The sequence below is a fragment of the Aquirufa sp. OSTEICH-129A genome (assembly GCF_054558355.1).
The window spans coordinates 122,849-164,175 of sequence record NZ_JBPXKC010000006.1; the positions used below are offsets into that span (position 1 = coordinate 122,849).

The 41,327-nt window shown below is 39.9% G+C and carries 31 protein-coding genes, 1 tRNA gene and 2 rRNA genes (1 of these 34 cut by a window edge); 5 read left to right on the forward strand and 29 right to left on the reverse strand.

Annotated elements, in window-relative coordinates; translation table 11 throughout:
• Nucleotides 1–526, forward strand: partial view of a LolA family protein gene (locus SKC36_RS11595; RefSeq protein ID WP_459465980.1) — the 3' portion only. Its footprint begins 83 nt before the window's first position; 526 of the gene's 609 nt are visible here — the last part of the coding sequence; its start codon lies off the left edge, out of view; its stop codon occupies nt 524–526.
• Nucleotides 527–1,006: 480 nt separating this feature from the next.
• Here SKC36_RS11595 and purQ read toward each other — a convergent pair whose 3' ends face one another.
• From purQ to SKC36_RS11620, 5 genes are all read right to left on the reverse strand, one after another.
• On the reverse strand, nt 1,007–1,684 hold the full coding sequence (purQ, locus tag SKC36_RS11600) for a phosphoribosylformylglycinamidine synthase I (RefSeq protein WP_459465981.1): 678 nt from the start codon (nt 1,682–1,684) through the stop codon (nt 1,007–1,009).
• A gap of 55 nt (nt 1,685–1,739) precedes the next feature.
• Nucleotides 1,740–3,359, reverse strand: coding sequence for a M1 family metallopeptidase (locus SKC36_RS11605; RefSeq protein WP_459465982.1), 1,620 nt, complete (start codon nt 3,357–3,359; stop codon nt 1,740–1,742).
• A gap of 24 nt (nt 3,360–3,383) precedes the next feature.
• Nucleotides 3,384–3,773: a phage tail protein gene (locus SKC36_RS11610; RefSeq protein ID WP_459465983.1), complete on the reverse strand. Its 390-nt coding sequence runs from the start codon at nt 3,771–3,773 to the stop codon at nt 3,384–3,386.
• A 99-nt stretch (nt 3,774–3,872) separates the two neighbouring features.
• The gene (gene ahcY, locus SKC36_RS11615) at nt 3,873–5,189 is read right to left on the reverse strand and encodes an adenosylhomocysteinase (protein ID WP_459454657.1); all 1,317 of its coding nucleotides are present in this window, start codon (nt 5,187–5,189) and stop codon (nt 3,873–3,875) included.
• Between the two features lie 139 nt (nt 5,190–5,328).
• Complete coding sequence (locus SKC36_RS11620) at nt 5,329–6,630, reverse strand: UDP-N-acetylmuramoyl-tripeptide--D-alanyl-D-alanine ligase (RefSeq protein WP_459465984.1); 1,302 nt, start codon at nt 6,628–6,630, stop codon at nt 5,329–5,331.
• Nucleotides 6,631–6,668: 38 nt separating this feature from the next.
• Between SKC36_RS11620 and SKC36_RS11625 the strand changes: the two genes are divergently transcribed.
• Nucleotides 6,669–8,792 carry an FG-GAP repeat domain-containing protein gene (locus SKC36_RS11625; RefSeq protein WP_459465985.1) on the forward strand — a complete coding sequence of 708 codons (2,124 nt, stop codon included), beginning with the start codon at nt 6,669–6,671 and terminating at the stop codon, nt 8,790–8,792.
• On the opposite strand, the gene SKC36_RS11630 is transcribed toward SKC36_RS11625, so the two are convergent.
• Nucleotides 8,789–9,745, reverse strand: coding sequence for a sulfite exporter TauE/SafE family protein (locus tag SKC36_RS11630; RefSeq protein WP_459465986.1), 957 nt, complete (start codon nt 9,743–9,745; stop codon nt 8,789–8,791). The two genes, SKC36_RS11625 and SKC36_RS11630, sit on opposite strands and share 4 nt — an antisense overlap.
• A gap of 130 nt (nt 9,746–9,875) precedes the next feature.
• Between SKC36_RS11630 and leuS the strand changes: the two genes are divergently transcribed.
• The gene (leuS, locus tag SKC36_RS11635) at nt 9,876–12,698 is read left to right on the forward strand and encodes a leucine--tRNA ligase (protein ID WP_459465987.1); all 2,823 of its coding nucleotides are present in this window, start codon (nt 9,876–9,878) and stop codon (nt 12,696–12,698) included.
• A gap of 253 nt (nt 12,699–12,951) precedes the next feature.
• Here the strand turns inward: leuS and SKC36_RS11640 are convergent, their stop codons facing one another.
• The 13 genes from SKC36_RS11640 to SKC36_RS11700 all read right to left on the reverse strand — a co-directional run bounded on the left by SKC36_RS11640 (nt 12,952) and on the right by SKC36_RS11700 (nt 26,659).
• Nucleotides 12,952–14,451, reverse strand: coding sequence for a sulfatase family protein (locus SKC36_RS11640; protein ID WP_459465988.1), 1,500 nt, complete (start codon nt 14,449–14,451; stop codon nt 12,952–12,954).
• A 1-nt stretch (nt 14,452) separates the two neighbouring features.
• Complete coding sequence (locus SKC36_RS11645) at nt 14,453–15,496, reverse strand: SO2930 family diheme c-type cytochrome (RefSeq protein WP_459465989.1); 1,044 nt, start codon at nt 15,494–15,496, stop codon at nt 14,453–14,455.
• A 2-nt stretch (nt 15,497–15,498) separates the two neighbouring features.
• Nucleotides 15,499–16,704 carry a parallel beta-helix domain-containing protein gene (locus SKC36_RS11650; RefSeq protein ID WP_459465990.1) on the reverse strand — a complete coding sequence of 402 codons (1,206 nt, stop codon included), beginning with the start codon at nt 16,702–16,704 and terminating at the stop codon, nt 15,499–15,501.
• 1 nt (nt 16,705) lies between these two features.
• The gene (locus SKC36_RS11655) at nt 16,706–17,545 is read right to left on the reverse strand and encodes a sugar phosphate isomerase/epimerase family protein (RefSeq protein WP_459465991.1); all 840 of its coding nucleotides are present in this window, start codon (nt 17,543–17,545) and stop codon (nt 16,706–16,708) included.
• A gap of 1 nt (nt 17,546) precedes the next feature.
• Complete coding sequence (locus tag SKC36_RS11660; protein WP_459465992.1) at nt 17,547–18,641, reverse strand: Gfo/Idh/MocA family protein; 1,095 nt, start codon at nt 18,639–18,641, stop codon at nt 17,547–17,549.
• Nucleotides 18,642–18,659: 18 nt separating this feature from the next.
• Nucleotides 18,660–18,926, reverse strand: coding sequence for a hypothetical protein (locus SKC36_RS11665; protein WP_459465993.1), 267 nt, complete (start codon nt 18,924–18,926; stop codon nt 18,660–18,662).
• 149 nt (nt 18,927–19,075) lie between these two features.
• The gene (locus tag SKC36_RS11670; RefSeq protein ID WP_459465994.1) at nt 19,076–20,443 is read right to left on the reverse strand and encodes an alkaline phosphatase family protein; all 1,368 of its coding nucleotides are present in this window, start codon (nt 20,441–20,443) and stop codon (nt 19,076–19,078) included.
• A gap of 4 nt (nt 20,444–20,447) precedes the next feature.
• The gene (gene eboE / locus SKC36_RS11675; protein WP_459465995.1) at nt 20,448–21,650 is read right to left on the reverse strand and encodes a metabolite traffic protein EboE; all 1,203 of its coding nucleotides are present in this window, start codon (nt 21,648–21,650) and stop codon (nt 20,448–20,450) included.
• Between the two features lie 4 nt (nt 21,651–21,654).
• On the reverse strand, nt 21,655–22,800 hold the full coding sequence (locus SKC36_RS11680; RefSeq protein ID WP_459465996.1) for a 3-dehydroquinate synthase: 1,146 nt from the start codon (nt 22,798–22,800) through the stop codon (nt 21,655–21,657).
• A 9-nt stretch (nt 22,801–22,809) separates the two neighbouring features.
• A complete protein-coding gene (eboC, locus tag SKC36_RS11685) occupies nt 22,810–23,691 on the reverse strand; it encodes a UbiA-like protein EboC (RefSeq protein ID WP_459465997.1) in 882 nt (293 codons plus the stop codon).
• On the reverse strand, nt 23,691–24,644 hold the full coding sequence (locus SKC36_RS11690) for a TatD family hydrolase (RefSeq protein ID WP_459454767.1): 954 nt from the start codon (nt 24,642–24,644) through the stop codon (nt 23,691–23,693). Before SKC36_RS11690 ends, eboC begins: the two co-directional genes overlap by 1 nt.
• A 64-nt stretch (nt 24,645–24,708) precedes the next feature.
• The gene (locus SKC36_RS11695; protein WP_459465998.1) at nt 24,709–25,569 is read right to left on the reverse strand and encodes an EboA domain-containing protein; all 861 of its coding nucleotides are present in this window, start codon (nt 25,567–25,569) and stop codon (nt 24,709–24,711) included.
• A 100-nt stretch (nt 25,570–25,669) separates the two neighbouring features.
• Nucleotides 25,670–26,659: a glycosyltransferase family 2 protein gene (locus SKC36_RS11700; protein ID WP_459465999.1), complete on the reverse strand. Its 990-nt coding sequence runs from the start codon at nt 26,657–26,659 to the stop codon at nt 25,670–25,672.
• 1,273 nt (nt 26,660–27,932) lie between these two features.
• Here SKC36_RS11700 and SKC36_RS11705 point away from each other — a divergent pair.
• Nucleotides 27,933–29,786 (forward strand): YgiQ family radical SAM protein, encoded by a 1,854-nt coding sequence (locus SKC36_RS11705; RefSeq protein ID WP_459466000.1) that lies wholly within the window; start codon nt 27,933–27,935, stop codon nt 29,784–29,786.
• Nucleotides 29,787–29,798: 12 nt separating this feature from the next.
• Nucleotides 29,799–30,008 carry a zinc ribbon domain-containing protein YjdM gene (locus SKC36_RS11710; RefSeq protein ID WP_109322565.1) on the forward strand — a complete coding sequence of 70 codons (210 nt, stop codon included), beginning with the start codon at nt 29,799–29,801 and terminating at the stop codon, nt 30,006–30,008.
• Nucleotides 30,009–30,049: 41 nt separating this feature from the next.
• Here SKC36_RS11710 and SKC36_RS11715 read toward each other — a convergent pair whose 3' ends face one another.
• The 10 genes from SKC36_RS11715 to SKC36_RS11760 all read right to left on the reverse strand — a co-directional run bounded on the left by SKC36_RS11715 (nt 30,050) and on the right by SKC36_RS11760 (nt 41,277).
• A complete protein-coding gene (locus tag SKC36_RS11715) occupies nt 30,050–30,415 on the reverse strand; it encodes an HIT family protein (RefSeq protein WP_459466001.1) in 366 nt (121 codons plus the stop codon).
• Nucleotides 30,415–31,443, reverse strand: a complete 1,029-nt coding sequence (locus SKC36_RS11720; protein WP_459466002.1) for an HNH endonuclease family protein — start codon at nt 31,441–31,443, stop codon at nt 30,415–30,417. The genes SKC36_RS11715 and SKC36_RS11720 overlap by 1 nt, the downstream gene beginning before the upstream one ends.
• A gap of 151 nt (nt 31,444–31,594) precedes the next feature.
• Nucleotides 31,595–32,095 (reverse strand): TIR domain-containing protein, encoded by a 501-nt coding sequence (locus SKC36_RS11725; protein ID WP_459466003.1) that lies wholly within the window; start codon nt 32,093–32,095, stop codon nt 31,595–31,597.
• A 4-nt stretch (nt 32,096–32,099) separates the two neighbouring features.
• Nucleotides 32,100–33,545: an SIR2 family protein gene (locus SKC36_RS11730; protein ID WP_459466004.1), complete on the reverse strand. Its 1,446-nt coding sequence runs from the start codon at nt 33,543–33,545 to the stop codon at nt 32,100–32,102.
• A 204-nt stretch (nt 33,546–33,749) separates the two neighbouring features.
• The gene (locus SKC36_RS11735) at nt 33,750–34,571 is read right to left on the reverse strand and encodes a macro domain-containing protein (RefSeq protein WP_459466005.1); all 822 of its coding nucleotides are present in this window, start codon (nt 34,569–34,571) and stop codon (nt 33,750–33,752) included.
• A 143-nt stretch (nt 34,572–34,714) separates the two neighbouring features.
• A complete protein-coding gene (locus tag SKC36_RS11740) occupies nt 34,715–35,215 on the reverse strand; it encodes a TIR domain-containing protein (RefSeq protein WP_459466006.1) in 501 nt (166 codons plus the stop codon).
• Between the two features lie 528 nt (nt 35,216–35,743).
• Entirely contained in the window at nt 35,744–37,039 is a 1,296-nt protein-coding gene (locus SKC36_RS11745; RefSeq protein ID WP_459466007.1) for a DNA recombination protein RmuC, read from the reverse strand.
• A 980-nt stretch (nt 37,040–38,019) separates the two neighbouring features.
• Nucleotides 38,020–38,131 (reverse strand): 5S ribosomal RNA (gene rrf, locus SKC36_RS11750).
• A 66-nt stretch (nt 38,132–38,197) separates the two neighbouring features.
• Nucleotides 38,198–41,028 (reverse strand): 23S ribosomal RNA (locus SKC36_RS11755).
• 172 nt (nt 41,029–41,200) lie between these two features.
• Nucleotides 41,201–41,277: transfer RNA gene (locus SKC36_RS11760), tRNA-Ala, on the reverse strand.
• Nucleotides 41,278–41,327 lie beyond the last annotated feature (50 nt).

Below are 41,327 nucleotides of genomic sequence, written 5' to 3' on the forward strand. Positions count from 1 at the left end.
AGATGGAATGCAAAAGAAGTATAAGGCCATGGCTTCTTTTGCGGCTAGTTTTTCTTACGCTACAGATGGAGGTCCTGCGATGAATGGGTCTATTTCTGTTAAGGGGACTAAATTTCGTTTAAAGACAGCTGGACAAGAGATTTTTAATAATGGCAAGGAAGTATCCACCTACATTAAAGAAATCAATGAGGTGAACGTATCGGCCTTTGATCCCTCAGATAATGATTTGAATCCGGCTAAGATTTATTCGTTTGACAAAAAAGCTTATAAAATCTCATTAGCAGGGGAGGCAGGATCAATAGCCACAGTAGAATTGGTGCCGACTTCCAAAACGGCTCAGATGCAAAAAATCAGCATCAAGATTAACACGGCAGATAAGTCGGTGAAGGAATGGACTATCACCAATAAGGCTGGTAAAAAACAAAACTTCAAAGTGTTGAAGATTGAGTCTAAATCCTTAGATGATAAGTATTTTACTTTTGACAAAAAGCAATATCCAGGGGTAGAGGTGAATGATTTGAGGTAGGAGTAATAGTGGTTAGGGATTAGTGTTTAGGGATTAGTTATTCCGTGTTTGGTGGTAAGGTAGAGGAGAAATAGTGATTAGTGTTTAGGGATTAGGGATTAGTTATTCGTGTTTAATGGTAAGGTAGAGGAATAATAGGGATTAGTGTTTAGGGATTAGTTATTCCGTGTTTGGTGGTAAGGTAGAGGATTAATAGGGATTAGTGTTTAGAGATTAGTTATTCGTGTTTATTGGTAAGGTAGAGGAGTAATATTGTTGATTTAAGGAAAATCAATAATCTTCATGCGAGATCCAAATAAAAAAGAGGCTACCTGATAAGGTAGCCTCTTTTCATTTATTAAATTCTTTTTCTCTGAACTAGGTCAAAACACTAAATCTTAGCTTTGTCCCTTAGTACCTCCATCTATTCCCCAACTACTAACCCCTAATCCCTACCCCCTAATCCCTAACCCCTAATCCCTAACCCCTAATCCCTAAACACTATAAAACCAATTGCTTCAAAATCTCCAATCCATCGATATTCGATAAATCAGGATCTGCAGCGCGCTCTGGGTGAGGCATCATGCCAATCACATTGTGGCCCTCATTGCATATTCCTGCGATGTTAAATAGGCTGCCATTGGGGTTGGAGGCATCATTTACCTGACCGTTTTCATCGCAGTAGTAAAATAAGATTTGATCCTTAGCTTTTAATTCTTCCAAGGTTTTTTCATCAGCAAAATAACGACCTTCCGCATGTGCGATCGGTATTTTGTATGCCTTGTTAAGATCTAAAGACTGCGTAATCAAGGATTGATTGGTAGCTGCTTTTAAGTAAATATTTTTGGAAATGAATTTTTGAGAATTGTTTCTCAATAATACACCCGGTAATAAGTGCGCCTCTACCAATACCTGAAATCCATTGCAAATACCCATCAAATATCCACCATCATTGGCATGCTTGATGACATTGTCCATAATCGGCGAAAAACGGGCAATAGCACCCGAACGTAAGTAATCTCCATAAGAGAATCCACCTGGTAAAATGATGAAATCACAGTTTTGAAGACTGGTTTCTTTATGCCAAAGCTTCACTGCTTGATGACCTAAACTTTCAATGACACCAACGGTATCATCATCACAATTGGAACCAGGAAATACTACTACGCCAAATTTCATAAGATGCTATTAAATATGACCACAAAAATAGCGGTTTTTGTTCAGAATTCCCCGATTAAATTTGCTTTTCTACTTGGAATAAAAAATGCTCAAAGTCCCATTGGGGTGCTTCGGTCAACTTAATTTGCTGCCAGGTGTCGGTAGGATGAATTCTTTCCCCTAAGCCTTGGCCATGTTTTATTTCAATCGGTAGATCCAAATCTCCTGGCACATTTTTCCATTTATAACGCAAGGTATAGACGCCATTGGCTTCTTTTAATTGATAAATTAAGGTTGGAATATCTGCCCGATTCAGGTAATAGCTCATGATGGCTTTGACATTTCGTTTCAGTTTCTTCTCAAAGAAATTGAGGACCTCTTCGGCATTGGTATTTTTATGGTAAAAGCTCAAACAAAAGTCTTTGATGGTGCTGAACCAAAGTTTATCATCAGCCACGATGGAACGCAATGTATGAAACATCCAGGTCCCTTTAAAATACATATCTGAATCTGGACTTTGGTAATTGACTCCGTAGGGACCAATGATTGGAAAGCGATTTTTGATGTTGTTTTTTTGTCCGTTCAAATACAATTGAGCTTGTTCCTTGCCCGATTTTTCTTCTAGATAAATGGCTTCAGCATAGGTACCTAGCGCCTCATGTATCCAAAGGTCGGCATGGTCGGTACAAGAGATGGAATTTCCAAACCACTCATGGGCCGACTCATGTACAATGATGAAGTCGAAACCATAGGCATTGTTTTTATAATGGTTACCATACGCCACCGCACTTTGATGCTCCATGCCCCAGTAATCCGTTTCTACAAGCGCATAGCCATCCTTGGGGAAAGGGTAGGGGCCAAAGTATTTTTCAAAAATGCGCAACATTTCCTGACTTTGTTGGAAGTGCTTTTTCGCAATTTCCTCATTGTTTTTTAATACATAATAACCCAAATCTAAGGGCTTACCATTCAATTGAATCATTTTTTCTGACCAATGGGCATAGTCGGCAATGTTGACAGACACATTGTAGGAATTGATGCGATATTGTACTTTCCAGTGATATTCCGTTCCTGTTTCTGTGGCTTTACTTTCAATTAAGTTGCCATTGGATACCGCCATCAATCCTTTGGGCGCCTCAATGCGAATGTCCATGGATTCAGGTTCATCGCCGGGGTGATCCTTGCATGGCCACCAAACAGATGCACCTAATCCTTCACATGATACAGTTACCCAGGGTTTACCCGAGGGGTCTTTGGTCCAGGAGAACCCACCATCCCAGGGTGGTCTTACCGCTTTGCGAGGTTGTCCTTGGTAGAATATCTGAATCCGATGTTTTTGTTTCACAAATAAAGCTCGAGGAAAATCAATGAAGATGGCATTCCCATCTCGGTGGTATTTCAAGGCTTTATTCTCGAATAAAATTCGGTCAATGTTCATGTTTTGAAATAAATCCACTTGAATTTGCTGGGTTTTTTCCTTGACAAGAAAAGAGATGATATTGGAGCCTGTTATATAGGTTTTTTCTGGGTCTACTTTTACTTTCAAATCATAATGCAACACGTCATACGAAGTACGAGCAGGACGTAAACTGCCGCGTAGGCTATCTGCATGTGTGAATGATTTTTGGGCAGAGAGGCCCAATGAAATGCTCAATAGAAATAATAAAAGGTTTTTTTTAAACGTGCTGAATGTCATAAAGGTATAGTTAAAACTTCTATATTATTTAGTACGGCGAAAGCTTGTAAAGGTAAATACTAATAATTCAATGGGCAGATTCTGTGACGGCAATTCAATTGGAGTGTAATTAGATTTTACTAGAATAGAATTTTCAAATTCCCATTTACTTAATGCTTTACCGTTAGAGTCCAATAAAGATATCTTAAGTAGTTTTTTGAAGGTTATTTCATTTTCGCTAAGCAATATTTGCCTGAATATTTGCGTCAATTCTGGATTAGCCCCAATGCCTTTTTTCAGCCTGATAAAATCATACTTCTTGTTTTCGGATGATTCAAGATTATTAAAATCTAAACCAGCGATTTCTTGAAAATACATCTCTAGTTTGCCAAATTCTACTTTGAAATAAAAGCCAGGATTGGGATTATCGGTCATGATGTACGATTGTTAAAGGGTAAAAGTAGCCAAGAATGTATTGAAAGCAAAAAGCCACCCTCTTTGGAAGGTGGCTTCTGTATTTAATCTCAAAAAAGACTAGTAACGGTAATGCTCTGGTTTGAATGGACCATTTTGTGGTACCCCAATGTATTCTGCCTGATCTTTTTCTAATTTTTCTAATTTAGCACCAATGTGCGCCAAGTGTAAGAAAGCTACTTTCTCATCCAAATGCTTAGGAAGAATGTACACTTTGTTTTCATAATTAGCTGAATTAGCCCAAAGCTCTAATTGAGCTAAGGTTTGGTTACAGAATGAGTTCGACATAACGAATGACGGGTGACCCATGGCACAACCTAAATTCACTAAACGTCCTTCTGCTAATACGATGATGTTTTTGCCATCGATCGTGTACATATCCACTTGTGGTTTGATTTGATCTTTCGAAGCACCGTAATTATCGTTCAACCAAGCCATATCGATTTCATTGTCAAAGTGACCAATGTTACATACAATCGCTTTGTCTTTCATGGCCTTGAAATGACGGTCACGAATGATTTTTACGTTTCCTGTAGCTGTAACGAAGATATTAGCGCGACTAGCAGCCTCATCCATAGTCACTACTTCAAATCCGTCCATCGCAGCTTGTAAAGCACAGATAGGGTCGATTTCAGTCACCAAAACACGGCAACCAGCACCACGTAAAGATTCTGCACTACCTTTTCCTACGTCACCGTAACCAGCCACTACAGCTACCTTACCTGCTAACATTAAGTCGGTAGCACGACGAATCGCATCTACCAATGACTCTTTACATCCGTATTTATTATCAAATTTAGACTTAGTTACCGAGTCATTCACGTTGATCGCTGGTAAGAATAAAGTACCATTTTTCATACGCTCATACAAACGGTGAACACCGGTGGTAGTTTCCTCAGAAAGGCCTTTGATTCCTGGAATTAACTCAGGGTATTCATCAAATACCATGTTCGTTAAGTCACCACCATCATCCAAAATCATGTTCAATGGTTGCTTATCCTCACCAAAAAACAAAGTCTGCTCAATGCACCAGTTAAATTCTTCTTCGTTCATGCCTTTCCAAGCATAAACTGGGATTCCCGCTGCCGCAATAGCTGCTGCTGCGTGATCTTGGGTAGAGAAAATATTACAAGAAGACCAAGTTACCTCAGCGCCTAATGCAGTTAATGTTTCAATCAATACCGCTGTTTGGATAGTCATGTGCAAACATCCAGCGATGCGTGCTCCTTTTAATGGTTGAGCTTCTCCGAATTCAGCACGTAAAGCCATTAATCCTGGCATTTCTGCTTCTGCTAATTGAATTTCTTTACGACCCCAGTCGGCCAATGCAATGTCTTTAACTTTAAATGGTACATAGGTACCTGATTGTGATGCCATTGTGTATGATGTTGAATTGAATTTTCTTAATAAAGTGCAAAATTACTTCTTTTTTTAATAAAGAAGAAATAATACTTATTTAAAGGATTAGGGCCTCATGGATATGCCCCAATGAATCATTTAATTTCTATCTCGATTATTAGCCTTTATTTTCCAAAAAAGGCAATACACTTTCCAAGGAAATACCCCTAGAACCCTTTACTAATAAATAGCTATTCGTAATGGGATGGTCTTGAAGCCAATTGTGCAAACCAAATTTATCAGGGAAATAATAGGCCTTAGGCAAATGGATTAAAGCATGTTGCATGTGTTGACCTACCAATAATACCTTATCGAATGACTGTTGCGCTAGTAATGCTCCTAAGGCGGCATGCTCTTCCTCGGAAGAATCTCCCAATTCAAACATATCACCTAAAATCACAATTTTGGGAGAATTTTCTGTCTCTGCAAAATGTTGGATAGCAGCCGACATAGAAGAAGGGTTGGCATTATATGCATCCATCAAAACCTGGTTGCTACCAATATGAATATACTGTGACCGATGGTTCGTTGGGATATAGCTGCGAATACCTTCGTGGCATTGCTCATCGCTTAGGCCAAAATGTTTACCAACAGCCAATGCCATTTGGATATTTTCAAAATTGTAAATACCCGGCAAATGACTCTTGACCTCTAAACCATCATGGGTTCGGTACACTACCGTTGGCTTAGCTTCTACTAGTTCTGTATACAAGGCTTCATTCGCCCTGATGCTATGCTTAAAAAGTCGTTCTGCATGCATGTCATGCACCACATTTTTTTCATAAGGCAAAAAGACCGTTCCTTCATGATGCGACAAAAAATCAAATAATTCACCTTTGCCTTTTTTGATACCTTCTATACCTCCAAAACCTTCTAAATGCGCTTTACCAATGTTGGTAATTAAACCATGGGTTGGTTGGGCAATGTTGACCAACTCTGCAATATCTCCTTGTTTATTTGCCCCCATCTCGATAACCGCTATTTCATGGCTAGCTTGGATGGCCAAAATAGACAAAGGAACCCCAATGTGGTTATTTAGATTGCCTGTGGTAGCAAAACAATGAAACTTTTGAGATAAAACAGAAAATAATAGTTCTTTGGTGGTCGTTTTACCATTTGAACCTGTTAAACCAAGGACCGGAATGGATAAAGTTTTTCGGTACAAGCGCGCTAAATCTTGCAATGCTTGTAAACCATCTTCCACTAAAAGCGTTTTAGGAATATGTGCGAAAGCTTCATCGTCAATCACCGCAAAGGCAGCACCTTTCGCAAGGGCTTCCTCGGCCAGTTGATTAGCATTGAAGTTGGGACCTTTTAAAGCAAAGAAGAGATTTCCTTGGGTGATCTTCCGCGTGTCAGTGGATACACCTGTGGATTGTAAAAATCTTTCTAAAAGTGTTACATTAGAGGTCTTCATCATAAGTTGGATTACCAGGTCTTTAGGCTTACAAATATCGAATGAAATTTTTACTATTCTTATTTTTTGGATTCCTAAGCTCGGAAATACTTGCCCAGGGTTTATCCTGGAAGCAAAGTTCGCAAATCCCCGTTAAAGTCAATCAATCATTTTTATCTAATCCTTGGGCTGGGGGTTTCAATTCCGTGCAAGTAGAAAGCATGGATCTAAATACGGATGGAGTAGAAGATTGGGTGATTTTTGACCGAAGTACGCAAAAACTAAGTACTTTTTTGCGCTTTAAAATGTCGAATGGTAAATATTCCGAGGTTTATAGCCCAAGCTATGAATCTTTTTTTCCAAAGGTAGAAAACTGGTTCCACCTGGTGGATTTTAACCAAGACGGCAGGAAAGATTTATTTTGTTCGGCTGCTGCTGGAATGAAAATATACCAAAATGTTTCTAAGGAGACCATCGCCTTTCAAACCCTGATTGACCCAGTTTTTTCGGAAGGATTTTCGGGTAAAATCAATTTATATGTGGCGGCTTCTGACATTCCGGCCATTGGGGATGTAGACGGGGATGGCGATATAGATGTGTTGGCATTTGAGCCGGCAGGACACTATGTGGAATTTCATGAAAATGTTTCAGCCAAAGGCTCAGGTTTGATTCAATTCCGTAAAACAGTGGATTGCTGGGGCGACTTCATTCATAATGATTGTGAGGATGTGGTTTTAGGAAAATCTTGCGGCTCCTCCTTTATACCTTTGCAAGTAAATACCCCCAATCGAGTGATGCATGCCGGTAATAGTCTGGCCCTAATCACCAATAAAAATGGTTTACCTGATCTTTTGTTTGGTCATGTTTCTTGTCAAAATCTTATTCATTTAATCAATACGGGTACTGCCAAAAAACCTCAGTTCAGCCAATTGAATTATCGTTTTCCAACCGGTAATCCAGTTCAGGTAGGGGCTTTTGCCTCGGCTTTTCCTCTGGATGTGAATGACGACGGAAATTTAGACGTATTGGTATCGAGTAATACGTATGACAATGCCTTATATACGCAAGATTTTCAACGCTCTTTAAGCTATTATCAAAAGCAAGGGGAGAATTGGATTTTGCAGCAATCGTCTTTTATTCAGGATCAAATGTTGGATGTAGGAGAAAGTGCTGCCCCAATTTGGTGGGATGCCGATGGTGATGGGGATTTAGATTTCTTGATAGGAAATGCAGGAATTAGAGGGGCTATGGGAGTAAGGGCCAGTTTAAGTTTTTATGAAAATATCGGTACAGCCCAACAGCCTTCCTTGATTCAAAGGACAAATGACTTCGGAAATTTCAGTATAACTACGCAAGCTACTGACATCATTCCCCAAGTCATTGATTGGGATGCCAATGGAAAAAAGGATTTAGTCATTAGTTATCAAACATTTTTAGGGCCTAAAGTCGCCCTATATACTTCAGATAAAAAATGGCAAGAAATCAGCATTCCCGCCTTACAAAGTGGAGAAGTACCCATTTGGGTAGATTGGAACCAAGATGGGAAATTAGATTTATTGATTGTAGAAAAGTCGGGGAGGATACGTTCCTACCAGTACCAAACAGATAAAACATTTCAACTGGAAAATGCCAATTGGGCTAATCTGAGTCAGGATTTGAATTTTATCCCTAGAAGTATCTGTTTTTTAGATGTGGATGGAGATGGGAAATTGGAAGGTTTAGTCTTTGATCGGGTGGGGAAGGCGCAATTAATCTCTTTTAGTACCGATGGCAAAACAGCTACTCGGTCTAAGGCTTTTGCTTGGACAGCGGATTTTGGTGAAAAAGTATGGCCTACTGCGGCTGATTGGAACGGAGATGGGAAAATGGATCTGACCTTAGGATTGGGTTCTGGAGGCGTTCAACTTATAGAAAACAATTCAAGCAATCTTGTGGTAGAACAAATGAGTCAAGATGTCTTTCAAATTTGGCCTAATCCTAGCCAAGGACCAGTTTTTGTATCGAGTCTCGAAGCTGGTGAAATTACGGTGTTGGATATTCAGGGTAAGGTTTGGATGAATCCCTTCACCATTCAAGCTCGTGAAACCAAGGCCATTCAATTACCTAAAGCATTCCAAGGATCACTTTTCTTGCAGTGGCAAGGTAAGTCGGGGCAAAGGATAGTAAAACGATTGCTTATTGACTAAAAGAATTTATCAGCGCCTAGAATGATTTGACGGAGGCTAACAATGATGATGACCATGCCGACCAAAATCATCATGGATTTAATGGGAAGTTTATTAGCCAAACGTGCCGCGATAGGTGCGGCCACCACACCACCTAGAATTAAACCAATAATAACCTGCCAATAACCTAATCCAATGACCGTAAAGAAGGTTAAGGAGGACGCTAAGGATACAAAAAACTCCGTTAGGTTAACACTTCCAATGGTGTATTTAGGATGACGCCCCGAAGCGATTAAGGTAGAAGAAACGATAGGGCCCCAGCCTCCACCCCCGATGGAATCTAAGTAGCCACCAAAAAGAGCCAATAGACCTACTTTCTTCAATTGTCTTTTTTCTTGTCTTTTAATTAATGCCTTTCTGATAATGATGGCTCCTAGGAAAAGGGTGTAAATAGAAACTATTGGTTTGATGTATCCCGCATATTCTTCTAAGCTAGAAATCACATATGCACCTAATATAGCACCGATGATACCCGGAATGACTAAAGTCTTGAATAGTTTGGAGTTAACGTTTCCAAACTTCAAGTGCATATATCCTGAAACCCCTGAAGTGAAAACCTCCGAGGCATGGACACTCGCTGAAGCAGCAGCAGGGGATATTCCAACAGATAGCAAAAAGGTAGTAGCAGTTACTCCGTAAGCCATCCCCAAGGCCCCATCAATCATTTGAGCAATAAATCCACCCAAGATATAATATAAAATTTCTGAATTAACAGAGGAAAACACCACCTCCATTTTCTCAAAGGTCACATAGGTAAAAAGTAAATGCCCCACAATCATTAAAGCCAAAGCATTACTGATGTGTATAATGACTTCAGTTAAACTCCTTTCTCTTTTCCAAATGGTTTGCACCGCTTTAAAAATGCTGGGGAAGTTTCTCTTGGTTTCCGAACTAGGAGGGGTATTGTCTGACATAAATGTACTCGTAAGATAAAACTGCCTACAAAAGTAGTAGACTTTATCTAATCTACCAATAAAGTAGAGTAAATATTTTTTCATAAAAAAGCCGTAATTTGCATTCCCTTTTTTAAAATGATAAAAATTTATGCGTACAGAGTATCAGTTTCGAGACATCGAAAAGCAATGGCAGGCGTTTTGGGAGGCTAATCATACCTTTCAAGCCAAGGTAAATCCCAACAAACCAAAATACTATGTCCTAGATATGTTTCCTTATCCCTCTGGGGCTGGTTTGCACGTTGGGCATCCACTAGGGTATATTGCTTCTGATATTATCTCCCGCTACAAGCGTTTACAGGGATTTGAGGTTTTACATCCTATGGGTTTTGATTCCTTTGGTTTACCTGCAGAGCAATATGCGATACAAACAGGGCAACATCCTGCCTTAACTACCGAGCAAAATATCGCTCGATACATTGAACAATTGAAAAACATGGGTTTTTCTTTTGATTGGACAAGAGAAGTAAGAACATCTGATCCGTCTTATTACAAGTGGACCCAATGGATTTTCATGCAATTGTTTAATTCATGGTACAATCAATCCACAGACAAAGCCGAGTCCATCGATACGTTGATTCAGATTTTTGAAAAATCGGGTTCCAAAGGGGTGAAGGCAGTCTGTGATGAAGAGGTAAAAAGAATATCTGCCGAGGAGTGGAACTCCTATTCGGAAGAAGAAAAATATGCCTATTTGTTGGCTTTCCGTCTAGCATTTTTGGATGATTCAGTGGTGAACTGGTGCCCTGCTTTAGGGACTGTTTTGGCCAATGATGAGGTAAAAGATGGCGTTTCTGAGCGTGGAGGCCATCCAGTAGAGCAAAAGAAAATGCGTCAATGGTCGATGCGAATTACGGCTTATGCCGATCGACTATTGCGTGGATTGGACGAAGTAGATTGGTCTGATTCCTTAAAAGAGCAACAAAGAAACTGGATTGGTAAATCCATCGGAGCGGAGGTTGATTTTGATATCGATAATCCTGCGCTTTCCCATAAAAAGATTAAAGTTTTCACTACCCGAGTGGATACCATTTATGGGGTTTCTTTCATGGTATTAGCTCCGGAGCATGAATGGGTGGAGGAATTAACTACACCTGAACAGAAAGAGGCAGTAGAGTCCTATGTGACTTGGGCGAAATCTCGTTCGGAACTAGACCGCGTGTCAGAAGTAAAGCAAGTGAGCGGTGTATTTACCGGTTCTTTTGTGATAAATCCTTTCAATGGAACGCGTGTTCCTATTTATTTAGCTGACTATGTATTGGCAGGTTATGGTACCGGTGCTGTGATGGGTGTACCATCAGGAGATCAGCGCGACTGGAACTTTGCTACGCATTTTAATCTACCTATCATCCCGATTTTGGATGCCCAGAAAGATATAGAGAAACAAGCGGATGCAACTAAGGAAGGGCGATATATCAATTCTGAGTTAATTAATGGAAAGACCTACCAAGAAGCTATTCCAATCTTAACTGCTTGGTTAGAGGAAAGAGGTATTGGAAAAGGTAAAATTCAGTATCGTATGCGAAATGCGGTATTTTCTCGCCAACGTTATTGGGGAGAGCCTGTTCCCGTTTATTTCAAAGCAAACTCGAAAGGAGAATTATTGCCTTATTTGATTCAAGAAAGCGAATTGCCTTTGGAGCTTCCAAAAATTGATAAATATTTACCTACTGAGACAGGAGAGCCTCCATTAGGCCGTGCTGCCGACGTGTGGAAATACCAAGGTCAATACGACTACGAATGGTCAACTATGCCAGGTTGGGCAGGTTCTTCTTGGTATTGGTACCGTTACATGGATGCCCAAAATGACCAAGAATTTGCTTCTAAAGAGGCGGTGAATTATTGGAAAGCGGTCGATTTATACATTGGAGGTTCGGAGCATGCCACGGGGCACTTATTGTATTCCCGTTTTTGGAATAAATTCTTGAAAGATTTAGGCTATGTGCAGGAGGAAGAATTTGCCAAGAAATTGATCAATCAAGGCATGATTCAAGGTAGATCGAATTTTGTTTACCGTGTAAAAAATGTAAGTCCGGCTACTTTTGTTTCGCATGGACTAAAAGATCAATACGATGTGGCTGCCTTACATGTGGATGTCAATATCGTTGAAAATGATGTATTGAATGTGGAGGCATTTAAATCTTCCAGAAATGATGTGCCGGAAGATGCCGTTTTCATTTTAGAAGATGGTAAATATGTTTGCGGTTGGGAAGTGGAGAAAATGTCTAAATCCAAATACAACGTAGTGAATCCAGATGATTTGATTGCCAAATATGGTGCTGATACGCTGCGTGTATATGAGATGTTTTTAGGGCCATTGGAGCAATTTAAACCTTGGAATACCAACAGTATTTCAGGATCTCATAACTTCCTTAGAAAAGTTTGGCGTTTGTTCTTTGATGAAACAACCCAAAAAGTAAAATTGGAAGATGCACCAGCCAAGCCGGAAGAATTGAAGGTTTTGCATACCGCCATCAGAAAGGTGCATGAAGATTTAGAGCGGTATTCCTTTAATACGGTTGTTTCAACCTTAATGATTTGTGTCAATGATTTGACTCAATTGAAATGCCATAAAAAAGCCATTTTGAAAGATTTGGTCTTGTTATTGTCGCCCTATGCTCCTCACATGTCGGAAGAATTATGGGTAGCCTTAGGTGAGGAGGCAGGAAGTATTTCAAAAGCTACTTTCCCTGTTTTCAACGCGGCTTATTTAGTAGAAGATGAGTTTAATTACCCTATTTCTTTCAATGGAAAGGTGAAATTGACTTTATCTTTTCCTGCTACGGCTAGTCCTGCGGAAGTAGAAGCAGGTGTTTTAGCAAATCCTCAGGTGCAAAAAGTTTTGGATGGACAAACGCCAAGCAAGATTATTGTAGTTCCGAAGCGGATTGTGAATATTGTGTTGGGTAAATAGGGATGAATGTAGAATGAAGAATGTAGAATGAAGAATGTAGAATGTAGAATGTAGAATGAAGAATGTAGAATGTAGAATTTTCTGAAATTAAAGCCTTTCGATTTTGGAAGGAATTATAAATTCCAATGATTATTCGTTTAACATCTCCCGTTGGAACATTTAGTACATGACTATTCTACATTCTACATTCTACATTCTTCATTCTACATTCTACATTCTACATTCTTTATTCCCCATTCTTCATTCCCCATTCTTAATTTTCCCCATTCTTAATTTTCCCCAACAGCTCCCTCATTTCCTTTACTTTCTCTGGGTATTTATCAAAAAGATTTTCAGATTCCTTAGGATCCATTTTCAGGTTAAATAATTGGCCTGTGATGTGGTTCGTGGCTTTAACATTTCTAGGCTCGGTGAATCCTCCTGAGCCAAGTCCCTCCACCCATTTCCATTCGCCATGGCGGACAACTAAATAACCAATGGAGGTAGTGAAAACCACGGCTTCCTGCTCTGGGATACTTTTACTTTTTTTGGTCAACAATGGATATATCCCATAACTATCGTTCTTACTAGTTGGCTGACCCAGTATTTGCTGACAAGTGGCCAATAAGCTAGTTTGTGAAATTAGGGCATTGGAGGTGCTTTTTGCTTTTATTTTTTTAGGCCAACGAACAATGAAGGGAACTCGGTGACCTGCTTCATAAGCATCTCCTTTCATTCCTCGCCATGCTCCAGCTGCCTGATGTTGGAATTCTTTAACGAAATTTTCTCTCCAATAGGGGCCATTATCACTAGTGAATATCACCACCGTGTTTTCTTTTAACCCAAGGCTATCCAAGGTTTTCATAAGCTGCCCAACAGAAGCATCCACTTGCTGAACAAAATCTCCATATTCGCCAGCTTTTGAGCTTCCTTTGAATTTATTTTGAGGAACCCATGGAGTGTGTGGCCCAGAAAATGGAATGTATAAGAAAAAAGGTTTGTCGGATTTTTGACGCATCAAAAACTCCTTGGATTTATCAATGAAGCGAGGCATCACCCCATAGAAATCAAAGTTAGGGGCCATTTTTCCTTCTCTCCAAAAAGGACCTGTATAGCCAGAAGTTAATTTGTTGCCATCTGTATATGCCGTAGGTTTCTCTACCAAATGTTGATTTTCCAAATAACAATAAGGTGGCATATCCAAAGAAGCTGGTAAAATATAGGAATAATCAAAGCCATTGCCTGCTGGACCACCACTCGGGTCTTTGTCAAAATCAATGTGCTCTGGTTTCATCTCTTCATTTATACCATAATTTACTTGGGTTAAATTTCCTTCAAATCCCGGTTTTATAGCCCAATCAACGCCTAAATGCCATTTGCCCACCACGCCAGTTTGGTAACCTTGACTTTTCAGAAAGGAAGCTACGGTAATTCGTTCTTTTTCGATTAAAGTACGGCTATAGCCTCGTAAAACCCCAACAGGTAATTTGCTCCTAAATGGATATTGTCCCGTCATGATGGCGTAGCGCGATGGCGTACAAACCCCAGAGGCGGAGTGAGCATCTAAGAAGCGCATGCCTTCCTTAGCCAATTGGTCGATATTCGGAGTAGCAATTTTATTTCCTTGGGGATTGTATATGGAAATATCCCCGTATCCTAAATCATCGGCAAGTATGTAGATAATGTTCGGTTTAGATGATCTTTTGCTTTGTGATAAGCTAGTTGTAGTTAGGGAAACACATAGCAAGAGGGAAAGGAGGTAGCTTGTTTTCATGTTATTCTTTTAAGGAGTTGATCCAATCTTGAATTAATTTAATACCTTCTTGATGCTTCATTTTTCGGCCCAATTCCGGCATCATAATTCCTGGGTCCACTGAATCCATGCGGTAGGCTAAAATACTCTCTTTGGCTTTACCCGGAACGATATCGTATTTCAAATTGCCAGATCCTCTTCCTGCCGCGACAGGAGTTTTCATGAATCCGTAGGCTGTTTTATCCTTTGAATCCCAATTTAAATACAATCCCGAAGAACGTGCAGGGCCTGTTGGATTATGGCAATGTGCACAATTTATATCCAAATATGCTAAGGCTCTATCCTGTAGTGGCTTCGATTCATCCATATAATTAACCAAGGCCGGTATCTCTTTATGTGTGGGTAAACCTGTTAAAATACCTGCTTTTGACCAGTAATCTAATTGATTTTGATTCCCAGAAGTATAGGGGAAGTCCCCATGTAGTTGTCGGGCCGAAGGACCAATGGGTGTCATTTTACCACTTCTTTCGTGGCATCCTTTGCATTGGTTCATATTAGGCACTTGATAATTTACTTGTTTCAAAATACCTTGTTTATCTTTCCAGCTGACCAAGGAAGAACCTCCGGCCACTTCTAAATTGGCCTCAGTTTGTGCTTCATCCCAAATATACGGCAAGGCTACCCACGATTTCTCTTGTCTTATTAAAACCCTTGTTTCCATGATTCTTCTTCCTGCCGTAGGATTTGCTTCATCTTTGGGATAATAAAAGGTCTTGATGATAGCAGTACCCACGGGAAATTGAAGAACAGAATCTGCGTTATAAGCTACATTAGTTCCCTCAGGCAACTTGATAAAACGTAGTTTGGAAGCATAATCTGAAAATAAAGGAGCATTGAGCTGATAGGGAATTACTCCATCTTGAGGAATTTGGTCCCGCATTTCTCCTTTAAAAAAGCCATAGTCAGATAACTTCATGACGTAGCCCGATGTGTTTTTTCGGATGGAGCTAGCGTTTATGAAAGTGAAATATACGAGCAAGAACAGCCCTAAACGGATGGACTTCATGATTAACGTAATGTCTTAAATGCTTGAAGATGGCAATCGTACAAACTTACATCCCGTTTGATGTTCTTAAAATCATGCTCAGCATCAATATTGGCGAAGCTTTGGTTCGTATTGTTTCGAATGCAAATCCGATACGATGGGAAATATTCTCCACTGGAATCTAATCGCTTTGGGTCCAAAATGCCATCATAGATGATGTTAGGAACTTGTCGGCCAAACTTTAATTTGAAACGATACATTTGACCAAATCGGCCTTTGGCAGGTACACGGCCAGGTTTTCTTTCAAAATCATTATCCCTAATTTCAATGGCCGTAGGATAGGGGTCGTATTCCAAATCCTTGATTTTATTCTCTGTCATGTGGTAGGAAATGATCCCAATACCCATGGTTTTATGTTGGTGAATCTTATTGTTGAAAATTTCTACCTGACTGGTAGCCAAGACCAACATACCTGTACCCTTGGGTACCCGAGCGACGATATTACCTTTCGGAGCAAAATTGCTCAGGTTATTTTCTATCACCTCATTTTGGTAGACTTTGACGTGACCTCCTTTTTTCTGAACCAAATCAGGTAAATCAAAGACCAAAATGCCTCCTGTATTGCCATAGGCCTTGTTGTGATGAACCTCCGCAAATTGGGAATTTTCTATTTCTATACCTGCCACATTTTGAAAGGCCGTGCTATTTTTAACCTCGATGTATTTGGATTGACCAACATAAATACCCGCATCCGATGCTCCAATGGCGATGCAACTATCAATAAGTACATTTTCACAGAGCACTGGATACAGGGCATAGCTACCGTTGCTAGGTGAGGGCTTTCCCGTCCATTCTGCTTTGATTCTCCGAAAGGTTATTCCATTCACGTGCATGGTTTTAATTAAATCTCCTTTGGAATCTTGTACAGTCATATCTTCCAATATGATGTTTTCCGAATTGGTGATTTTAATGCCCTCAGCGCCGCCAGCTTGATTTTTAAAAGAAAGTACGGTTTTATCGATTCCTTTACCCCGGATAATCATATTCTTTTTACCATCCATCGACAAGCTTTGGGATATCTGAAAGGTACCTTCCTCTAGTTGAATGGTACTTCCATCTTCTGCCAAAATCAAATCTGTTTGTATTTTCTTTTCGATGGCCTGTTGGCCATAAACCTTTGAAAACACGACAAATGGAAAGATAAATAGGTAAAGGAAATGCTTACTCATATTATTTCAAATTCGATAAATAGGTTCTGCTTTGTCGGGTTTGAACAGGATATCTAGAGCTTTCATCTTCTAAATAATAATGCTGAATCTTAGCTTTTTTAGCTGCCTTCATGATTTCCGGAATGTTCAATTGACCTGTACCCAAGGCAACATCGTTTTCTACCGATGTAGTGCCTGACATATTGCCTTGAACCCCTTTCTTCAAATCCTTCAAGTGCATCAATTTAAAGCGATTGCCGTATTTTTCCAAAAGTTGGGCTGGATTTTGACCTGGGAAATAAGTCCAAAGTATATCCATCTCAAAGCTAACATATTTAGGATCTGTGTTTTGCGCCAAATAATCAAATAAGGTTCCTTCTCCATAGGATTCAAATTCGAAACCATGGTTGTGGTAGCAAAAAGTTAGATCGTATTTTTCTTTTAAAGCTTTTCCAATTTGATTGAATTCTTGGGCTGTCTTTTGAGCTAGCTCTAATGTGAAAGGTCCTGTGTGAGGAATCCATGCCACGCGGACAAAGGAAGCACCTAAGGTTTTAGCATTCTCCCCAACTTGGTCCGTTTTATTCAAGGCATCTCCCATGCTCACTCCGAAAGAGGAGCATTTCATGCCTCGCTCATCCAACATGCTACGTATTTCTTGAGCTGTTTTTACAAATAAACTAGAAAATTCCATGTCGGTAATGCCTTGGTTTTTCAGCGTATCCAAGGTTTTTGCCATGTCTTTGGAAAAACTATTTCGGTAGGTAAAGGATACCATGCCAATGTCTTTGCCATTGATTTGCATGGGTTTCTGGGCTAGTGCCAATAAGGGTAAAAAAAGAAGGAGTAAAGTAGTTTTCATATTAGTTTAAAAAAATGGTTTTGTGTGTTTTAGCTGATTCTGTGGCAGCGGATAAGATTTCAACGACTATTTCATTAATGGCCAGAGAAGATAAATCTTTTTGTGGATCTATTTTACCTTGAACTACCGCCGCCAAATAGGCAAATACATTGGCTCTTTCTGGAGCCAAGGGCGATAAATTAATCAAGCTTTCTTTTCCAAATCTACCATCCGAAATATAGCGCATTTGTTTGTTTTTATTAGCTACCAATATGCCTTTACTGGCATATAATTCGGTATCTTTTCTGTCAAATGGCCAATTCCAAGATGCTTGGATGATGGCCTGACAATGGGGATAATTTAAAATAATGGTGGTTTCATCATCTACCTTGGGGTAGATATTCGGTTTCAAATGTTGGCTTATTGCCGTAACGGATATGGGCTTTTGACCTTCCATCAACCAAGTCATGATGTTAGCGCCATAGCATCCAAAATCAATCAAGGCTCCACCGCCATTCATGATGGGGTCAGTGAGCCAGGTAAGGAATTCCTGGGAACAACCAATCTCCACCGGTCCATTGTGTCCATCCATGATGACTACCTTGCGTAAATCACCTAAAGACTTCTCGACTTTCAGCATATCCCACATTTTGGCATGAGAGGGATACCAGGTCGTTTCAAAATTGGTTAGTAAAGCAATGGGATGTTTTTTGACGATAGCCTTCATTTGACTAAGGTGCTCCATATTCACCGCCAAGGGCTTTTCAACCATCACATGTATGCCTTTCGGTGCACAGGTTTGTACCACCTCCAGATGCTCATAAATGCTATTAAAGGCACATACGGCTTCGGGTTTAGTTTGGGCAATCAATGTTTCCAAATCTGGAAACCAAAGTGAAGTGGGTAATTGATATTGTTTGAGTAAACGAAGGGCAAGTGCTTTGTTTTTTTCTGCGAAACCCACAATGACAACATCCGCATTTTTTTGAGCGGCTTCCAATGCCTGTCCCACATGATCATGGGTCATACCAGCTATGCCCACTCGAATGGGATTTCCTACTAATAACATAGGGCTGATGAAGATCAGCCCTATGAGATAAAGAATTGTTGCTTTCATGGCAAATGTAGCCTTGAATTAGTTTCTAGGACCACCTTGACGCATTTGACTCTGCATCGTGATGTATTTTTCCAATTGCTCTGGTGTTAAAATGGCTTTCAATGACTCCAATTGGCCATCATTGATTTTCTTCATTTCTGCCATCATTTGCTCACGCTCCATGCCTGCCTGACGGAATTCCATCATTTTTTGCATACGAGCAGAAATAATCGGCTCTAATTTCTTAACCTGATCTTTATTCAGGCTTAGTTCCGTAGAAATACGGTCTAGCTGTCGTTGAACCATCGCTTAGGGATCAAAGTCTTGTGCATTAGCTGTGTTACTCAGGCCAAGGAACATCGCCATCATGGCGCAAAGGGCAATAAATTTTTTCATGGTAAAGTATTTTATTGATTTAATGGCTAAATATAGTGCTAAATTTTCTAATAAAATTTTTATTCAAAAATACTTTTCCAAATTAAATCATATACTTCAGGGGCCTCCACTTGACTAGGGAGCTCTTTTTGATCCGAAATGTAGACAGGATAATATTCCGGCTCGCAAAAAATACCCCCATGAGAACCTTTGATGAGTGTTGCATCCAAAGGAATTACATCCATCAAATAGCGAAAACCGCTGAGCTTTCTAGCCAATTTATAGGCTGCCCTTAGTTTAATGAAGGGGTTTTTGGGATCCATGAACATCTCCACTGGGTCATACCCAGGCTTTCGGTGAATGTCTACCAAGCGGGCATAATCCGGGGCTTTGGCATCATCCATCCAAAAATAATAAGCAAACCAAGCTTGCGGCTCAGCGATTAACACCAGTTCCCCACTACGGGCATGATCTATGTGGTAAGCTTTTTGTTCTTCGCGGTTCAACACCTTAGCTATACCTGGTACTTTCTCTAAATCAGCTTTTAATGCTGCTAACTTACTAGGATCTTTTATATAAACATGGGCTATTTGGTGATCTGCCGTGGCAAATGCCGCACTTGCTCCTGCATCCAAAAGTTCCAATCCCTTTTCCACTCGGATACTAATCATCCCTTTTTCTCTCAAAATGCGGTTGATGTAAATCGGTTGGTTCACTTCATTGATACCATATTCTGATAAAAGGATCACCTTAGCCCCAGTACTTTCAAAATGCGTCACTAGGTCTTTGACTACTTCATCTATTTCCTTTAGTTCCTTAGCAATTTTAGGAATGTCAGGTCCAAATTTTTGCAAGCAATAATCCAAATGAGGTAAATAAATGAGATGTAAGGTGGGATTGTATTTTTTATCTACCCAAATGGAAGCATCCGCTATCCAACGGGTCGACTTAATATTGGCATTTGGGCCCCAGAAATTGAATAATGGGAATGTGCCTAATTCAGCTTGTAATTCATCGCGCAAAGAAGCCGGATAAGCGTAGCAATCGGGTGCCTTCACACCATCAGCATGGTATTGTGGGCGAGGCGTTACTGAATAATCAGCAGATGAATACATGTTGTACCACCAAAACATTTTGGCACAGGTAAAATTCGGGTTCTCCTTTTTGGCGGCATCCCAAATTTTCTCTCCTTGAACCAAATGGTTGGATTGTTTCCAAAATTTCACTTCGGCATCCTCCCGATCATACCAGCCATTTCCTACAATGCCATTTTCATTGGGATATTTTCCCGTCACATAACAACTTTGTGAGGTGGTGGTGACAGCCGGCAATACGGGTTTAATGTGGCTTAATTGCCTGGCAGCAATGAACTGGTTTAAAAACGGTGTATGTTCGCAGAGCACGCTTTGACTCAAACCAACGACATCAATCACGACCGTCTTTTGCATAATATTAAGCTTTTAATTGTTCTTGTACCCACTGAATTTCACGAATGATGGATTCATGAATGGGAATTTGATGTTCTTCGGGTAAAACTCCCCACGTATAAGTTTCTATTTCCATTTGAGCCGTAAAAGCCTCTTGCTTTTGTATGGCTAGGGTTTCTCTAATTTCTTTTTGGGTGGAACCCAGCAAGCCATAACTCTCTAAAAATAAGGGTACATGGTAGTGGATGCGCCATTCTAAAAATTTACCTGCTTCATAGGCAGCAAATGCTTGGTCCAAATCTGGATATTGAATAAAGCTTCCATCCGCTTTTTTGGCTTTTACCTGATGTAAATAAACGGGCTCTTGGTATTTTCTCAATAAAGCTAGCTTTTCTTCCGCCTGTTGGCTAAAATCTAAACGCAAGGCAGAACTCACTTGGATTTTACCCACTTGTATGCCTTTTGCTTTTAATTCTGCTATGCAGGTAGCCGGATGGTCATAGCTTACGCCAAAATGACAAATATCGAAGCAGATTTGAATATGTCGACGAATCAAGGCTTCTGCTTTTTCAGCAGTATATCCTTTTTGTACTAAATGAGGAATTCCTAAAGGCAAAAGGCAATCGCCAAACCAATCCACGAATTCCCGCTGATTTTCTAAAATCCCGTCGGGCTCTGGTTCTATATCAATGTGTATGCTTTTTCCAGTATTTTGTTCAATCTGAGCCAATTGATCTACTAAATCGACCAATGCCAAAGTGCCTTTTTCTGTGGCTTCTTGCAATGCCTCCGGGCTTTTCCACCAAAAACGGTAGGAGAGTGGAGAGGTGGATATTCCACCAGTGTCTTGACCTTCTGGCAATAATTTGGCTAAAATATGCGCCAAACGTAGCGTATAATCGTAACGCTCTTGAGTGGTCCAGTCGGGCGTATGCACATCATCTTTGACTACCACTCCATGAAAACCACCAAAGGGAAAGCCATTTAAGGTAAATACATATAAATCCTCTGCTTTCAACCAATCTGTCAAAGCCTTCCAAGCTTGTTCATCTTGCAAATCCTTAGAAGCCAAATCGGCAATGCGTAAACCTAATCCCATGGGGGCATCTGGGCTTACTGCTGCTTTGATGGACGGGATGTTTTTTTGAAGATTGGCAAAATGTTCTGACCAAATTTCACCGGGGTGAATGTTGGAACAATAGCTTAAAAGTCCTTGAGCTGTTTTCATATGTTTACCCTATCTGAGCTAAGAAATCAACCGATTTTTTAATCAAATCAAAATTCATTTCATGCACTTCTTTTCCTTTTCCTAATTTTTCCAATAAGGTGATGCATAGCTGTCCTCCCAAATGTTCTTGGAACTCTTGCAAGCCTTTGAATAAATTAGCTTTATCGTTTTCGGCCAATGCCGGGTGATAAATTTCAAATCCTAGGGTCTTGATGACTGCTATCACGCGATCTCTTTCCTCAGCCGTCAAATAACCAATTTCATGGGAATAGGCCGTATCTAAAGCAATACCAATAGCCACCGCTTCTCCATGACGTATCTCAAAATTGCTTAAATATTCCAACTTATGAGCTGCCCAATGGCCAAAATCCAAGGGTCTAGCAGAACCTAATTCAAAAGGGTCTCCGCTGGAAATATGTTGCATGTGTAATTCGGCACAACGGTAGATTTGCTCTATCATAACGGCCTCATTGCGCTCATTCATGGCGGCTGCATTTTCTTCCAACCATTGGAAAAAAACCAAATCCTTGATTAAAGCCACTTTAATGGCTTCGGCTATACCCGATCGCCAATCACGGTCGTTTAAGGTTGCCAATAAATTTACGTCATTAAATACGGCTACGGGTGGTGCAAAGGTGCCCAAGAAATTTTTCTTACCCATGTAATTCACCCCATTTTTCACGCCTACACCCGAATCGTTTTGAGATAAAACCGTACTCGGTATACGAATGAATTTTACTCCTCGGTGCGAGATTGCTGCCGCATATCCACTCATATCTAAAAAGGCTCCTCCTCCAATACATGCCACAAAAGAGTGCCGGTCAATCCGATGTTCATCGATGGCTCTGACCACTTCTTCATAAAAGCGTGGGTCATTCTTACACACTTCGCCACCCGGTAAAATGAGGATTTCAGGGGCTAAATCAGCCACAGGATAATGCTCAAAGTACTGAACGATTTCATGGGTTAAATTGGGATGCGCATCGGCCACACCCTTGTCAATGACAAATACAATTCTTTTTCTGAAATCAGCTAATCCAAAATGCTGGATAAAATCCTTGAATACCGGATTCTCTAGCTGAAATAAGCCTTTGGAGAAAATGACCTGATAGCGGAAGGGTACCTGAAAATATTGTTCTAATGACTGCATGCTATAAAATTACGTAACGGCAAAGAATTTCCCTACTCGCATTGAAATGGGAAGAAGGGCTAAAACTGCCAAAGCGATCACCCACTGTCCACTCAGACTCACCCAAGCGGCATTCATCACAATGAGTGATAAGACGCCTGCTTTCACTGTTTTACCTATGTTGGGACCTATGGGGTTTTGATACGCCTTTATTAAAGGTTTAAAGATAAGCGTGATATGCAAGAAAATGAACGGAATGGCGATCCATTGTTCAGATTTTATCGCTAAAGATAATTGTGCGGCATGAATGGTTAAAAAAAATAGGGCTGCAGCAGCGATAGGCCATGGGGTACTTCCATGTACTTCACCTCGGCTTACCATGGTGATGGCTGCAATGTAAATCAATGGCAAAATCATCCATTGTCCTTGTTCAATGACGCCTAATTCATAGACTGACATGCCTAGGAGTAGGTTGAATGCCCGACAAAGTCCCATGTTGATAGGGCCGAAATAGGTCATGTGTTTACCTTTCCAATCATAAAACAGGGCCAATAGCGAGATAATAATGGCTATGTAAGCGCTTAGTAAGCTTTGTTGGTATGCCAGAAATATCCCTAAAACCAAAAGCAAAAGGCCACCCGTTACTGCCGCAGTTAATGAAATGCGTCCGCTGGGTAAGGCTCTTTCTGGTCGCTCCAAGCTATCTAATTCACGGTCAAATACATCATTAAACACTACTCCACCGGCATACAAACACATGGTGGAAAGTCCCAAAAATATTACAGGCTGTATGGAATAATCTTTCCAGACGAATAGAAAACCCACAATGGCCATACCTGCCAAGATATCAGTCAAGGCGGTGATGACATTGGCTGGTCGAGTTAATTCCAAAAAGGCCCGTATTTGGCTCATTAGCGTATGATCAAGGAGTTTTTGTTGACTCTAGGAGCCTGGCCACCCCGTAATACCGTATTGCCATTGAATTTCAAAGATTGGTCGATTTCCATACCATGGATAAAGTCCGACTCTTTGATTTGTCCACTTTGAGCGAAGGCATCCAAGGCATTTTGGTAGGTCACTAATCGAATATCTTCATCCGCAATACCTTTCATTTTCATCAATGCTGCCGTTTTCGGTATCGCCAATGGATCGGAAATACCCCAGTCGGCCGCGGAATTAATCATGATCATGGATGGACCGTATTGTTTGACGATTTCCACCATCCGCTCATTGCCCATTTTGGTAAAAGGATAAATGGTGAAGGCCGCATAAAATCCTTGGTCTAATACCGATTTAACCGTTTCTTCATTATTATGGTCAATGATCACCATCTTGGGGTCTAAGCCATGTTCCAAAGCAATGGCCATACTTCTCTCCGTCCCTTTTTTCTTGTCGCGGTGAGGAGTATGTACCTGCACAGGTAAGTTCATTTCTTTTGCCAATTCCAATTGGGCACGGTAATATTTTTCTTCTAAAGCTGTCTGATCGTCAAAACCAATTTCTCCAACTCCTACCACTCCTTCTTTTTGTAAGAATAGCGGTAAAATCTCCATCACTTCCTCAGCCAATGCCTCATTATTTGCCTCCCGGGAGTTTAATCCAATGGTGCAATAATGTTTGATGCCAAACTGAGAAGAACGGAAACGCTCCCAACCGACCAAGGTAGCAAAGTAATCCTTGAACGAAGATAAACCCGTTCTAGGTTGTCCCAACCAAAATGCAGGTTCTATGATGGCTACCACGCCTGCATCTGCTAAGGCTTGATAGTCATCCGTTGTTCTGGCCGTCATGTGCACATGCGGGTCAAAAAACTTCATGCCTTTGATGTATTGCTCAAATGTTTCTTCCACGGTACTGGCAGTCATAGCTTCCTCTGCAGATCCTTGAAAGTGAGATGGGTTCGATTGGTGTGGATTTTTACACATAATCTTAGGCTGGTTGGTAAATGGGTTCTGGTTTCTCTAAAGCACCCCATGATTCGCCTGGAACTGCGGGTAGCTCGTTTTTGTATTTTTCTGCCAAAGTTTTCGCTTCAGGCAATTTAGCTTGTGACAAGACTAAAGCCGCCGCTAATCGATCGGATGCTTGGTCGGAATGTATTAATTTCTCAATGTCCACCAACATGCCCTGGGTCAAATAAGGAACCAATAAGCGCCATACTTGGGAAGGAACACGACGGTTAGCGGCCCAGCGTTCATGGGCAAAATCCACCAACGTAGCGACTAAGGCTTCGTTATTTCTTTCTTCCAAACCTTCTATTTGATGGATGGGTTTATCGTTGAATATGCACTTTAAAACCAATTGGTTCCAAGCTAATTCTGAGAAATACTGCTTTGGATAAGGATTTCCGAAGGCAATGGCATCAAAGATCAAACCTACATTGGACCTTACAGCATCTGTGGCGCGGTTCATCCAAGCTTCCGGATATGATAAAATCGGAATGGCGGAGTACAAGGCCACCGATTCATTCATTTCGGCAGTGTCAAACAATAGGTTAATTTTCTTGATGTATGCTTCTTGACTCAAATCTCGCTCTTGACATAGGCTTAATAAATAGACCCTTGCCAACCGATCCAAGGTCCAACCGTTCCAATTCCACGCCGGTAGGATGGTGGTGGCTTGACTCAGCACTTCTTTTTCTAGTTCTTGTTTTTCAATGAAACGAGGAACCATGACAAAGCTGAGCGATAAAGAATTGGCGTCTTTCGCTGATTTTTCCCTCAACCAATCCAATTCCTTGGGTTGGCATTGGGTACTTAATGCTTGAAATAGGGACTCGGAGATATTCAAAATATGCTATTTTTTTATGATTTTAGGCTAAAAACGAATTTACTACATAATCTTTAGATTGATGACATGATTTATATATGATATTTATCAGCCATGGCAATTATTGTATATTTTCTTCGGCTTTAATCTGGTAGGATTTCTTCTGCAGAAAAATTGTTTGCCAAAAATAACGAAAGAGCATCCTCGTTTTCTGCGTAAATAATAACTGATTTTCGGTATTGTGGGTCAAAGACCTCATTTTGAGCAGGTTTAACATGATTTTCCAAGTCCAAAATAAAGGTACCAATAAGGCATAATTCAAAAGAATAATTAAATAGGCAGCCACCCCATAACTTTTTCGTATCCAAAGCAAATTCGATACTTGGATTTGCACGGAAAAACGATTGACCCAAGAGGTCTTAGCCCTGCGAAATGGATTATCACCCAATAAATGTATCACGCGTATGTTTTCAAAATAGGCCAATTTACCAGCTTTAATCAAACGAGTACTCCATTCGGCATCCTCGGCATACATGAAAAAATCTTCGTCCCAGGCCCCCACTTGTTGGATAACGGTCTTACTTGTCATCAAGAAAAAACCGACCAAATTATTGGTTTCATAGCTTTGCTCAGGTACGTATTTTGGGAAACAATCATACACGAATCGTTTCCAAGCAGGAATATTGGGTAAAATATACAAATCAATCCTGATGTCGTTCAGCGTCCGATAATAGGGGATAGGTTCACCTTTTGCATCTACTTGAATGGCACCCACGGCAGCAATTTCTGGCTTTTGAGTTAGGTATTCATAAGCCTTACCAATGGCATTATCGCTCACCAAGGTATCCGCATTCATGAACAATACATGAGTTCCCTGGGCCACAGCTAGACCCGCATTGTTGGCTTTGGAAAAACCGGCATTATAGCCTAAATCAATCCATTTTGTCTGAGGAAAAGCCTCTAGAATAGCCTCATTGGCTCCAGCTTGATACTTGTTGTCCACCACAATGCACTCAAAGTCGACGCCTGTAGTATACTGGTAAATGCTCTGAAAGCAATTCAGTAATAGTTCTTCGCTTTGGTAATTAACAAAAATGATGGAAAGCTGCATAAGTCACAAAAATAACCTAAAATGTGGGGAAATGAAATGGGATAGGAATGTAGAATGAAGAATGTAGAATGGAGAATGTAGAATGAAGAATGTAGAATGAAGAATGTAGAATGAAGAATGTAGAATGAAGAATGTAGAATGAAGGATGTAGAATGAAGGATGAACGCGCTGTTCGACATGTTCCGCAGGGTCATGTCGAATGATAGATCATTGGAATTTATAATTCCATACCATTTTTATGGTTTTAATAAAATTATAATTTGTAGCTATTCTCAAGGCATTTCTTTTTTTGGATAAAAATAGGGATTAGTGTTAAGGGATTAGTGTTTAGCTGTTAAATAAAATTTTGTAAATTAGCAATTGGCTTCGAGAACCTCAGCCAACTGTTAATTTCTGGGCTAAGACACAAGTACTCATATCAAAACAAGTGGATAAGTTGGCGGAGGTTCTCGAAGCCAACGATTACTATTTGAATTGACACATCGGAACATTTCGAACAACGCACAACTAATCCCTAACCTCTAATCCATAATCCCTAACAACGTCGAATAATAGATCATTGGAATTTGTAATTCCATACCATTTTTATGGTTTTAATAAAATTATTCGATATGTTCTAAAGGTGTCTGATAAAAAGCACGATCATTAATCACTAAACACTAATAACTAATCATTGAATTTCTAGGTATTTCTTTTTTTGGATAAAAAAAGAAACAAAAAAACTTGAAACAAAGCGGTTAATCCTAAGACGAATTCCGCTAAGCGGAACCGATGCTCACTCCGCATACGGCTTTAATTTTTGACGCTTAGCCATGTCCTACGCAAGAGTCAAAAATGCGCCTGCCGCTTCGCTCATGCTTCGTTCCCATCTTTCGTTGGGATTAACCTTTGAATGAATAAAAATAGGGATTAGTGTTAAGGGATTAGTGTTTAGCTGTTAAATAGCATTTTGTAAATTTGCAATTGGCTTCGAGAGCCTCAGCCAACTGTTAATTTCTGGGCTAAGACACAAGTACTCATATTAAAACAAGTGGATAAGTTGGCTGAGGTTCTCGAAGCCAACGATTACTATTTGAATTGACACATCGGAACATTTCGAACAGCGCACAACTAATCCCTAACCTCTAAACCCTAAACCCTAAACCCTAATCCCTAATCCCTAAACCCTAATCCCTAACAACTATTCCCTCCATTCTTCATTCTACATTCTACATTCTTCATTCTACATTCCTATCCCATTTCATTTCCCCCAATTTTAGGCTATTTTTGTAGTATGGAAGAAAGACCGATCACCGACTGGTTACCCTTAACAAAAAAGGAAGTAGAAAAACGAGGCTGGGACGAGCTAGATGTTATTTTAATATCCGGCGACGCCTATGTCGACCATCCCTCTTTTGGTACCGCAGTGATTGGTCGTATCATGGAAAGTGAAGGCCTTAAGGTGGGTATCGTAGCCCAACCCAACTGGCAAGATGATTTACGCGATTTCAAGAAATTAGGTAAACCCAAATACTTTTTTGGCGTGACCGCCGGCTGTATGGATTCCATGGTGAATCACTACACGGCTAACCGTCGTTTGCGTTCCAACGATTCCTATACCCCGGGTGGTGAAGCCGGTTTTAGACCCGATTATGCTACCACGGTTTATTCCAAAATTTTAAAAGAGATTTATCCCGATGTTCCCGTGCTCATCGGTGGGATTGAAGCTTCCTTGCGTCGTGTGACGCATTACGACTATTGGGCAGATAAATTATTTCCTTCCATTTTGGTGGATTCCCAGGCCGACATGCTGGTTTATGGCATGGGGGAGCAGCCTTTGCGGGAGATTATTCGGGGCGTGAAAAGCGGGATTCCATTGAAGGATTTGACAAATATTAACCAAGTGGCCTTTTTGCAGCCTAAAGAACAAGCTTTACCCGTGGTGGAGTCTTGGGAAACGGTGGAACTGAGTAGCCATGAGGATTGTTTGGCCGACAAAATCAAGTATGCCGCCAATTTCAAGATTGTGGAGGTGGAGTCCAATAAATGGCAGGCCAACCGCATTACCCAGCAAGTAGCCGATCAAATCTTGGTTATCAACCCGCCCTTCAAAACCATGGATGAGGTGGAGATGGATCGCTCTTTTGATTTACCTTATACCCGTTTACCACATCCCAAATACCGCAAAAGAGGACCTATTCCCGCTTTTGAGATGATTAAATTCTCGGTAAACATGCATCGAGGTTGTTTTGGAGGATGTAGTTTTTGTACCATTTCGGCACATCAGGGCAAATTCATTGCTTCGCGAAGTGAGAAGTCCATCATGAAAGAGGTGGATCAAATCACGAAATCCCCGGATTTCAAAGGATATATTTCCGATTTGGGCGGTCCTTCGGCCAACATGTACCGCATGAAAGGTAAGGACGAGTCCATTTGTGCGCGTTGCTCCAGTCCTAGCTGCATTCACCCCGTGATTTGTTCCAATTTGGATACATCCCACAAACCTTTAACAGAGATTTACAAGAAAGTAGACGCCCATCCGGGTATCAAAAAAGCCTTTGTAGGTTCAGGAGTTAGGTACGATTTGTTGGTGGATGATTTCAACAAGAACAATTCCGACATGAACCACGATGAATACATGGAGCAATTGATTACGCGCCATGTTTCCGGCAGATTGAAGGTGGCACCTGAGCATACTTCTGATGCGACATTGCGTGTGATGCGTAAGCCATCGTTCAAGTATTTCAGAAAGTTCAAAGAGAAGTACGATGCCATTTCGGCAAAGCATGGTTTGAAGCAGCCCTTGATTCCTTATTTTATTTCTTCCCACCCAGGATGTGAGGAAGTGGATATGGCCAATTTAGCGGCGGAGACCAAGGATTTAGGCTTCCAGTTGGAGCAGGTACAGGATTTCACCCCGACACCCATGACGGTAGCCGAAGTGATTTATTACACAGGTGTGCATCCTTATACCTTGCAGCCGATTTACACGGCCAAAACCAAGGAAGAGAAGCAAAACCAGAACAAGTATTTCTTTTGGTACAAAGCCGAATTCAAGGATTGGATTAGGAACCGATTGACCAAATTACAGCGGCCCGACCTAGCCCAGCGCTTGTTGGGTTTTAGAAATAGAAACCAAAAATACTAATCAATTATATCAATGGAAGTTAAAGACAGCAACGGTAATTTATTGAACGATGGAGATTCAGTGACCGTCATTAAAGACTTAAAAGTACGTGGATCCTCAGGCGTAATCAAAAGAGGCACCATGGTGCGCAATATCCGCTTAACCGATTTCGAAGGCGAAGTAGAAGGCAAGGTTGAAAAAACGATGATGGTGCTTAAGACGGAGTTTTTGAAGAAGGCGTAGTTTTTCAAAATGAATAATGGGAGGGATGTAAACTTTGATTTTTAGTAATATCCTTTCCCATTGATACAGTGTCTTATCCCACCTCTAGGGTTTTCCATGTCTCCTTTGTATCTAGGAATGACATGACAATGAAAATGGAAAACAGTCTGTCCAGCAGATTCTCCACAATTCATTCCGATATTGTAGCCATCCGGCTGATGCTTTATCTCAATTAATTCCTTTGCCTTTTTAATGGTTGACGATAATTCAGTTTTTTCACTTTCAGTAAGTTCAAAATAATCTTTTCTGATTTGATTACTAATAATCAATAGATGACCTGGAGAAACGGGGAACGCATCCTCAATGACAAAAAAAGAGTTGTTTTTGTAAATAATCCGGTCTGGCTGAATATTGCTGAAATCTTTCATCAAAATGTTCCTTTTAATTCTATTTCAGGTTTCCAAATTTGAATAGAATTGGTCAGGGCTAGGTTATATTGAAATTCTAAAAATCTTCTCCTGCTTTCCTTGGTTGAACCTGTCTGGTTTATAATAGTTTCTGCCAAAGGGTGTTTACTTTCGATGTAAAACTCGTTTCTGTTGAACAACCGCTGAAGAAATCTTTTTTCAGGAATTTTAGCCTTTTTGTGCAAATTGATTTTACTATCTGCCAAGACTAAATTCCAAACTCCATTAATATTGGCACCTGTTTTTGCATGGGCTAATTTATTTACGTGAGGTAAAAAATGGTCCACTTCACAGATGTCTGGGGCAAATTTATGGATGGAAATATCTTGGTAGGAATAAAAGCACTTTCCTTTTTGATACCCATTCAAAGAATCTCGAACGGAGGAAATATCAATTCGCCTCATGGAGTTATTTTCAATGAAAAATAACGACTTATCCTCATCATAACTAACCTCCAATAAATTGGGATTGATTTGCAAATTCCAAGCCGTTTCCACCAAATTCCAACGAGCCTCTACTTCTTGTTCGAAGTTTTGGAATTGAAATAATTCTTTAATTTTTAACAGGTTGTCGGTTAACACGATTTCTTTCTTGCCATTGGCAAAGTTTTTCTCATAAAATAAATTAGGAATAACTCCTCCATTAACATTTTGGAATGCGTCAACTACGTTTACAAAGCCATATTTCTCCGTGGTATGATAAAGTTCATCTTGGGAAATTTTCTCTTGAATAAAACCTCTGCAAGCTTCCAAAAACTTACTTGAACTGGCACTCCCTTGTTTATCATTTTTCCTTAGATGCTCAATAATAGAGTTGGCAAATGGTAAGGATAATTCCTCCAAGCTTAGACTGGTTTTTTCTTTTTCGATTAATCCAATCAATGATTTTGCAAATGCGAATTTGTAAGTAGATGAGTTTTTTCCAAATAGAATAATGGCTCTCCATTGGGATTCTAAGGAGGGGTCATTAATTTGGAATTGGGTGGTCATTTAAAAATATTTGGGCTTTCGTAATGTGTAAAATCTAATGAAAAATATATAGAGAAACTAAATTAAAACAAGACTTGATACGAGGGTAAAATGTCGATTAACCCCTTCACTCATTATTGGGCGAAACACATGCTGAAGATCGTAATTTTAGTTAATATGTGCCAACAGCATTTATTGCATTTTCAATTAATTTCTCAATATTTTTTTTTATATCATCGTAGACGTAAGTGCTACTTATATAATTGCTATCAAAACAAGTTACATAGTTTGAGAGTCTCTTGTTTTCTTTCCCAATTAATATATTGAAAAATGGATTATTACCTTTTTGTGTTTGATTTCCATTGCTATCTTTTAAACCATGAATATATATTCCAACAATTCCTTTTCTCAGTTCATATGCTTTTTGAATTTCATAATTAATCCATTTACGACCAGAAGTTGTGGAACCAACTAATACAACTAAGCAAGATCGTTTTGCCATTTGTTCATCAATCCATTCTTTAATTTTTGAATCAGTTTTTGACTTTACTTCTTCCCAGTCATTGTCACTAAAAGTAGATGAATTATCAACTTCACCCATGTTTCGAACTTGACCTGCGCGCCAATTGTCTTTGTTATATTCAAAACTGAAAAATACTTGTCTTTTTGCCATGGAATTATTTTTTTAGTTTTTTTAAAAGATTCTCGATTTCATTTAAAGCCATTTGTAAAGTGGTTTTTGAATCTGCCAATTTTTCTAAAATTGGCATAAATAGCTCTGGATTTTCATAATATTGGCTAGGATTACTTTTTATAATTAGATAAATTTTCAATGTTGCATATTGTGTTATTCCAATAGGAATACATATGTTGCCATTTTCTCTTGATATTTCAAATTCTCTAATTACTCCATTTGCATCAACAATATCAGATTCAGTTCCACTTTTATTGCCGAATACAAAAAATGAAATTCCACAGTGTGATATCATTTTTTGACGATACTCTTCCCATAATTCCGGTAATTTCTTATCTCCTGTTTCAAACTGAGGAAATGGTTTAAGAATAAGTTGATTTTCAGAGTATTTAATTGGATTGTTGTAAATTGATTCTAGTGCTCCATTTATAACAGAGCTGCCAATTCCCCAACCAAAACCATTAACAATTCGAAAATCATTTTCAATAATAATTTTTGCTAAATTATGGACAAATCCAATTGCATCGTTTTTTTCAAAAGGTTCGTATGATTCAGCACTACCTGAAATGAAGATTGTTTTTTTTTTGTACCGGTTTTCAATTTCTTTTAGGATTGAAGTTATTTCTGAATAATCATTTATTGATAACGATTTTATTCCATATCTTTTCAAATCATTTATTGTCAATTCTTGTTTTCGATTATTATAGTCCAAAGTTGCTTGGTCGGGATTTTGAGAATCTCCAAGTTGATGTCGTTTTACAAAGCAATAATGTTGTCGAAGTCGTTTACTAAATCTAAAGTTTAATCTACTCAAAACATAATCAAGATTTGGGTCTGAAAAACTGAATCCAATAAATAAAAATGTCTTTGATGTAAGTTCGCCAGCTAAGGCAGTTATAAATGGTTCGTGAGTAGAATGATATTGTTCATATTGCTCTTTTGTAATTATTGCTTCATTAGGATTATTTACATCCCCATGCATTTTGAAAATTACAATATCTCTCTTTGGCCTTGTTGTTAAAAGTTGATTTATTGTGTATTTAGCATCATAAACTTTATTCTCTTTTTGAAATGCTGTTTCTAAAAATTGGTCGTAATTTGTTGTCCAAATAGTTGAAAGTGGTAGTCTTGCAATTATTTTATGATTTTCAGTTTCTTGAGTGTCCTCCGTGAACTCCTCTAAAATCTTTTGGTTAATTTTTGATCGAGTTAGATTCTCATTAACATGAAATTGAGCCAAAGAAACTAGGTCTTTTTCTTTATTTATATCTAATCTAAGATCAGTAGCAATATCAGCCATTAAGTCTGTCCAATTAACATAGCCTGCAGGTACACTAAGGCCTGCCCCTGCAAAAATTGAAGCTGTACCTTCATTTAAATCTTTGACGAAGTCATTAATAAATATATTTATTTCATCATTGAAACTCATGCGCTAGCTTATTTATGTTATTTATTCATGCATTCTAATTTCCAGATTCACTTATGTCCTACTAACTAATGTTTTTGGATTTTGGAAAAAGAGTATTATGAAGAACTTCTTATTAGCCAATTGTGAACTTTTATTTAAATACAGAGCTTGATTTAGATAAAGAATCGCCAATTTTTTGCATATGGAGATAGGTTCTAATAATTTTTATATCGCAACACTTTTTCCAAAGTTTTTCGAGGATTTGTATTTACAATTAAATTTTATGAAATCGCATAGTTCGTAAAAATTCAAGTTATATTTCAATAGGTCGGCTGGATGTATAACTATTGTTAACTTTTCAGTTAATTTTTTTTCGGTTGCAAAAGCAACAAATGAAAATACAATCTCTTGTAATACTCTTTCTCGCTTTTCAACTAACCCCGTCCTACCACTTCCTAATATAGGTATTGCTAAATTTTCCAAATGACCTTTGGTTGAAATGAACTGCCATAATTCAACTAATGATGTTTGTAAATTCTCGAAATTGGAAGATGGTTTTCCAAATTCGTTGACATCAGCCATTGCAATCCAATAGGTTCTAAATTCAGTATCATCTCCCCATATTTTCCAAAAAGGCTTAGTTTGTTTATGAGTAAGTTTCGCGACTGTGCCTATATTATATTGCTTGTTCTTACTTTTAGTTCTTGATAATATTTTCAAAGGATTCTCGCTTGACAATGCAATTTCCAGGTCATTATCCAAATGAGCAATATTGTCATAATATTCTTTATAAAACTGTCCTTGCACACTTTTGGGAGAAATGAAGTTGCCTTTATGAGTTGTGTCAAACGTTGAATTTGTAGCAATTACTTTGTCCCCTGAATGTTTCAAATAGTTACCAACTATCAATTGAAGTTTGATGTCGGTATCTGCAATTTCTACTTCGTAAAAAAGCATTGGGAATTTTATTATGATTGACAATATAAGTGCTGAAGTAAGTAAAATAGAGAAAGAAAAGGGTGTAGTGTCGGGAATAGCTATTTTCATTTTGAAATGATTCGCTGCTTCAACAAATGTCCAACATAAACCAAACATTGCAAAAAATGTAGTTATAATGCTTTTGTAATTTTTTTTCCAATATGGTAAAGTAAAGTAAAATGGAAAACAATATATAATTTGCCTAATCCTGTTCATATTCCAAGTTTAGTATAAGTTTCTTGTTTATAATGATAAGATGATTTATCTTTTTCTTTTACTTTGGATTCATGCAGACTTGGCCAGTTTTTAAGGGCATATTCTAAAATTTTGGAATTGAAACTAATGTGCAGAGCCAACTCATTTTTTATTATTGGAGGGCATTTAACATCATCTCTCGTTCTAGTTCCATTTAGATTAACAACTATTATAGGTAATTCTCTCTTGATTGCTTGTTCAATTTCCCAACGTACATATTTATATAAATACATTGTTGAATCACCCACTAGTAAGATGAAAACCTTCGAGTTTCTAAATCTTTTCTGTAAGCCTGATTTTATGGATTCTTCACTTTTGTCATATATTTCATTTATATCATGTGCATCAATGAAGTAAAATGAACTATGGTCACTTTGTTTCCATGCTTTCATTAGATTATAGTATCTTAAATCACTATCTGCATCCATGGATACATACACATTGTTTTTATATGCCATTATCTATTAGTGTTATCTTTCAAATTTGATCATAACTATGGTATAAAAGAAAATTGGAAGAATTCTTAAATTCATCACAAATTTTAGATTTGAAACTTTTGAGTCTTTAAAAGCAGAAAATTAATAATATCACTTAATATATATATTGTTGAATATTAAGCACACAATAACATGATTCAGTAATTAATTAAAAATCATTCTCAATATAGAAATAATCCCTACTCTTTTTGTATCCTATTTATTTTCTGGTCAATCATTCTTGTAAGCAAAAATTTAAATTCTTCACCAAAAACTATTATTACAATTTCAGAACATATTGTTAAATACATCAATTGAGTAATTAAATCAAAGTATTTCGGGAATACTCTAATGGAGGCCTAAAACGTTCTTAGTATATACGTAAATGCATTTCACTTTACACGAAGTTTTCAAGAAATCTTTGGACATGAGAATTTTACTCCATTTAAAGGTGGAGAATAAGTAATGAATAGGGTAGGGCTAATGGGTATTAACTTAGCTTGAGATAGATTATTCTTCTTCCTCCTCTTCCTCCTCGTCTTGTATAAGTTCTTGGTTTAGTTTCTTGGTAGATTTTACCCCTAATTTCTTTAGGTTTTGGGCTCTAGTTACCAAGTTGCCTTTTCCTGTACTTAGTTTATTGACGGCATTGGCGTGGGCATCTTCCGCCTTTTTGATGTGCTTGCCTACATCTTCCATGTCTTGGGTAAAGCTGACAAACTTATCGTATAGATCTCCCGCTTGTCGGGCTATTTCAATCGCATTTCTGGTTTGGTATTCTGTTTTCCAAACAGAAGCAATGGTCCGTAACGTGGCCAAAAGGGTAGAAGGGGAGACCAATACAATTTTTCTTTCCCAGGCAAAATTAAATAATGTCGTGTCTTGAGAAATGGTGGCCACAAAACCAGATTCAATTGGGATAAATAAGAGCACAAAATCCGGGCTGTTCAAGTTCAGACCCGTATGGTAATCCTTGGCAGATAATTCCTTGATGTGGTTTTTCAGGGATTCAATGTGGGCCTTTAGGGCAATATCCTTCTCTACACTGCCTTCCTCGGCGCTGGTGTAGCGTTCATAGGCCACCAGGGATACTTTGCTATCAATGATCAGGTTTTTATTGTCGGGCAGGAAAATCACCGCGTCGGGTTTGATGCTTTCATTGACTTGGTTGCGGGTGACAAATTGCGTTTCATATTCAGAGCCTTTTTTCAAGCCAGAGCTTTCCAAAACCCGTTCCAATATCATTTCACCCCAGTTGCCCTGGGTCTTGTTAGATCCTTTCAGCGCATTGGTCAAATCCTCCGTTTTTTGGGTCACGGTTTGGTTGAGGCTGGTCAGGTTTTTGATTTGCTCCATCAAGGCGCTATTTTGCTCAATACTGCTCTTTTGGCCAAGGTTGACCTTCTCTTCAAACTCCTTCAATTTCTCTTTGAGCGGATTCAAGACATCATTCAATTTCACTTGTTGCTGCTCGCTTAAGACTTTTCCTTGTCTCAGCACAGATTCATTGCTGATATCTACCAGCATTTTCCGCATCTTTTCCTCGTCTGCTTTCTGGCTATCAAGCGTCTCTTTCATGCTTTTGGTTTGTCCTTCCAATAAAGAGACTTGTCCAAAAAGGCTTCGGTTTTCTTGTTCTAGTTCTTGGATTTTCTTTTTGGCTTCGGTTTCATTGCTTTGCCATTTGATTTGATCTTGAGCGAATTGGGCCAATTGGCTGGCCAAAAGCGTAATTTTACCTTGCAGTAGGAGGTAGGTGATACCTGCTCCTGCCAATATGCCGAGAAAGATGTAGAGGATAGTCATGGGGCAAAGATAGTTGTTAGTTATAAGTGTTTAGTTATTAGGTGGACAATTCAGATCTATTTTATATGGATACTGATTTTGAAGGTTTAAATTAAACGCTTCTTTATATCTAATGTCAAGGTATTTCTTTTTTTGGAGAAAAAAAGAAACAAAAAAACTTAGTTTAAAATACGGTTAATCCTAAGACGAATTCCGCTTTGCGGAACCGATGCTCACTCCGCATACGGCTTTAATTTTTGACGCTTGGCTAAGCCTTCGCAAGGGTCAAAAATGCGCCTGCCGCTTCGCTCATGCTTCGTTCCCATCTTTCGTTGGGATTAACCGTTCAACTTAAAATAAAGGGATTAGTGTTTAGTAGTTAGTGCTAAGAATCTGATAATTAATATGTTCTATTTATCCAAGTAATTTCAAATAAATGGCAGCTCTCGTCGTTCAGCTCCAGCGAAAGGGAATGAACGCAGCGGTAGACGAGGTTTTGACAATGCGCAAGGGCCATGCCGCGTCGGCGTCAAAAGTATAGGCGATAGCGAAGTGAATCCCGGTTCTGCGGAGCAGAATTCGCCTTTGCTGGACGACAATAACCGTTTTTTTGTTTCTTTTTTTTCGAAAAAAAAGAAATACCAAAAGAATCATAAACTAAGTAAAGGTCATTCAGAAAGTATTTTTAATGATTTAGACTGAATGTTCAAAATAACCCTTCGTAGAACAACATATGATATTGGCTTCGAGAGCCTCAGTCAACTGTTAATTTCTGTGATAAGACACAAAACTTCAATTTACACCAGTTGTATGAGTTGGATGAGGTTCTCGAAGCCAAGCATTGCAATTTAAATTGAATGAGCTGTTCGTTCTGACCCCTGCGGAACCTATCGAACAGCACAACATCTAAACACTAATCCCTAAGCACTAATCACTATTTTTCTCCATTCCTATCTGGCATAAAAAAAGCCCACTAGAACCTAGCGGGCTTGATAATAATAACTTGGAGCTTACTTACTTTCCCGGGTTTGATCCCAGTATCATCAGCGGTGCGGGGCTTAACTTCTCTGTTCGAGATGGGAAGAGGTGAACACCCGTCCTATCGGCTCCATAAATCTTGCAAGGCTTAGCCTTTTTCCATATTGTGAGATAAAATAAACAGTCGTTGCATTTTTTTATAAAAGTAAGCTTTCGGGTAATTAGTACTACTCGACTTTGACATTACTGCCTTTACATCTGTAGCCTATCGACCGTGTCGTCTACACGGACCCTTCATGGAATACTCATCTTCAGGTCAGTTTCGCACTTAGATGCTTTCAGCGCTTATCTGGTCCCGACGTGGCTACTCAGCTATGCCCTTGGCAGAACAACTGATATACCAGCGGTCAGTCCAACTCGGTCCTCTCGTACTAAAGTCAGAACCTGTCAATATTCCTACGCCCACAACAGATAGGGACCGAACTGTCTCACGACGTTCTGAACCCAGCTCGCGTGCCACTTTAATCGGCGAACAGCCGAACCCTTGGGACCTTCTCCAGCCCCAGGATGTGACGAGCCGACATCGAGGTGCCAAACCTCCCCGTCGATGTGAGCTCTTGGGGGAGATCAGCCTGTTATCCCCAGAGTACCTTTTATCCTTTGAGCGATGGCTGTTCCATACTAAACCACCGGATCACTATATCCTACTTTCGTACCTGATCGACTTGTCGGTCTCACAGTCAAGCTCCCTTTTGCTATTGCACTCTACGCACGGTTACCAAGCGTGCTGAGGGAACCTTTGAAAGCCTCCGTTACTCTTTTGGAGGCGACCACCCCAGTCAAACTACCCACCAAGCAATGTCTCCCATTCAGGGATTAGAATTCCAGTACAAGAAGGGTGGTATTTCAACGTTGGCTCCCCGATGCCTAGCGACACCGGCTCACAGCCTCCCACCTATCCTACACATCCAGTACCAAAACTCAATGCTAAGCTATAGTAAAGGTTCATGGGGTCTTTCCGTCCCGTTGCGGGTAAACGGCATCTTCACCGTTACTACAATTTCACCGAGCTCACGGCTGAGACAGTGCCCAGATCGTTACACCATTCGTGCAGGTCGGAACTTACCCGACAAGGAATTTCGCTACCTTAGGACCGTTATAGTTACGGCCGCCGTTTACTGGGGCTTCAGTTCAATGCTTCGCCTTGCAGCTAACATCCCCCCTTAACCTTCCAGCACCGGGCAGGTGTCAGGCCTTATACGTCATCTTTCGATTTTGCAAAGCCATGTGTTTTTGTTAAACAGTCGCCTGGGCCATTTCTCTGCGGCCTCGATTACTCGAGGCTCCCTTTATCCCGAAGTTACAGGGTTAATTTGCCGAGTTCCTTAGCCGTGATTCACTCGAGCGCCTTAGAATATTCTTCTCGACCACCTGTGTCGGTTTACGGTACGGGTTACTTATTAGTTATACACGCCTAGACTTTTCTTGGAAGATCACTCGCTACACTCGTTTTGGCATTGCTGCCGCCTCTCAAAGACACTATTCCGTCAGTATCTGGTAACCCATTCTCTCCGTCATCTATTTGCCCAATAAGTAAGTACAGGAATATTAACCTGTTGTGCATTAGGTTGTCGCTCTCGCTAGACCCTTAGCCCCCGACTAACCCTCAGTTGATTAGCATAGCTGAGGAAACCTTAGTCTTTCGGCGTGAGGGTTTCTCGCCCTCATTATCGTTACTCATGCCTACATTTGCTTTTCTGATCGCTCCAGCCAAGCTTGTCGCTCAACCTTCGCCGCAATCAGAATGCTCCCCTACCAGTATATAAATATAATCCAAAGCTTCGGTACTTTACTTGATGCCCGTTTATTATCGATGCCCGCCTCGCTCGACCAGTGAGCTGTTACGCACTCTTTAAATGAATAGCTGCTTCCAAGCTAACATCCTGGCTGTCACTGCAATCAGACTTCCTTAGTTCAACTTAGTAAAGATTTTGGGACCTTAGCTGTTGGTCTGGGTTCTTTCCCTCTCGGATTGGGACCTTAGCACCCCAACCCTCACTCCCGGGTATATTTTAAGCCATTCAGAGTTCGTCAGGATTTGGTAGGATTTGACTCCCCCTAGTCCTATCGGTAGCTTTACCTGCTTAAAACTTGACCCCGAGGCTGTTCCTAAAAACATTTCGGGGAGTACGAGCTATTTCTCAGTTTGATTGGCCTTTCACCCCTACCCACAAGTCATCCAAATACTTTTCAACGTAAACTGGTTCGGTCCTCCACTCCGTTTTACCGGAGCTTCAACCTGCTCATGGGTAGATCACAAAGTTTCGCGTCTACTCCCACTGACTAAGCGCCCTATTCAGACTCGCTTTCGCTCCGGCTGCTCACATCTATGTGATTAACCTCGCCAGTGAAAGTAACTCGTAGGCTCATTATGCAAAAGGCACGCCGTCACCCCACGAAAGGGCTCCGACCGCTTGTAAGCGTATGGTTTCAGGGTCTTTTCACCCCCTTACTCAGGGTACTTTTCACCTTTCCTTCACAGTACTCGTTCACTATCGGTCTCTTGGTAGTATTTAGCCTTACCGGATGGTGCCGGCAGATTCAAAGGGGATTTCTCCAGTCCCCCCCTACTCAGGATACTCCTACAATAACATAAACTTACCAATACAGGGCTCTCACCTTCTACGGCCCGCCTTCCCAGACAGTTCTCGTTCATTTATATCATCGATATCGAAGTCCTACAACCCCAGTCTTGCCGCAACAACACTGGTTTGGGCTAATCCGCGTTCGCTCGCCACTACTTACGGAATCACTTTTGTTTTCTCTTCCTCTGCTTACTTAGATGTTTCAGTTCAGCAGGTTTGCCTTCTATTTAAATAGAATACTAGATCTTCAATCTAGTGGGTTGCCCCATTCGGAAATCTTCGGATTAATGGTCTTGTGCACCTCCCCGAAGCTTATCGCAGCTTAACACGTCCTTCGTCGCCTCCAAGAGCCTAGGCATCCCCCATACGCCCTTATTTCACTTACTCTCTAATATCTTCATGCCCGAAGGCAATCGCTATCTATTTTTGCTCTTACTCTTTACTTTATTCTCACAATATGTCAAAGAACCTTGTGTAAACTTCCATGAATAAATTCATTTGGTCTACATCGTTTCCCTTATGTTCTACTTCCGTTGAAGTAGGAGGGAGGATAATTAATTGGTGGAGAATAACGGATTCGAACCGTTGACCCCCTGCGTGCAAGGCAGGTGCTCTAGCCAGCTGAGCTAATCCCCCAATTTTAATTGGGTTTTAATGTTAATCTCTTCATTCATTAGACTCGTTAG

Coding starts and splice junctions, on each gene's coding strand:
- SKC36_RS11610 (WP_459465983.1), bottom strand. CDS start 3,773: ATGACCGATAATCCCAATCCTGGCTTTTATTTCAAAGTAGAATTTGGC.
- purQ (WP_459465981.1), bottom strand. CDS start 1,684: ATGAAATTTGGCGTAGTAGTATTTCCTGGTTCCAATTGTGATGATGAT.
- SKC36_RS11740 (WP_459466006.1), bottom strand. CDS start 35,215: ATGGCATATAAAAACAATGTGTATGTATCCATGGATGCAGATAGTGAT.
- ahcY (WP_459454657.1), bottom strand. CDS start 5,189: ATGGCATCACAATCAGGTACCTATGTACCATTTAAAGTTAAAGACATT.
- SKC36_RS11605 (WP_459465982.1), bottom strand. CDS start 3,359: ATGACATTCAGCACGTTTAAAAAAAACCTTTTATTATTTCTATTGAGC.
- leuS (WP_459465987.1), top strand. CDS start 9,876: ATGCGTACAGAGTATCAGTTTCGAGACATCGAAAAGCAATGGCAGGCG.
- eboE (WP_459465995.1), bottom strand. CDS start 21,650: ATGAAAACAGCTCAAGGACTTTTAAGCTATTGTTCCAACATTCACCCC.
- SKC36_RS11630 (WP_459465986.1), bottom strand. CDS start 9,745: ATGTCAGACAATACCCCTCCTAGTTCGGAAACCAAGAGAAACTTCCCC.
- SKC36_RS11670 (WP_459465994.1), bottom strand. CDS start 20,443: ATGCAAAAGACGGTCGTGATTGATGTCGTTGGTTTGAGTCAAAGCGTG.
- SKC36_RS11660 (WP_459465992.1), bottom strand. CDS start 18,641: ATGAAAGCAACAATTCTTTATCTCATAGGGCTGATCTTCATCAGCCCT.
- eboC (WP_459465997.1), bottom strand. CDS start 23,691: ATGAGCCAAATACGGGCCTTTTTGGAATTAACTCGACCAGCCAATGTC.
- SKC36_RS11710 (WP_109322565.1), top strand. CDS start 29,799: ATGGAAGTTAAAGACAGCAACGGTAATTTATTGAACGATGGAGATTCA.
- SKC36_RS11640 (WP_459465988.1), bottom strand. CDS start 14,451: ATGAAAACAAGCTACCTCCTTTCCCTCTTGCTATGTGTTTCCCTAACT.
- SKC36_RS11720 (WP_459466002.1), bottom strand. CDS start 31,443: ATGACCACCCAATTCCAAATTAATGACCCCTCCTTAGAATCCCAATGG.
- SKC36_RS11645 (WP_459465989.1), bottom strand. CDS start 15,496: ATGAAGTCCATCCGTTTAGGGCTGTTCTTGCTCGTATATTTCACTTTC.
- SKC36_RS11715 (WP_459466001.1), bottom strand. CDS start 30,415: ATGAAAGATTTCAGCAATATTCAGCCAGACCGGATTATTTACAAAAAC.
- SKC36_RS11680 (WP_459465996.1), bottom strand. CDS start 22,800: ATGCAGTCATTAGAACAATATTTTCAGGTACCCTTCCGCTATCAGGTC.
- SKC36_RS11655 (WP_459465991.1), bottom strand. CDS start 17,545: ATGAAAACTACTTTACTCCTTCTTTTTTTACCCTTATTGGCACTAGCC.
- SKC36_RS11735 (WP_459466005.1), bottom strand. CDS start 34,571: ATGAAAATAGCTATTCCCGACACTACACCCTTTTCTTTCTCTATTTTA.
- SKC36_RS11665 (WP_459465993.1), bottom strand. CDS start 18,926: ATGGTTCAACGACAGCTAGACCGTATTTCTACGGAACTAAGCCTGAAT.
- SKC36_RS11650 (WP_459465990.1), bottom strand. CDS start 16,704: ATGAGTAAGCATTTCCTTTACCTATTTATCTTTCCATTTGTCGTGTTT.
- SKC36_RS11700 (WP_459465999.1), bottom strand. CDS start 26,659: ATGCAGCTTTCCATCATTTTTGTTAATTACCAAAGCGAAGAACTATTA.
- SKC36_RS11620 (WP_459465984.1), bottom strand. CDS start 6,630: ATGATGAAGACCTCTAATGTAACACTTTTAGAAAGATTTTTACAATCC.
- SKC36_RS11730 (WP_459466004.1), bottom strand. CDS start 33,545: ATGAGTTTCAATGATGAAATAAATATATTTATTAATGACTTCGTCAAA.
- SKC36_RS11705 (WP_459466000.1), top strand. CDS start 27,933: ATGGAAGAAAGACCGATCACCGACTGGTTACCCTTAACAAAAAAGGAA.
- SKC36_RS11625 (WP_459465985.1), top strand. CDS start 6,669: ATGAAATTTTTACTATTCTTATTTTTTGGATTCCTAAGCTCGGAAATA.
- SKC36_RS11725 (WP_459466003.1), bottom strand. CDS start 32,095: ATGGCAAAAAGACAAGTATTTTTCAGTTTTGAATATAACAAAGACAAT.
- SKC36_RS11745 (WP_459466007.1), bottom strand. CDS start 37,039: ATGACTATCCTCTACATCTTTCTCGGCATATTGGCAGGAGCAGGTATC.
- SKC36_RS11690 (WP_459454767.1), bottom strand. CDS start 24,644: ATGACTGCCAGTACCGTGGAAGAAACATTTGAGCAATACATCAAAGGC.